This is a genomic window from Glycomyces sp. TRM65418 (assembly GCF_019710475.1).
GTDB lineage: Bacteria > Actinomycetota > Actinomycetes > Mycobacteriales > Micromonosporaceae > Glycomyces.
Window position 1 is genome coordinate 173015 of record NZ_JAJFAX010000006.1, and the last position, 56259, is coordinate 229273.

At 69.8% G+C, this 56259-nt stretch carries 59 protein-coding genes, 1 tRNA gene, 2 pseudogenes and 1 riboswitch (2 of these 63 only partly in view); of the genes and pseudogenes, 47 read left to right on the forward strand and 15 right to left on the reverse strand.

What is annotated here, in order from left to right:
* The 10 genes from K3N28_RS15065 to K3N28_RS15110 all read left to right on the forward strand — a co-directional run.
* Positions 1-487, forward strand: partial view of a quinone-dependent dihydroorotate dehydrogenase gene (locus K3N28_RS15065; protein WP_228093373.1) — the final stretch only. It extends 596 nt beyond the left edge of the window; 487 of the gene's 1083 nt are visible here — the last part of the coding sequence; its start codon lies off the left edge, out of view; its stop codon occupies positions 485-487.
* A gap of 19 nt (positions 488-506) precedes the next feature.
* Positions 507-1424 carry an orotidine-5'-phosphate decarboxylase gene (pyrF, locus tag K3N28_RS15070; protein ID WP_228093374.1) on the forward strand — a complete coding sequence of 306 codons (918 nt, stop codon included), beginning with the start codon at positions 507-509 and terminating at the stop codon, positions 1422-1424.
* A gap of 149 nt (positions 1425-1573) precedes the next feature.
* Complete coding sequence (gene mihF / locus K3N28_RS15075) at positions 1574-1897, forward strand: integration host factor, actinobacterial type (RefSeq protein WP_030156658.1); 324 nt, start codon at positions 1574-1576, stop codon at positions 1895-1897.
* 20 nt (positions 1898-1917) lie between these two features.
* Positions 1918-2529: a guanylate kinase gene (gmk, locus tag K3N28_RS15080; protein WP_228093375.1), complete on the forward strand. Its 612-nt coding sequence runs from the start codon at positions 1918-1920 to the stop codon at positions 2527-2529.
* A gap of 57 nt (positions 2530-2586) precedes the next feature.
* Positions 2587-2859, forward strand: a complete 273-nt coding sequence (rpoZ, locus tag K3N28_RS15085; RefSeq protein WP_026923083.1) for a DNA-directed RNA polymerase subunit omega — start codon at positions 2587-2589, stop codon at positions 2857-2859.
* Between the two features lie 34 nt (positions 2860-2893).
* Positions 2894-4132, forward strand: a complete 1239-nt coding sequence (gene coaBC / locus K3N28_RS15090) for a bifunctional phosphopantothenoylcysteine decarboxylase/phosphopantothenate--cysteine ligase CoaBC (RefSeq protein ID WP_228093376.1) — start codon at positions 2894-2896, stop codon at positions 4130-4132.
* A 116-nt stretch (positions 4133-4248) separates the two neighbouring features.
* Complete coding sequence (gene metK, locus K3N28_RS15095; protein ID WP_228093377.1) at positions 4249-5442, forward strand: methionine adenosyltransferase; 1194 nt, start codon at positions 4249-4251, stop codon at positions 5440-5442.
* 128 nt (positions 5443-5570) lie between these two features.
* The gene (locus K3N28_RS15100; protein ID WP_228093378.1) at positions 5571-5801 is read left to right on the forward strand and encodes a hypothetical protein; all 231 of its coding nucleotides are present in this window, start codon (positions 5571-5573) and stop codon (positions 5799-5801) included.
* 257 nt (positions 5802-6058) lie between these two features.
* Complete coding sequence (locus tag K3N28_RS15105; protein WP_374209795.1) at positions 6059-7948, forward strand: primosome assembly protein PriA; 1890 nt, start codon at positions 6059-6061, stop codon at positions 7946-7948.
* Between the two features lie 30 nt (positions 7949-7978).
* Positions 7979-8743, forward strand: a complete 765-nt coding sequence (locus K3N28_RS15110; protein WP_228093380.1) for a DUF72 domain-containing protein — start codon at positions 7979-7981, stop codon at positions 8741-8743.
* On the opposite strand, the gene K3N28_RS15115 is transcribed toward K3N28_RS15110, so the two are convergent.
* Positions 8735-9001: a hypothetical protein gene (locus tag K3N28_RS15115; RefSeq protein WP_228093381.1), complete on the reverse strand. Its 267-nt coding sequence runs from the start codon at positions 8999-9001 to the stop codon at positions 8735-8737. The two genes, K3N28_RS15110 and K3N28_RS15115, sit on opposite strands and share 9 nt — an antisense overlap.
* A 404-nt stretch (positions 9002-9405) precedes the next feature.
* Here K3N28_RS15115 and K3N28_RS15120 point away from each other — a divergent pair, with 404 nt between their 5' ends.
* From K3N28_RS15120 to ribH, 17 genes are all read left to right on the forward strand, one after another.
* Entirely contained in the window at positions 9406-10656 is a 1251-nt protein-coding gene (locus K3N28_RS15120) for a sensor histidine kinase (protein WP_228093382.1), read from the forward strand.
* On the forward strand, positions 10622-11263 hold the full coding sequence (locus K3N28_RS15125) for a response regulator transcription factor (protein ID WP_228093383.1): 642 nt from the start codon (positions 10622-10624) through the stop codon (positions 11261-11263). Before K3N28_RS15120 ends, K3N28_RS15125 begins: the two co-directional genes overlap by 35 nt.
* Positions 11264-11412: 149 nt before the next feature.
* Complete coding sequence (locus tag K3N28_RS15130; RefSeq protein WP_228093384.1) at positions 11413-11778, forward strand: GntR family transcriptional regulator; 366 nt, start codon at positions 11413-11415, stop codon at positions 11776-11778.
* Positions 11775-12653 carry an ATP-binding cassette domain-containing protein gene (locus K3N28_RS15135; RefSeq protein WP_228093385.1) on the forward strand — a complete coding sequence of 293 codons (879 nt, stop codon included), beginning with the start codon at positions 11775-11777 and terminating at the stop codon, positions 12651-12653. The genes K3N28_RS15130 and K3N28_RS15135 overlap by 4 nt, the downstream gene beginning before the upstream one ends.
* A 2-nt stretch (positions 12654-12655) precedes the next feature.
* Positions 12656-13414 carry a hypothetical protein gene (locus tag K3N28_RS15140; RefSeq protein WP_228093386.1) on the forward strand — a complete coding sequence of 253 codons (759 nt, stop codon included), beginning with the start codon at positions 12656-12658 and terminating at the stop codon, positions 13412-13414.
* 2 nt (positions 13415-13416) lie between these two features.
* Complete coding sequence (locus tag K3N28_RS15145; RefSeq protein ID WP_228093387.1) at positions 13417-14091, forward strand: hypothetical protein; 675 nt, start codon at positions 13417-13419, stop codon at positions 14089-14091.
* Between the two features lie 2 nt (positions 14092-14093).
* Positions 14094-14822 carry a hypothetical protein gene (locus K3N28_RS15150; RefSeq protein WP_228093388.1) on the forward strand — a complete coding sequence of 243 codons (729 nt, stop codon included), beginning with the start codon at positions 14094-14096 and terminating at the stop codon, positions 14820-14822.
* Between the two features lie 134 nt (positions 14823-14956).
* Positions 14957-15661 carry a hypothetical protein gene (locus tag K3N28_RS15155; protein ID WP_228093389.1) on the forward strand — a complete coding sequence of 235 codons (705 nt, stop codon included), beginning with the start codon at positions 14957-14959 and terminating at the stop codon, positions 15659-15661.
* A 247-nt stretch (positions 15662-15908) separates the two neighbouring features.
* Positions 15909-16460 carry a peptide deformylase gene (def, locus tag K3N28_RS15160; RefSeq protein ID WP_228093390.1) on the forward strand — a complete coding sequence of 184 codons (552 nt, stop codon included), beginning with the start codon at positions 15909-15911 and terminating at the stop codon, positions 16458-16460.
* A complete protein-coding gene (gene fmt / locus K3N28_RS15165; protein WP_228093391.1) occupies positions 16457-17380 on the forward strand; it encodes a methionyl-tRNA formyltransferase in 924 nt (307 codons plus the stop codon). Before def ends, fmt begins: the two co-directional genes overlap by 4 nt.
* Positions 17338-18756 carry an RsmB/NOP family class I SAM-dependent RNA methyltransferase gene (locus K3N28_RS15170; RefSeq protein ID WP_374209789.1) on the forward strand — a complete coding sequence of 473 codons (1419 nt, stop codon included), beginning with the start codon at positions 17338-17340 and terminating at the stop codon, positions 18754-18756. The genes fmt and K3N28_RS15170 overlap by 43 nt, the downstream gene beginning before the upstream one ends.
* Before the next feature lie 134 nt (positions 18757-18890).
* The gene (locus tag K3N28_RS15175; protein WP_228093393.1) at positions 18891-20243 is read left to right on the forward strand and encodes a glycoside hydrolase family 6 protein; all 1353 of its coding nucleotides are present in this window, start codon (positions 18891-18893) and stop codon (positions 20241-20243) included.
* A 64-nt stretch (positions 20244-20307) separates the two neighbouring features.
* Positions 20308-21003 carry a ribulose-phosphate 3-epimerase gene (gene rpe / locus K3N28_RS15180; RefSeq protein ID WP_228093394.1) on the forward strand — a complete coding sequence of 232 codons (696 nt, stop codon included), beginning with the start codon at positions 20308-20310 and terminating at the stop codon, positions 21001-21003.
* 331 nt (positions 21004-21334) lie between these two features.
* The gene (locus tag K3N28_RS15185; RefSeq protein ID WP_228093395.1) at positions 21335-22330 is read left to right on the forward strand and encodes a diguanylate cyclase; all 996 of its coding nucleotides are present in this window, start codon (positions 21335-21337) and stop codon (positions 22328-22330) included.
* A 61-nt stretch (positions 22331-22391) separates the two neighbouring features.
* Positions 22392-22533: riboswitch (FMN riboswitch) on the forward strand.
* A 94-nt stretch (positions 22534-22627) separates the two neighbouring features.
* A complete protein-coding gene (locus K3N28_RS15190) occupies positions 22628-23266 on the forward strand; it encodes a riboflavin synthase (protein WP_228093396.1) in 639 nt (212 codons plus the stop codon).
* On the forward strand, positions 23266-24528 hold the full coding sequence (locus tag K3N28_RS15195; RefSeq protein ID WP_228093397.1) for a bifunctional 3,4-dihydroxy-2-butanone-4-phosphate synthase/GTP cyclohydrolase II: 1263 nt from the start codon (positions 23266-23268) through the stop codon (positions 24526-24528). Before K3N28_RS15190 ends, K3N28_RS15195 begins: the two co-directional genes overlap by 1 nt.
* A 1-nt stretch (position 24529) precedes the next feature.
* Complete coding sequence (ribH, locus tag K3N28_RS15200) at positions 24530-25003, forward strand: 6,7-dimethyl-8-ribityllumazine synthase (protein WP_228093398.1); 474 nt, start codon at positions 24530-24532, stop codon at positions 25001-25003.
* Between the two features lie 35 nt (positions 25004-25038).
* Here the strand turns inward: ribH and K3N28_RS15205 are convergent, their stop codons facing one another.
* Positions 25039-25635, reverse strand: coding sequence for a TetR/AcrR family transcriptional regulator (locus K3N28_RS15205; protein WP_228093399.1), 597 nt, complete (start codon positions 25633-25635; stop codon positions 25039-25041).
* A gap of 97 nt (positions 25636-25732) precedes the next feature.
* On the opposite strand from K3N28_RS15205, the gene K3N28_RS15210 reads away from it, so the two are divergent.
* Entirely contained in the window at positions 25733-26179 is a 447-nt protein-coding gene (locus K3N28_RS15210) for a VOC family protein (RefSeq protein ID WP_228093400.1), read from the forward strand.
* 13 nt (positions 26180-26192) lie between these two features.
* On the opposite strand, the gene K3N28_RS15215 is transcribed toward K3N28_RS15210, so the two are convergent.
* Entirely contained in the window at positions 26193-27647 is a 1455-nt protein-coding gene (locus K3N28_RS15215; protein WP_228093401.1) for a glycosyltransferase family 39 protein, read from the reverse strand.
* A 228-nt stretch (positions 27648-27875) separates the two neighbouring features.
* Between K3N28_RS15215 and K3N28_RS15220 the strand changes: the two genes are divergently transcribed.
* Positions 27876-28157 (forward strand): DUF1905 domain-containing protein, encoded by a 282-nt coding sequence (locus K3N28_RS15220; RefSeq protein ID WP_228093402.1) that lies wholly within the window; start codon positions 27876-27878, stop codon positions 28155-28157.
* On the opposite strand, the gene K3N28_RS15225 is transcribed toward K3N28_RS15220, so the two are convergent.
* Positions 28154-29080 (reverse strand): NmrA family NAD(P)-binding protein, encoded by a 927-nt coding sequence (locus K3N28_RS15225; protein ID WP_228093403.1) that lies wholly within the window; start codon positions 29078-29080, stop codon positions 28154-28156. The two genes, K3N28_RS15220 and K3N28_RS15225, sit on opposite strands and share 4 nt — an antisense overlap.
* 111 nt (positions 29081-29191) lie before the next feature.
* Between K3N28_RS15225 and K3N28_RS15230 the strand changes: the two genes are divergently transcribed.
* On the forward strand, positions 29192-29944 hold the full coding sequence (locus K3N28_RS15230; protein WP_228093404.1) for a TetR/AcrR family transcriptional regulator: 753 nt from the start codon (positions 29192-29194) through the stop codon (positions 29942-29944).
* An 80-nt stretch (positions 29945-30024) separates the two neighbouring features.
* Entirely contained in the window at positions 30025-31698 is a 1674-nt protein-coding gene (locus K3N28_RS15235; RefSeq protein WP_228093405.1) for a glycoside hydrolase family 2 protein, read from the forward strand.
* Positions 31699-31746: 48 nt separating this feature from the next.
* Here the strand turns inward: K3N28_RS15235 and K3N28_RS15240 are convergent, their stop codons facing one another.
* Positions 31747-32454 carry a hypothetical protein gene (locus K3N28_RS15240; RefSeq protein WP_228093406.1) on the reverse strand — a complete coding sequence of 236 codons (708 nt, stop codon included), beginning with the start codon at positions 32452-32454 and terminating at the stop codon, positions 31747-31749.
* Between the two features lie 227 nt (positions 32455-32681).
* On the opposite strand from K3N28_RS15240, the gene K3N28_RS15245 reads away from it, so the two are divergent.
* Positions 32682-32945: a phosphoribosyl-ATP diphosphatase gene (locus tag K3N28_RS15245; protein WP_228093407.1), complete on the forward strand. Its 264-nt coding sequence runs from the start codon at positions 32682-32684 to the stop codon at positions 32943-32945.
* A 21-nt stretch (positions 32946-32966) separates the two neighbouring features.
* A complete protein-coding gene (gene hisG, locus K3N28_RS15250; RefSeq protein ID WP_228093408.1) occupies positions 32967-33812 on the forward strand; it encodes an ATP phosphoribosyltransferase in 846 nt (281 codons plus the stop codon).
* 7 nt (positions 33813-33819) lie between these two features.
* Here hisG and K3N28_RS15255 read toward each other — a convergent pair whose 3' ends face one another.
* The 4 genes from K3N28_RS15255 to K3N28_RS15270 form a co-directional block, all read right to left on the reverse strand.
* Complete coding sequence (locus tag K3N28_RS15255; protein ID WP_228093409.1) at positions 33820-35289, reverse strand: PH domain-containing protein; 1470 nt, start codon at positions 35287-35289, stop codon at positions 33820-33822.
* Positions 35286-35792, reverse strand: coding sequence for a PH domain-containing protein (locus K3N28_RS15260; protein ID WP_228093410.1), 507 nt, complete (start codon positions 35790-35792; stop codon positions 35286-35288). The genes K3N28_RS15255 and K3N28_RS15260 overlap by 4 nt, the downstream gene beginning before the upstream one ends.
* A gap of 7 nt (positions 35793-35799) precedes the next feature.
* Positions 35800-35997, reverse strand: coding sequence for a hypothetical protein (locus tag K3N28_RS15265; protein WP_228093411.1), 198 nt, complete (start codon positions 35995-35997; stop codon positions 35800-35802).
* Between the two features lie 62 nt (positions 35998-36059).
* Positions 36060-36623, reverse strand: coding sequence for an alpha/beta hydrolase (locus tag K3N28_RS15270; protein WP_228093412.1), 564 nt, complete (start codon positions 36621-36623; stop codon positions 36060-36062).
* Positions 36624-37028: 405 nt separating this feature from the next.
* On the opposite strand from K3N28_RS15270, the gene K3N28_RS15275 reads away from it, so the two are divergent.
* The 9 genes from K3N28_RS15275 to K3N28_RS15315 all read left to right on the forward strand — a co-directional run bounded on the left by K3N28_RS15275 (position 37029) and on the right by K3N28_RS15315 (position 45305).
* Positions 37029-38132, forward strand: coding sequence for a MoxR family ATPase (locus K3N28_RS15275; RefSeq protein ID WP_228093413.1), 1104 nt, complete (start codon positions 37029-37031; stop codon positions 38130-38132).
* 4 nt (positions 38133-38136) lie between these two features.
* Entirely contained in the window at positions 38137-39033 is an 897-nt protein-coding gene (locus K3N28_RS15280) for a DUF58 domain-containing protein (RefSeq protein ID WP_228093414.1), read from the forward strand.
* Between the two features lie 48 nt (positions 39034-39081).
* Positions 39082-40032: a VWA domain-containing protein gene (locus tag K3N28_RS15285; protein ID WP_228093415.1), complete on the forward strand. Its 951-nt coding sequence runs from the start codon at positions 39082-39084 to the stop codon at positions 40030-40032.
* 140 nt (positions 40033-40172) lie between these two features.
* Entirely contained in the window at positions 40173-40877 is a 705-nt protein-coding gene (gene fabG, locus K3N28_RS15290; RefSeq protein ID WP_228093416.1) for a 3-oxoacyl-ACP reductase FabG, read from the forward strand.
* Positions 40878-40931: 54 nt separating this feature from the next.
* Positions 40932-41714: an enoyl-ACP reductase FabI gene (gene fabI, locus K3N28_RS15295; RefSeq protein ID WP_228093417.1), complete on the forward strand. Its 783-nt coding sequence runs from the start codon at positions 40932-40934 to the stop codon at positions 41712-41714.
* Positions 41715-41745: 31 nt separating this feature from the next.
* Positions 41746-42801, forward strand: a complete 1056-nt coding sequence (locus tag K3N28_RS15300) for a ferrochelatase (RefSeq protein WP_228093418.1) — start codon at positions 41746-41748, stop codon at positions 42799-42801.
* 90 nt (positions 42802-42891) lie between these two features.
* On the forward strand, positions 42892-43338 hold the full coding sequence (locus K3N28_RS15305; RefSeq protein WP_228093419.1) for an NfeD family protein: 447 nt from the start codon (positions 42892-42894) through the stop codon (positions 43336-43338).
* A gap of 54 nt (positions 43339-43392) precedes the next feature.
* Complete coding sequence (locus K3N28_RS15310; RefSeq protein ID WP_228093420.1) at positions 43393-44427, forward strand: SPFH domain-containing protein; 1035 nt, start codon at positions 43393-43395, stop codon at positions 44425-44427.
* A 74-nt stretch (positions 44428-44501) separates the two neighbouring features.
* Positions 44502-45305: an RNA methyltransferase gene (locus tag K3N28_RS15315; protein ID WP_228093421.1), complete on the forward strand. Its 804-nt coding sequence runs from the start codon at positions 44502-44504 to the stop codon at positions 45303-45305.
* On the opposite strand, the gene K3N28_RS15320 is transcribed toward K3N28_RS15315, so the two are convergent.
* Together K3N28_RS15320 and K3N28_RS15325 are read right to left on the reverse strand one after the other, a co-directional pair.
* Entirely contained in the window at positions 45302-46399 is a 1098-nt protein-coding gene (locus tag K3N28_RS15320) for a C45 family peptidase (RefSeq protein ID WP_228093422.1), read from the reverse strand. The genes K3N28_RS15315 and K3N28_RS15320 overlap by 4 nt on opposite strands.
* Positions 46400-46445: 46 nt before the next feature.
* Entirely contained in the window at positions 46446-47459 is a 1014-nt protein-coding gene (locus K3N28_RS15325) for a phosphotransferase enzyme family protein (RefSeq protein ID WP_228093423.1), read from the reverse strand.
* A 155-nt stretch (positions 47460-47614) separates the two neighbouring features.
* Here K3N28_RS15325 and K3N28_RS15330 point away from each other — a divergent pair.
* Positions 47615-47699 (forward strand) — tRNA-Leu (locus K3N28_RS15330).
* Between the two features lie 498 nt (positions 47700-48197).
* Here K3N28_RS15330 and K3N28_RS15335 read toward each other — a convergent pair.
* Positions 48198-49355 carry a site-specific integrase gene (locus K3N28_RS15335; protein ID WP_228093424.1) on the reverse strand — a complete coding sequence of 386 codons (1158 nt, stop codon included), beginning with the start codon at positions 49353-49355 and terminating at the stop codon, positions 48198-48200.
* A gap of 468 nt (positions 49356-49823) precedes the next feature.
* Between K3N28_RS15335 and K3N28_RS15340 the strand changes: the two genes are divergently transcribed.
* Positions 49824-51116 carry a hypothetical protein gene (locus tag K3N28_RS15340; protein ID WP_228093425.1) on the forward strand — a complete coding sequence of 431 codons (1293 nt, stop codon included), beginning with the start codon at positions 49824-49826 and terminating at the stop codon, positions 51114-51116.
* 573 nt (positions 51117-51689) lie between these two features.
* Here K3N28_RS15340 and K3N28_RS15345 read toward each other — a convergent pair.
* Both K3N28_RS15345 and K3N28_RS15350 read right to left on the reverse strand, forming a co-directional pair.
* Positions 51690-52464: pseudogene (locus tag K3N28_RS15345) on the reverse strand (transposase family protein).
* A 114-nt stretch (positions 52465-52578) separates the two neighbouring features.
* Positions 52579-52935, reverse strand: a complete 357-nt coding sequence (locus K3N28_RS15350) for a hypothetical protein (RefSeq protein WP_228093426.1) — start codon at positions 52933-52935, stop codon at positions 52579-52581.
* Between the two features lie 380 nt (positions 52936-53315).
* Here K3N28_RS15350 and K3N28_RS15355 point away from each other — a divergent pair.
* Positions 53316-54181 (forward strand): annotated as a pseudogene (locus K3N28_RS15355) (IS5 family transposase).
* 54 nt (positions 54182-54235) lie between these two features.
* Here K3N28_RS15355 and K3N28_RS15360 read toward each other — a convergent pair.
* Entirely contained in the window at positions 54236-55006 is a 771-nt protein-coding gene (locus K3N28_RS15360; protein ID WP_228093427.1) for a transposase, read from the reverse strand.
* Between the two features lie 88 nt (positions 55007-55094).
* On the opposite strand from K3N28_RS15360, the gene K3N28_RS15365 reads away from it, so the two are divergent.
* Both K3N28_RS15365 and K3N28_RS15370 read left to right on the forward strand, forming a co-directional pair.
* Positions 55095-55541 (forward strand): VOC family protein, encoded by a 447-nt coding sequence (locus K3N28_RS15365; RefSeq protein WP_228093428.1) that lies wholly within the window; start codon positions 55095-55097, stop codon positions 55539-55541.
* A 180-nt stretch (positions 55542-55721) separates the two neighbouring features.
* Positions 55722-56259, forward strand: partial view of a caspase family protein gene (locus K3N28_RS15370; protein ID WP_228093531.1) — the beginning only. 2243 nt of this gene lie beyond the right edge of the window; 538 of the gene's 2781 nt are visible here — the first part of the coding sequence; its start codon is at positions 55722-55724; its stop codon lies beyond the right edge, outside the window.

Sequence of the window (56259 nt, forward strand, 5' to 3'; positions counted from 1 at the left end):
CCTGCTCGAGGCGCTCCGCGCCGAGGGCGCGCGCCTCGCGGCCGGGAGGCCCGCCCGCCCGCTGCTGGTCAAGATCGCACCCGACCTCACCGAGCCGGCGATGGCCCAGCTCCTGGAGGTCTGCCTGGAGAACGGCGTCTCGGGCGTCATCGCCACGAACACCACCATCGGCCGCGACGGGGTCGACCCGAGCGAAGACGCCGTCGCCGCCGAGCCCGGCGGCCTGTCCGGCAGGCCCCTCACGCGGTTCTCGCGCGAGATCGTCCGCTTCGTGCACCGCGAGACGAACGGCCGCCTGCCGATCATCGGCTCGGGCGGGATCATGACCCCCGACGACGCCCAGGCCATGTTCGACGCCGGCGCGAGCCTGGTCCAGATCTACTCCGGCCTCATCTACAACGGACCGTCGGTGGTGCGCCGCAGCGTGCGCCGCCACCGGTCCGCCGCCCGCAAGGCCGCGGGCCCGCGAACCCCTCAACACGGCTGACGACTAAGGAAGCGAAGCAATGGCGACCAACAAGGATTTCGGCTCCCGGGCGTACCACCTCTCGCGGGCGCGCGGGCCGCTGTGCGCCGGAATCGACCCGCACGGGGCCCTGCTCCAGCACTGGGGGCTCGACGACGACCTCGACGGGGCCGAGCGCTTCGCGATGACCATCGTCGAGGCGATCGCGGAGACGTGCGCGTTCATCAAACCCCAGTCGGCGTTCTACGAGCGTTTCGGATCGGGGGGCGTCGCGCTCCTCGAACGGGTGATCGCGGCGTCCCGCCGCGCCGGCGCGCTCGTCGTCCTCGACGTCAAGCGCGGCGACATCGGCTCGACGATGCACGCCTACGCCCAGGCCTACCTCGACCCGGCCTCGCCGCTGGCGGTCGACGCGATCACCGTCAGCCCGTTCCTCGGCACCGGCTCGCTCCAGCCCGCGTTCGACCTCGCCTCCGCCCACGGCAAGGGCCTGTTCGTGCTGGCGCGCACCTCCAACCCCGAGGGCAAGCAGATCCAGATGGCCAAGCGCCGCGACGGCAAGTCCGTCGCCCAGGGGATCATCGACGAGGTGAACGAGCAGAACGGCGACGCGGAGCCGATGGGCCCGTTCGGCATCGTCATGGGCGCCACGATCGGGGCCTGCGCCTCCGAGGGGGAGGCCCGCCTGCGTGAGTCGACTTACGGAATCACGCACACCACCGTGCGCCAACGTGACACCGCTCACGACTTGTCCCAGTTCAACGGCCCCATCCTGGTCCCGGGCATGGGCGCCCAAGGTGGACGGCCGAGTGACCTGCCGCGCGTCCTCGGCCCGGCTACAAACTTCGCAATTCCGTCCTATTCCCGACAAATCGCACAGCCGGGGCCCTCCGCCGCGAGCATTCGCACCGCCGTCGAGGCGCTGCAGTCCGAATGCCGCGCCGCGATGGGGGAGTGAAAGCCGCCGAATCGGGCCCCCGAAATTGCCCCACCCCCGGTCGCAGGCGTGTCGGACGCTGGGGTTACCGTTCCCGAGCTGGGTATGCTTCAGCGATACCCGCACGTCAAGGTCCACAGGGACGAAACCATCGACTGCAAGGAGACCCCGTGCCGCTCCCTAAACTGACTCCGGAACAGCGCGCCGCAGCCCTTGAGAAGGCCGCCGCGGCCCGCAAGGCCCGCGCCGAGCTCAAGGAGAAGCTGAAGTCGGGCGAGACCACCCTGGAAGCGGTCCTCAAGTCCGCCGCCACCGACGACATCTCCGGGAAGATGAAGGTCTCGGCCGTGCTCAAGGCCCTCCCCGGCATCGGCGACAAGCGCGCCACCCAGATCATGGAGAAGCTCAAGATCGCCGACTCCCGTCGGCTGCGCGGCCTGGGCGAGCACCAGCGCGCCGCGCTTCTGGATGAATTCAAGGGCGACCAGGCCTAAGCCCGGGTAGTAGTAGTCGCGTGAGCATCGATCGTCACCACGCCGCCCCGGCCCAGCGCCTGACAGTCCTCTCCGGTCCGTCGGGAGTGGGCAAGGGCAGCGTCAAGGCCCTCATCCAGGAGTACTACCCGTGGGTCTGGCTCTCCGTGAGCTGCACGACCCGCAAGCCGCGTCCTGGTGAGGTCGACGGCGCCGACTACCACTTCGTGTCGACCGAGCAGTTCGAGTCGATGATCGCCGCGGGGGAGTTCCTTGAGTGGGCCTCCTACGCGGGGAACCTCTACGGAACCCCCCGCGGCCCGGTCGAGGAGCGCCTGCGCGCCGGACTCCCGGCGCTGCTGGAGATCGAACTGCAGGGCGCCCGCCAGGTCCGCCGGGCCATGCACGACGCCCAACTGGTGTTCCTCGCGCCGCCGTCGTGGGACGAACTCGTCCGCCGCCTCACCGGGCGGGGGACCGAGGACGAGGCCACGATCGCGCGCCGCCTGGACGCCGCCCGCCAAGAGCTCGCCGCGGAGGCCGAGTTCGATCACACAGTCACCAATGTGTCGATCGAGCAGGCGGCCGCCGAGCTGGTAGAGTTGCTCAGTTCCCCCGCTTTCGCCACGGCGAAGCTGGCGAGCCACAACTGAGGCCCCGGCACCACTGGGGCCCGGAGAGCAACACGAGTCGCACACGAAGGATTACACGTGTCAGGGACTGTCGCCGACCCGGTCGGCATCACCAACCCGCCGATCGACGATCTGCTGGAGAAGAGCCAGTCGAAGTACCAGCTGGTCATCTACTCGGCCAAGCGCGCGCGCCAGATCAACGCCTACTACTCGCAGCTGGGCGAAGGCCTGCTCGAGTACGTCGGCCCGCTCGTCGAGACCACGCCCGAGGAGAAGCCGCTGTCGATCGCCATGCGCGAGCTCGACAAGGGCCTCCTCGAGACGAAGGCGTTCGACGACCCCGAGGCCTAGGCCGTTCGACGGCACTGCGGCGTAAGCTTCGCGCGTGAACATCGTCCTGGGCGTGTCGGGCGGCATCGCCGCCTACAAGGCCTGCATACTGCTCCGCCTCCTCAAAGAGTCCGGTCACGACGTGACCGTGATCCCGACCGAGGCGGCGCTCAAGTTCGTCGGTGAAGCCACCTGGGAGGCCCTGTCGGGCCACCAGGTGGCTTCCGGCGTGTTCTCGGACGTCTCCGAGGTCAAGCACGTGCGGCTCGGCCGGCATGCCGACCTCGTCGTCGTCGCCCCGGCCACCGCCGATCTCCTCGCGCGGGCCGCGCACGGCCGCGCCGACGACCTCCTCACGAGCACCCTCCTCACGGCGACCTGCCCGGTGGTCTTCGCCCCGGCCATGCACACCGAGATGTGGGAGCACGCGGCCACCCGCGCCAACGTCGCCACGCTGCGCGAGCGCGGCGCGCACGTCGTCGAACCCGACTCGGGCCGGCTCACCGGCGCCGACACCGGTCCCGGCCGCCTTCCCGAGCCAGAATCGCTCTTCGCGCTCGTCAAGGGCTTCCTGGCCCGCCCGTCGACCGCCGACGCCCGAACCGGAGCGGACGCGGAGCCGATCGCCGGCACCCGCGACCTGGCGGGCCGCAAGGTCCTCGTCACCGCCGGGGGGACCCGCGAGCCGATCGACCCGGTGCGCTTCATCGGCAACCACTCCTCGGGCCGCCAGGGGATCGCCCTCGCCGCCGCGGCCGCCGCCCGCGGCGCGGACGTCCACCTCATCGCCGCCCACCTCGACGCGCCCCTGCCCGCCGGGATCAGCGTCGAGCGCGTCTCCACGACCGGTGAGCTGTACGACGCCACCGTCAAGGCCGCCGCCGAAGCCGACGCCGCGGTCCTCGCCGCCGCCCCCGCCGACTTCACCCCCAAGACCTCCAGCGACCGCAAGCTCAAGCGCAAGGGCGACCTCGAGCTCGCCCTCACCGCCACGCCGGACATCGCCGCCGCCGTGGGCCGCGCCAAGCGGGACGGCCAGGTCCTCGTCGTCTTCGCGGCCGAGACCCACGACGGCCCCGAGCACGCCAAGGCCAAACGCGAGGCCAAGGGCGCCGACCTGGTGGTCCTCAACGACGTCTCCGGCGGCGCCGTGTTCGGTGCGGCGGAGAACTCGGTCACCGTCTTCGACGAACGTGGCGAAGTCGACGCGCTCGCACGCGCCTCCAAGGAGGCCGTGGCGGACGCCATCTGGGACGCCGTCGCCGCACGTCTCCCGCTGAGTGGACGCGACTGAGACCGCCTGGGGCCAGCGTGCCGACTTGGTGGGAAGATCGTGAGCGCATAGACTTGTGAGCTGCGAAGTCATTCGAGAGCGCCGCGCGGCGGCGTAGATGTGTGTTGAGGAGTGCCGTGGCACGTCGCCTGTTCACCTCCGAGTCGGTCACCGAGGGCCACCCGGACAAGATCGCCGACCAGATCTCCGACGGGATCCTGGACGCCCTGCTGGGCGAGGACCCCTCGAGTCGTGTCGCGGTCGAGACCCTCATCACGACCGGCCAGGTGCACGTGGCGGGCGAGGTCACGACCCACGCGTACGCGGACATCCCGCGGATCGTGCGCGACACGATCCTGCGGATCGGCTACGACTCCTCCAAGAAGGGCTTCGACGGCGCCTCCTGCGGCGTGAACGTCTCGATCGGCGGCCAGAGCCCCGACATCGCCCAGGGCGTCGACAAGGCCTGGGAGTCCCGAGTGGACGCGGACGGGCACGACGAGCTCGACCTCCAGGGCGCGGGCGACCAGGGCCTCATGTTCGGCTTCGCCTGCCGCGAGACCCCCGAGCTCATGCCGCTGCCGATCGCGCTGGCGCACCGTCTCTCCCAGCGGCTCACCGAGGTTCGCAAGGACGGCACCGTGCCGTACCTGCGCCCCGACGGCAAGACCCAGGTCACCATCGAGTACGACGGCAACAAGCCGGTGCGCCTGGGCACCGTGGTGGTCTCCAGCCAGCACGCCCCGGACATCTCGCTCGACTCGCTCCTGTCGCCCGACGTCGCCGAGCACGTCATCGCGCCGGTCGTCTCCGGGCTCGACCTGGACACCGACGACTACCAGCTCCTGGTGAACCCCACCGGCCGCTTCGAGATCGGCGGCCCGATGGGCGACGCCGGCCTCACCGGCCGCAAGATCATCGTCGACACCTACGGCGGCTACGCCCGCCACGGCGGCGGCGCGTTCAGCGGCAAGGACCCCTCGAAGGTCGACCGCTCCGCCGCGTACGCCGCGCGCTGGGTCGCCAAGAACGTCGTCGCGGCCGGGCTCGCCGAGCGCTGCGAGGTCCAGGTCGCGTACGCGATCGGCAAGGCCAAGCCCGTGAGCATCGCCGTCGACGCGATGGGCACCGAGACCGTCGACCCCGCGCGCATCGAGCGCGCCGTGCTCGAGGTCTTCGACCTGCGTCCGGCCGCGATCATCCGCGACCTCAACCTGATCCGGCCGATCTACTCCAAGACCGCCGCGTACGGCCACTTCGGACGCGAGCTGCCGGAGTTCACCTGGGAGGCCACCGACCGCGCGGCCGCCCTCAAGGAAGCCGTCAACTAGGCACCGCGCCCGAACCGGCCGGCGCCGTCGCGGTGCCGGCCGTTCGCTGTGCCCGGCATGTCGGCCCCGGCCGATACGATCGGCGAAGGCGCCGTGCGGCGCGCCATCCGATACGGCGGGAGGCCTCCATGTCGGCAGCGGAGTCGTTCGAACCCGCACTGCGGGACAAGGCCCTCGCCCCGCTCGCCTCGGACCTGGTGCTGGCCGAGTGGACGACGGACGGGGCGCTCGACGGGGAACGCCTCTACCCGGCGCCCCTGCACCGCCACGCCGACGACGAGGCCTGGTACGTGCTCGAGGCGTGCTCGGCGTCAGGATCGGCGAGGAGGAGGTCGAGGTCCCCGCGGGCGGCGCCGTGATCGTCCCCGGCGGCGTTCCCCACACGTACTGGAACCCCCTCGCCGAACCGTCCCGCCACCTCCTCGTCATGGGGGCCAGGACCAACCGCCCTCATCAACGCCGTCCACGCGACGGCCGACCGCAGTCCCGAGGCGATGCGCCGCCTCTTCGAGCAGCATGACGCCGAGCTCCTCGAATAGGCGCGGTGCCGTGCGGCGTCGGGGGCACCCGGTAGTTTTATCGGATGACGGAGATTCCGGCGATCGCAGCGGTGTGCATCGACCAGCCGCTGCCACAGCTGGACAAGCTCTTCGACTACCGGGTCCCCGAGGACCTCGCGGGCCGGGTCAGGCCCGGCTGCCGCGTGAAGGTCCGCTTCGGCCGCCGCAAGGTGAGCGGCTACGTGATCGCCCTCAAGCCCTCCACCGACTTCGAGGGCAAGCTGCTCTGGCTCTCCGAACTCGTCTCGCCCGAGCCCGTCGTGACCCCCGAGATCGCGCGCCTGGCCCGCGCCGTGGCCGACCGCTACGCGGGCACCCTCACCGACGTGCTCCGCCTGGCCGTTCCCGAACGCCGCGTCAAGGTCGAGTCCGAACCGAGGGGCGAAGCGCTGCCGGTGGCGGCCCCGCCATCGGATCACTGGAAGAGATATATCGCAGGCGATGCATTCCTGCGCGCGCTGCGCGAGACCAAATCACCGAAGGCGGTCTGGAGCGCCCTCCCCGGCGAGGACTGGCCCGCGCGCCTCGCCGAGGCCGCCGCGGCGACGGCCGCGTCCGGCCGCGGCGCGGTCCTGGTGGTCCCCGACCAGACCGACCTCGACCGCCTCGACGCCGCCTTGGCCGCCGTGCTCGGCCCCGACCGCCACGTCACCCTCTCCGCCCAACTGGGCCCGACCAAGCGCTACCGCTCGTTCCTCAAGGCCGCCAGGGGCGACGTGCGGATCGTCGCCGGCACCCGGGCGGCGGCCTTCGCGCCAGTGGAGCGCCTCGGGCTCGTCGCCATCTGGGACGACGGCGACGAGTCCCACGTCGACCGCCACGCGCCGTACCCGCACGCCCGCGAAGTCCTCCTGACCCGCGCCGACCTCGCCGACGCCGCCTGCCTCGTGGGCGGCCGCAGCCGCACACCGCAGGCGCAACTCCTGGTCGAGACCCGATGGGCGGTCTCGATGACCGCCCCGCGCGACGAGATCCGAAGGGCCTCACCGAGGATCGTCCCGGTGGGTGATGAGTCCGATCTGGAGCGCGACCCGTCCGGCGGTACGGCCCGGCTCCCCACGGTCGCCTGGGAGGCCGCGAGGAGCGCGCTCGCGAAGGACCGCCCCGTCCTGGTCCAGGTGCCGAGGCGCGGCTACGTTCCGGCCGTCTCCTGCCAGCGCTGCCGCACCCGCGCGGCCTGCCCGAACTGCTCGGGTCCGTTGCGGCTCACGGGCGCACGCCGCGCACCCGTGTGCGGCTGGTGCGGCACGGTCGCGGCGGGCTTCCGCTGCGCCGAGTGCGGCGGGAACCGGATGCGGGCCGTGATCATCGGCGCCGAGCGCACGGTCGAGGAACTGGCGCAGGCCTTCCCCGATCACCCGGTGGTGGAGTCGACGGGCGTGAACCGCCTGGGCCGCGCCCCGGCGGGCGCGGCGGTCGTGGTGGCGACACCGGGCGTCGAACCGCCCGCGCCGGACGGCTACGGCGCGGTGCTCCTGCTGGACACGTGGGCGCTGCTGACGCGCGCCGAGCTGATCGCGAGCGAAGAGGCCTTGCGCCGCTGGATGAACGCGGTCGCGCTCGCGCGCCACGACGGCACCGCGGTGGTGGTCGCCGACGGGGGACTGGCGGTGGTGCAGGCCTTGATGCGCTGGGATCCGGCCTGGTTCGCCGCCCGGGAGCTTCAGGACCGGGCCGAACTCGGGTTCCCGCCGGTGATGAAGTTCGCGGCGCTCACCGGCCCGAACGGCGAGCCGGAGAAGCTCGCCGCCGACCTGCCGTCCGATCTCGGTGCCGAGGCGATCGGCCCGATGCCCGTGGACGAGCGCACCGAGCGCCTGCTGCTGCGGGTCCGCCGCCGGGACGGGGCCGCGCTCGCGGCGATGTTGGCGAAGGCCACGGCCGATCGGGCCAACGCGAAGGCCGAGCCGGTGCGGATCCAGATCGACCCGCGCGAGATCGCCTGAGGCCGCCGCCGGTCGGTGCAGAATGGGTGGATGCCGGTCCTCGTCGGCACCTCCGGGTGGCAGTACCGCGATTGGCGGGGCGTGCTCTATCCCGAGCGCGTGCCGCTGCGGCTCTGGCTGGAGCATTACGCCGAGCATTTCGTCACCGTGGAGAACAACGGCGCGTTCTACCGGCTGCCCGGTCGCGAGGTCTTCGCCGCCTGGCGCGAGCGGTTGCCCGCGGGGTTCACCATGGCGGTCAAGGCGAGCCGGTTCCTCACGCACGTCAAGCGGCTGCGCGACCCGGCCGAGCCGGTCGAGCGGCTCGCCGCGGCGTCGGCCGGTCTCGGCGACCGCCTGGGGCCGTTTCTGCTCCAGTTGCCGCCGACGCTCCGGGCCGATCCGGTGGTGCTGGCCGAATGCCTCGACCGGTTCCCGGACGGCGCGCGGGTGGCGGTGGAGCCGCGGCACGAGTCGTGGTGGACCGAGGAGGTCCGTGCGGTGTTGACGGAGCGGGACGCGGCCCTGTGCTGGGCCGACCGCAAGGGCCGGCCCGTGACGCCGTTGTGGCGCACGGCTTCCTGGGGGTATCTGCGGCTTCACGAGGGCCGGGCCACGCCGACCCCGCGCTACGGGGACGCCGCGCTGCGGTCGTGGTGCCGCCGCATCGACCAGACCTGGCCGCGTGCGGCCGACTGCTACGTCTACTGCAACAACGATCCCGGCGGGGCGGCCGTGCGCGACGCGCTCCGCTTCGCCGAGCTCATGCGCGGCCTCGGCCGGGAGGTTCCCGGCGCGGTGCCGCCGTCAGTGTGACGGGCTCCGGTCGAGCTTGGCGAGCACGCCCGCCCAGAGGGCGCGGACGCGTTCGCGGAAGAAGTAACCGAACGCGAGCACGATGAGCACGAAGGGGATCGCGATCGGCAGGACCGTGGTGAAGCCGAGGACCACGATGAGCGCTTCGACGCCGATGAGCGAGGCGACGCCCATGTAGCCGAAGAGGGTGAGGGCCTGCGCGCGGTACCAGAGCATCGCGATGAGGGTCCGGAGGCGGCCCTCTCGTGGTTCGGTCACCACTCCTGTATACCAGCGGCGAGCGCGGCCGAGGGGCCGCCGACCGCCGAGCGGATCCACCGGGAGATGCGGTCCGGCTCGGCGGCGAACCGATGCATTCGCGTCCGCGGCCTCGTCTCAGCCGGTGCGATCGGCTCGCGCGGATCACTGTGACTCGCAGGCGGGGCCTGACCGGTACGTCGGCGGCGGCGAGGAGGCCGCTGTGCGCGCCGCCGAGGCCATGCACCGGAGGAGGAAGATCGGCCTGCAGGTCCTGAAGGAGGCCTACGAGGGCGGGTGACCGGGCCGCGGGACGCCGGTCCCCCGCGCGGGGGACCGGCGTCCCGCGGCCGAGGGAGGGCGCCCGCGGCGGCGTCGGCGACGCTGGAGGGGTGAACACCTCGCGCCGCTGGCACAATGGCCCCATGCGCCTCCTCGCCCCGCTCTGGTCCCGGGCCACCTATCGCGGGTGGGTCTGGATCATCCTCGGCGGGGCGCTGATGATGCCGTTCATGATGGTCGGCGCCGTCGGCTACAACTTCCTCAACCCCGACAGCGGCTTCAACGGCATCATCGAACCCGCGGTCTTCGTCGCCGTCCTCCCGCTGGTCGCCGCCGCCTCGCTGCTGCTGCCCGACCGCGAGGTCGAGCGCACGGCCGCCCGTCGCCTCCTGGGCGCCTCGTTCGCCTCGCCCGTCGACGACGCCTCGTGGAACTCCCGCTGGCGCACCGGCTGCTGGTTCACCCTGCACGCGGCCGTCGGCGGCGTGGTCAGCGGCCTCACCCTCGCCTTGGTGCCGTTCACGGGGTACCTGGTCTACGAGGGGGCGCGCTACACCTTCGGGGCCATCGACGAGATGAACGGCGTGTTCGCGAGCTGGTTCACCGCCTGGGGCATGCTCACCGGGCCGCTGCTCCTGGCCGCGCTCGTCGCGCTCGTCGCCGCGACCACCGCCGGCATGAGGGCCCTCGCCCCCCGGCTGCTCGGGCAGGGCGCGGCCGACCGCCTCGCGGCCTCCCGCGCCGAGGCCGCGCGCCTCGCCGCCCGCAACCGCATCGCCCGCGAACTGCACGACTCGGTCGGCCACGCCCTGTCCGTGGTCGTCATCCAGTCCGAGGCCGCCTCCCGGCTCATCACCGCCGACCCCGATTACGCGTCCCGGGCCATGGCCGCCGTCGGCGAGACCGCGCGCGGCGCGCTCGCCGAGCTCGACGCCGTCATCGGCGCCCTTCGCGACGACCGGGACCGCCCGCGCGCCCCGCAGCGCGACCTGTCCGACCTCGACGCCCTCGCCGCCGAATCCGGGATCGCGGTCGACCTCGACGTCACCGGCGACGTCGGCGCGCTCAGCCGCCTCGCCTCCCGCGAGATCTACCGGATCGTGCAGGAGGCCCTGACGAACGTGCTGCGCCACGCCGACGAACCGCGCGCCGCGGTCCGCGTCGCGGTGGGGGAGCGCGACTGCACGGTGGCGGTCACCAGTCCCGCCGCCCGCCGGCCCCGCCTCCGCGCGGGCGGGCGCGGTCTGATCGGCATGGCCGAGCGCGCCGCCGTCCTCGGCGGGACCGCCGAGACCGACTGGGCCGCAGGGCAATGGACCGTCCGTGCCACCATGCCGATCGATACGAGGGAGTCCGGGGATGACCGCACCGCTGCGCATCGCGCTGATCGATGACGAGGACCTGATCCGCTCCGGGTTCGCCGCGATCATCGGGGCCGAGCCGGACCTGGAGGTCGTCGCCGAGGGCGCCGACGGCGTCGACGCGGTCGCGATCGCGCGTTCCGGCAAGGCCGACGTGCTGCTCATGGACGTGCGGATGCCCACCGTGGACGGCATTCAGGCGACCGAGCGGATCGTGGCCGAACTCGCCGCGCCGCCGAAGATCCTGGTGGTCACCACCTTCGACAACGACGACTACGTGTGGCAGGCGCTCCGGGCCGGGGCGGACGGGTTCCTGCTCAAGCGCACCCGCGTCGAGGACCTGCTCGCGGCGGTGCGGCTGGTGGCCCGCACCGACGCGCTCCTGTTCCCCGAGGCGGTCCGCCGCCTCGCGGCCGCCGCGCCCGCCCGCAAGGCGCCCAAGGGCATCGGCGACCTGAGCGAACGCGAACGCGAGGTCCTCACGCTCGCCGCCAAGGGACTGTCCAACGTGGAGATCGCCAGCGAGCTGTTCCTCGGACGTGAGACCGTCAAGACCCATCTGAGCAGCGTCTACACCAAGCTCGGCGTCCGCGACCGCACGCAGGCCGTGATCGCGGCCTACGAAGGCGGCCTCGTCTAAGCGCACTCCCGCACCCGGCCGCCCGCGGGCGGCCGGGTGCTCGCTGCGCTCCTCGCTCGACACGCCTTGGTTCCTTCGTGCTATGGTTCATTAGTCAAGTAATGAACCTCTGAACTAATGAACTGAACCACGAGACCGAAGGAGGCGAGATGTTCGATGACGGCGCACCGATCTATCGGCAGATCGCCGATCAGATCAAGGCCGAGATCATGAACGGATCGCTCGAACCGGGAGGCAAGGTCATGTCGACCAACCAGTACGCCGCCTTCTACCAGATCAACCCGGCCACGGCGCAGAAGGCGTTCCGGGAACTGGTCGACGAAGGCATCCTCTACAAGCAGCGCGGCGTCGGCATGTTCGTCGCCGAGGACGCCCGCGAGCGGCTCGCCGCCGACTTCCGCGAGCGCTTCTTCGAACGCGTCCTGGCCCCGCTCGTCCGCGAGGCCCGCCAGGCCGGCATCTCCCTGAACGACATCATCGACTACCTCAACGACCAGGAAGGCGCCCTCCGATGAGCTTCGCCGTGACCCTCCGCGACGTCACCCTCAAGTACCGCGACACCGACGCGCTCGCCGACGTGAACCTCGACCTCGAGGCCGGCAAGATCTACGGCCTGCTCGGCCGCAACGGCGCGGGCAAGACCAGCCTCCTGAGCCTCATCGCGGCGTTCCGCAAGCCCACCGCCGGCGAGGTCTTCGTCGACGGCGAACCGGTGTGGGAGAACGCCCCGATCGTCTCGCGCATCGCCCTCATCCGCGAAGGCGGCGACTTCGACGACACCGAGACCGTGAAGTCCACCATCGAGACCGGCCAGATCCGACCCGCCTTCGACACCGAATACGCCCTCCACCTCGCCGACCGCTTCGAGCTCCCGCTGAAGAAGCGGATCCGTGAGCTCTCGCGCGGCAAGCGCTCGATCCTCGCCGCGATCTGCGGCCTCGCCGCCCGCGCCGAGCTCACCATGTTCGACGAGGTCCACCTCGGCATGGACGCGCCCACCCGGGACGCGTTCTACAAGGAGCTCCTTGCCGAGTACATGGACCGCCCGCACACGGTCGTCCTCTCCACGCACCTCATCGACGAGGTCGCCAACTACCTCGAATCGGTCGTCATCGTCGACCGGGGACGGATCCTGCGCCACGAGGAGGTCGAGGTCTTCCAGAACATGGGCGCGACCCTCACCGGCCCTGCCGCGGCCGTCGACGAACTCGCCGCGAGCCACGACGTCCTCGCCGAGCAGCAGCTCGGCGGGACCAAGAGCATCACCGTCGCGGCCGCGGTCGACCCGGGCACGCGCGAGCGCGCCGCCGCCGCCGGGATCGAGATCGGCCCGGTCGGCCTCCAGGACCTCTTCATCCACCTCACCGAGCCGAACCGGAAGGGAGCCTGACGATGGCCGCTTTCCCGAACGCCCAGCTCCCGACCCGCAAGTACGGTCTCGGATTCGCCCTCTCGGGGGAGGCCCTGAAGTACTTCAAGTACTGGATCCTCGCGGCCGTCCTGCTGTCCTTCCTGGGCCCGCTCGTGCTGTCACGCTCCTCCGACATCGATCTCTCGACCTGGTTCTACACCGCGAACGTCGCCAAGTGGTTCACCGCGTTCATCGGCGGCGGCTTCATCGCCTCCCTGGTGCCGACCATGATCGCCGCGGGGCTCACCCGCCGCGAGCTCAGCGTCGCCCACGGGGTCTTCGGCCTCCTGTGGTCGGCGGCGATCGGCGTGCTCGTCATCGCGGGCCTCCTCGTCGAGCGCGCCTACTACGACGCGATGGGCTGGGCCCAAGGGGTCCAAGGCGACGACTCGGTCATCGCCATTGGCTCCTGGGGCGAGACGGCCGCGTTCGCGTCGGTCTACCCGCTGATGTACCTGGTGTACTTCGCCGCGGGCGTGGTCGTCGGCGCCGCCTCCTACCGCTGGGAGGGCACGGGCTGGCTGATTCTGGTCCCGATCCTCCCGGTCGTCTTCAGCCTCGACAACGCCGTCTACAACACCGAGCCGTTCGGGCCGGCCTGGGCGGGCGTCTTCGGCCGGTTCATCGACGAATGGGGCACCGGCCTCGTGCTGATCGGGATCGCGGTCGTGACCCTCGTCCTCGTGGTCGCCGCCCACCGCATCATCATCGACATCCCGCTGCGCTCCAAGAAGGCCTGACCATGGACTCCGCACTCGCGAAACGCCGCTACCGCTTCGGTCGCCGCCTCTTCACCGGCTCGGCGGTCTGCTTCCGCTGGTGGCTCGTCGCCACCGCCGTCCTCACCCTCCCGGCGTCCCTCGTGACGGCCCAGGCGATCGAGACGGGCCTGTGGTCGGTCGCCGCGACCGTGCTCCAGTGGTTCGCCGCCGCCGTGGCCGGGATGCTCATCTACACGAACCTGCCGGTGTGGATCTCCCGCGGCTGCACCCGCCGCGAGATCACCGTGGCCTTCGCGGTCTTCGCGGCGCTGACCACCCTCGCCCTCACCGCCTACCTGGTGGCCGGGTTCGCCGCCGAGCACGCCCTGTTCGCGCTCGTCGGGGACGCGCCCCGTCCGTGGAGCGAGACCATCGGGCTCGGCGCCCGCTACCTGCTCATCACACCGATCTACTTCTTCACCGGGACGCTCATCGGCGCGGCGGCCGCGCGCTTCGCCGGCCGGGCCTGGTTCACCGCGGCCGTCCTCATCGGCGCCACCGGGCACTACGCGGGGATCCTCGCCCTGGAGTTCGGCACCCTCGGCGACTGGGCGCCCGCTCCCTGGGCGGGCGTCGCGCTCGCCGTCACCGCGGTCCTGGTCGCCGCCTGCGCCCTGACGCTCCGGTCCGTGCCCGTGCAAGCGAAACGAGCCTGACGATGACCACAGTCCTCGCGCACCGCAAGTACCGCCTCGCCTCGCGACTCGCATACGACACTGCCAGGACCTTCGGCCTGTATGCCGTCGTCGCCTTCGCCGCCCTCCTCGCCGCCTCGGTGGTCTGGCGCGAGATCACCGGCGAATACGAATCCTTCGCCCAGTTGGTCCTCTTTGCGGTGCCGTTGATCGTCATCGTCATCGCCTGGGTGCATCTCTCGAAGTCGTACCCCCTCGGGATCGCGGGGGGCCTCACCCGCCGGGAATTCCTTACCGCGTACGCGCTGTTCGGGTTGGCGACGGTCCTCGTCACGGCAGGACTCACGCAGCTCGGGCTCATGGTCGACGGTCGCTTCGCCGCGGCCCGCGGGGCCGAACCCGGCATGGGTTTCTACGGCCTCGCCGCGTTGGAGGCGGTGGTCCGACCCGCGCTGTACTTCGCCTGCGGGGCGGCCGCGGCCGCGGCGAAGCTCAGGTTCCGAAGCACCCGGATCGGCGTCGCCCTCAGTGCGCTGATCGTCGTTGCGGTCGTCTACCGGCAGGTGGCCTACTACGCGGTGATGAAGGCCCTCGGCATGGAGAACGGCAGTGCAGACGGATCCGTCTTCGAGTACCCCCTCGTCGATCTCTCGGCGATCCACCCCTACCTCGACCTCGTCCTCGCCGTCGCCTTCACCCTCACCGCCTGGGCTCTCCTCGCCAGGGCCCCGATGCCACCGAAGCGGGCCTGAGCCATGTCGCCCGCATGCGTCGAAGTGTCCCCCAAGGCCGTGCCGATCGTCGGCGTCCCGGCCGCCGAAGTCGGACCCCGGCCCACCGCCATGCGACTCCCGTCCGTACCCGTCCAAGCGAAACGAGCCTGACGATGACCACAGTCCTCGCGCACCGCAAGTACCGCCTCGCCCTGCGATGGGCCGCCGAAGTCGGCAAGACCTTCGGCCTCTGGACCCTGATCGCCTTCGCGGTCCTCCACCTCGTCCAGCTCGGCCTGCGGCTCTCGACGTCCTTCGAAGGCGACATGAGCTTCTACCTCCTCCGGTACCTGCCGTTCGTCCTCACCGCCGTCGGCCTGGTCTACCTCCTCAAGGCCTTCCCGCTCGCGATCGCCGCCGGTCTGACCCGCAAGGAGTTCTTCGCCGCCTTCGCCGTCTTCAGCGGGATCGCCATCGCGGGCGGCGTCGCCGTCATGCAGCTGGTCAAACTCGTCCACAACCTGTTCTACAGCGCAGACGGCGGCGGCCTCGACCTCTACGGCGCCACCCTTCTCGAGACCCTGATCCGCATGGCCGTCTACTTCACCGCCGGAGCCGCCGCCGGAGCGCTCCTGGCCCGGTTCGACCGCCGGGCCTCGGGCGGCATCCTGGCCGGTGCGGCCGTCTCGGTGCTGATCTTCCGGACCATCCCGTTCCAACTGCTGCTGGCGGAGTTCCCCGAGGACGTGGCCTTCGCAGTGGAGTACCCCGGCAGCGAGGAACTGCTGGCCCCGTTCGACGCCGTCCTCACCGTGCTGTTCGTCCTGGTCGTCTGGCTCACGCTGGCGCGGGCGCCGCTGCCGCACAAGAAAGGCTGAGCCATGGCCCTCGTCCGCGCCGAAGTTCCCTTCCCCGTAGTCGTGCTGCTCGTCTGCATCGCGGCCGGCCTGGTCGCCGGACTCCTGCTCACCACCGGCCCCGGCACCGCTCGCGACGACGCGGCCCGCCGCGGCCGGGACGCGGCGGCCCCGGCCCGCACCACACCGTACGGCGACCCCTCACGGAGAGCGCTCGGCGAGTGGGACACTGGAGGACGGCCAGTACACGCTTCGGAAGGTCAGCACATTGTCGATCCAGCCCATCCGCATCTTCGGCGACCCGGTCCTGCGCACCGCGGCCGAGGAAGTCGACACCTTTGACAAGGAACTGCGGGGCCTCGTGAAGGACCTGCTCGACACCATGCGCGACGAAGGCGGCGCCGGGCTCGCCGCGCCGCAGCTGGGCGTCGGCAAGCGGGTCTTCGCCTTCGACGTCGACGACGTCGTCGGCCACATCGTCAACCCCGTGCTCGAGTTCCCCGACGAAGAGGAGCAGGACGGCCCCGAGGGCTGCCTCTCCCTCCCCGGGCTCTACTTCGACACGGTCCGCCGCCAGAACGTCGTCGCCAAGGGCTTCAACGAATACGGCGACCCGCTCCAGATCGTCGGCACCGGCCTCATGGCCCGCTGCCTCCAGCACGAGACCGACCACCTCGACGGCATCATCTTCATCGACCGCCTCGACGCCGAGCGCCGCAAGGCCGCGATGGCCGAGATCCAGGCCCAGGACTGGTACAACGAAGACGTCAAAGTCAAAATCACCCCCCACGACTCCAAGGGTGTGTTCTTCAAACGATGAGGATCGTCTTCGCCGGGACCCCGGAGGTCGCACTGCCGACCCTGGAGGCCCTCCACGGATCCGACCACGAGGTCGTCGCCGTCCTCACCCGACCCGACGCGCGCACCGGCCGCGGCCGCAAGCTCTCCCGCTCGCCCGTCGCCGCCTGGGCCGACGAGCACGGCATCGAGACGCTCACCCCCGCCAAACCGCGCGAGCCCGAGTTCCTCGAGCGCCTCCGCGATCTCGACGCCGACATCGTGCCCGTCGTCGCCTACGGCGCGCTCGTCCCGCCCGCCGCCCTGGAGATCCCGCGCCTGGGCTGGATCAACCTCCACTTCTCGCTCCTGCCCGCGTGGCGCGGCGCCGCGCCCGTGCAGCACGCCGTGCTCGCCGGGGACGAGATGACCGGCGCCTGCGTCTTCCAGCTCGAAGAAGGCCTCGACACGGGCCCCGTGTACGGCCGCCTCACCGAGCCCATCGAGCCGCACGACACCGCGGGGTCGCTCCTCGAACGCCTCGCCGTCGCCGGCGCCCGCCTCACCGTCGACGTCGTGAACGCCCTCGGCGAGGGCCTCGTCGTCGGCGAACCCCAACCCGACGACGGCGTCTCCTACGCCCCCAAGATCACCGTCGACGACGCCCGCGTCCGCTGGACCGACCCGGCCTTCGCCGTCGACCGCCGCATCCGCGCCGTCACCCCCGCGCCCGGCGCCTGGACCGACTACGACGGCCAGCGCCTGCGCCTGGGCCCCGTCCGGGTCGACCCCGAAGGCCCGAGCCTCGCGCCCGGCGAGGTCGCCGTCGCCAAGAAGGCCGTCCACGTCGGCACCGCCACCGACCCGGTCCGTCTCGACCGGGTCCAACCCGCAGGGAAGAAGCCCATGGACGCCGCAGCATGGGGCCGCGGCCTCCCGACCGAGGCGCCGGTGTTCGCATGAGCGACCGCCGCAAGCGCGCCAAGCGCGAACCTGCGAACGACCGCCCGAACGTGAACCCGCGACGCGTCGCCTTCGATGCGATCCGCGCCGTCACCGCCGACAACGCCTACGCCAACCTCGTCCTGCCGCGGATGCTCGCCGAGACCGACAACACCGGCCGCGACGCCGGGCTGGCCACCGAGCTCACCTACGGGACGCTCCGCAGCCTGGGCACGCTCGAGGCGATCCTCACGGCCGCTTCCGGGCGCGACATGCGCGAACTCCAGCAGGACCTCGTCGACGCCCTCTGCCTGGGCGCCTACCAGCTCCTGTACATGCGCATCCCGCCGCACGCGGCCGTGGCGACCACCGTCAGCCTCGTCAAGGCCGCCGTCTCGCCGCGCGTGTCGGGCCTGGCGAACGCGGTGCTCCGCAAGGTCGCCGCCAAGGACCTCGACGAATGGGCCGAGTCCCTCGCCACCGGCGACCGCCTCGCCGACCTCTCCCTGCGCTACGCGCATCCGCAGTGGATCAGCACCGAGTTCGAAGCGGTCCTCGGGCCCGACGAACTCCCCGCCGCGCTCGCCGCGGACAACGTGGCCCCGCCGGTCCACCTGTGCGCCAAGCCGGGCCGCATCACCAAGGGCGACCTCTCGCGCGAGACGCGCGGCGGCGTGCACGGCCAGTGGTCGCCGTACGCGGTCTACCTGCCCAGCGGCGACCCGGGGCGCGTCAAGTCCGTCGCCACGGGCCTCGCCCACGTGCAGGACGAGGGCAGCCAACTGGTGGCCGCCGCACTCGCGGAGGCGCCGCTGGAAGGCCCGGACCGGTCCTGGGTGGACCTGTGCGCGGGCCCCGGCGGCAAGACCGCGCTCCTCGGCGCGATCGCCGCGCAGCGCGACGCCGTGATCGACGCCGTGGAGATCCAGCAGCACCGAGCCGAGCTCGTCGCCAAGGCCGCCAAGGGACTCCCGGTCACCGTCCACATCGGCGACGGCCGCGAGTTCGGCGAGGACGGCAGCGCCGACCGCGTGCTCGTCGACGCGCCCTGCTCGGGACTCGGCGCGCTGCGCCGCCGTCCGGAGGCGCGCTGGCGCAAGGAGCGCGGCGACGTCGACGGCCTCGTGCCGCTGCAGCGGGAGCTGCTCGCCGCGGGCCTGCGCCTCGCCCGCACGGGCGGGATCGTCGCGTACGCGACCTGCTCGCCGGTGATCGCCGAGACCGAGGAGGTCGTGGCGGCGGTCCTCAAGGCCGGGGGAGCGGAGCTCGTCCGTCCTCAATGGCTCACCGGCCGCGTGCCCGACGCCGAACGCGGCGACTTCGCGCAGCTGTGGCCCCACCGGCACGGGGCCGACGCGATGTTCCTTGCGCTGCTGCGAAAAACCGGCAACCGGTAACACTCCAGCTCGACGGGCTCCGCAGGATTTCTCCTGCGGGGCCTTGTCCGTCCCAGAATTGGAAGCGCTACCATACATAGATATAAGTGAATGTTCTCCAGGTTACCGGCATCTACGAACCCAAGGAGCACCAGATGAAACGACGACAGCGACTCGCGGCGATCGTCGCGGGAGCGGCCACGGCGGCCGTGGCGGCACTCGGCGCAGGCTTCCTCCTCAGCCCGAACGCGGGCGCGCAGGACGACGTGTCGGCACAGGCGCAAGCACTGTGGACGAACCCCGATACGCAGGCGGCCCGCTGGGTCGCGGCGAACCCGAACGACTCCCGCGCGGCCATGATCCGCGACCGCATCGCCGAGACCCCGGCGGGCAACTGGTTCACCAGGCACAACCCCTCCACGATCAAGGCCGACGTCGAATCCGTGGTCGCCGCGGCGTCCGCCGACGGCGCCGCGCCGATCATGGTCGTCTACAACATCCCCAACCGCGACTGCGGCGGCCACTCCGGCGGCGGGGCCCCCGACCACCAGTCCTACCGGCAATGGGTCGACCAGTTCGCCGCCGGGCTCTCCGGGCCCGCCTACATCGTCCTCGAGCCCGACACCCTCCCGCACAACTGCGCCAACGAGAGCGAACGCCAGCAGATCAACCAGTCGCTGACCCACGCGGTGCAGGCCATCAAGAACGCCGAGTCCCAGGCCAAGGTCTACATCGACATCGGCCACTCCAACTGGCTCGCCCCCGCCACGGCCGCCCAGCGCCTCCGGGACGCGGGCGTCCAGTACGCCGACGGCTTCGCGCTCAACACCTCCAACTACCGCACCACCGAGGAGTCCAGCGCCTACGCGCAGCAGATCCAGAACATCATCGGGTCCGACAAGGGCGCGGTGATCGACACCAGCCGCAACGGCAACGGCCCCGCCGGCGACGAGTGGTGCGACCCGGCCGGGCGCGCCATCGGTGACTTCCCGACCACCTCCACCGGCGTCAACGGCGTCGACGCCTTCCTGTGGGTCAAGCTCCCCGGCGAAGCCGACGGCTGCGCCGGCTCCGCGGGCCAGTTCATCCCCGACCTGGCCTACCAGCTCGCCAGTAACGCCGGCAGCGACTGGCCCGGCGACGTCGAGCCGACCGACCCGGTCACCGACCCGACCTCGGACGACCCCACCAGCGACGAGCCCACCACCGGCGGCCCGGGCGAGACGGACTGCACCGTCCACATCGAAGTCGTCAGCTCCTGGGACTCGGGCTGGCAGGGCAAGGTCTCGATGACCTCCGACCAGGCCGTCAACGGCTGGACCGTCTCGTGGACCTGGCCCGGCTCCCAATCGGTCACGAGCAGCTGGAACACCCAGCTGAGCACCTCGGGATCCACCGTGACCGCCAAGGACGTCGGCTGGAACGCCAGCGTCGCGGCGGGTCAGACCAAGGAGCTCTTCGGCTTCGTCGCCTCCGGCCCCGCGGCCGGCATGGAGGTCGCCTGCTGACCTGAACCACATCAGGGACGAGGTGTCCGGCCTGCGTCGCGGTTTCGCGACCTACACTGTGCGTGTGGCACAGTTCCAAGCGGCGCAGGCCGACACCGTCATCGCTCCCAGTCTCCTGGCGGCGGACTTCGCCCGCCTCGCCGAGGCGGCCGCCGCCGTCGAAGGCTCGGTCGACTGGCTCCACGTCGACGTCATGGACAACCACTTCGTCCCCAACCTCACGCTCGGCCCGCCGGTCGTCAAGTCCCTCAAGGCGTCCACGGACATCCCGCTCGACTGCCACCTCATGATCGAGGCCCCCGAGCGGTGGGCCACCGGGTACGCCGAGCTCGGCGCCTACAACGTGACCTTCCACGCCGAGGCCGCCGCCGATCCCGTGGCCCTCGCCAAGGACCTGCGCGCCGCGGGCGCCAAGGCCGGCCTCGCGATCGACCGCGACACGCCCGTCGAGGACTACCTCGACCTCCTCCCGGCGTTCGACACCCTCCTCATCATGACCATCAAGGCCGGGTTCGGCGGCCAGTCCTTCATCCCCGAACTGCTCGACAAGGTCCGCACCGCGCGCGCGCACGCCGACGCCGGACACCTCGAGCTGCGCATCGAAGTCGACGGCGGCATCGCCGACGACACCATCGCCGCCGCCGCCGAAGCCGGAGCCGACGCGTTCGTCGCCGGCACCGCGGTCTACGGCGCGGACGACCCCGCCGATGCGGCCCGGCGCCTGCGCGCCCGCGCCGACGCGGCGCGATCATCAGCGTGAGCCGCCATGGGCCCTCCCGTCACCCTCCACCACCCGAACCGGACGTCGCTACGCGGCGGCCGCGCTCACTCCCGTCCAACCCTCCACCACCCGAACCGGACGCCGCTGCGCGGCGGCCGCGCTCACTCCCGTCCAACCCTCCACCACCCGAACCGGACGTCGCTACGCGGCGGCCGCGCTCACTCCCGTCCAACCCTCCACCACCCGAACCGGACGCCGCTGCGCGGCGGCCCGGCGCACCTCCGTCGGACCGGCCCCGACCGGATGCCGCTGCGCGGCGGCCCGGCCCGCCCCCGTCGCACCCGCCCTCGCCCCGCAACGAGCCGACGCCGTGGCTAATCCTCCCGACCTGGTGCTCATCGCCGACGCCGACGCCGAGATCGCCGAATTCCTGGCGGCCCGCCTGAGGGCCGACGGGTTCGACACCGCGCTCGCCCGCGACGGCTACCAGGCGCTCGCCGGGATCGCGCTGCGACGGCCCGGCATCGTCCTGCTCGAATCCGACCTGCCGTTCATTGACGGGCTCGCCCTCACCAGGCAGCTCCGCGCCGACCCGGCCACCGCGAGCCTCCCGCTCATCCTGCTGGGCGCCCAGCCCTCCTCGGCCGACAAGATCGCCGGGCTCAAGGCCGGCGCCGACGACTACATCGCCAAGCCCTTCGACCCCGCCGAGGTCTCCGCCCGCATCGACTCGGCGATCCGCCGCCACCGCGAAGTCCGCGAGTCCTCGCCGCTCACCGGCATGCCCGGCAACGACCGGATCCTGCGCGAACTCCAGTCCTGGATCAAACGCGGCGACCCGTTCGCCTTGTGCTACATCGACATCGACCAGTTCAAAGCGGTCAACGACGTCTACGGGTTCATGCGCGGCGACGAGTTCATCAAGGGTCTCGCCGAATGCGTCTACGCCGCCGCCGGCGACGCCGGGGCCGCCCCGGTCTTCCTCGGGCACGTCGGCGGCGACGACTTCACCATCCTCTGCCTGCCCGAGCACGTCGAGGCCGTCACCGGCTTCCTCAACGACCACTTCGCCCGCCGCGTCCGCCAGCTGTGCGACCCCCGCGACGTCGAACGCGGCTACATCGAGCACGCCGACCGCACCACCTCCCGGCGCATGACCCGCTCGCGCCTGCCCACCCTCTCCACCGGCGTCGCCCTCTCCACGCACCGCCGCTTCGCCGACGCCTACGAGGCCGTCGCCGAGGCCACCGCCCTCAAGAGCGTCGCCAAATCCCACTCCGGCAACTACGTGGCCTTCCCCGAAGGCCGTATCCCCGGCCGGACGGGCCGCCGACCCGTCTTCTGGACCAACGACCGGCCCCGATGAGAGGACTGTCACGGAATAGGGACACCTCGATTCGCCCGTGGCACAATTCGTAATAGCAAACGCGCGTCAGCGGGGTCGGTGAAACTCCGAGCCGGCGGTGAGCGGCCAAGGCCGCGAGTCCGCGACCCGTCCGCATCCAGTGGACGGTTGACCTGGTGAGAATCCAGGACCGACGGTCAAAGTCCGGATGGGAGCAGACGCAGCGCAGGAGGCCGCCTTCAGGCGGGCCTGCTGCGCGGACTTCTCTTGCCCCCGCCTGCGTGCGTCCAGATTCGCAGCAGGTAGGGAGTTTCAACCGTGTTCACCGGAATCGTCGAAGAACTCGGCGAAGTCGTCAAGGTCAGTGAAGCGTTCCTGGCCGTCCGCGGGCCCGTCGTCGCCTCCGACGCCGCTCTCGGCGACTCCATCAGCGTCAACGGCTGCTGCCTCACCGTCGTCAGCGTCGAAGGCGACGTCTTCACCGCCGACGTCATGGAGGAGACCTACCGCCGCACGGTCATCGGCAAACTCGAGGTCGGCGACAAGGTCAACCTCGAGCGCGCCGCGACCCTCACCACCCGCCTCGGCGGGCACCTCGTGCAGGGCCACGTCGACGGCGTCGCCGAGATCGTCAAGCGCACGGCCAACCCTTCTCCCCCCACCACCCGGACCGGAGTGAACGCTGAGTCCTCGGCCGCCCCAGAATGGGAGGAAGTCACCTTCCGGCTTCCGCAGGGCCTCGCCAAGTACGTGGTCGAGAAGGGCTCCATCACCGTCGACGGCACCTCGCTCACCGTCACGCAGGTCGAGGGCGACGAGTTCTCCGTCGGTCTCATCCCCACCACGCTCGAATGGACCACCTTGGGGCGCAAGCAGGTCGGTGACCCCGTCCACATCGAGACCGACGTCGTCGCCAAGCACGTCGAGAAACTCCTCCAGTCAGCCGGGAGCATCTGATGAACGAGATCCGCCTCGACCGCGTCGAAGACGCCATCGCCGCCATCGCCGCCGGTCGGCCCGTGATCGTCGCCGACGACGCCGACCGCGAGAACGAGGGCGACATCGTCTTCGCCGCCGAAGACGCCACCCCGGAACTCATGGCCTTCACCATCCGCCACACCGGCGGCTACGTCTGCGTCGCCATGCCCTCCGACACCGCGGACCGGCTCGACCTGCCCCCGGCGCACCACACCAACCAGGACTACAAGGGCACCGCCTTCGCCGTCTCCGTCGACGCCCGCAAGGGCGTCACCACCGGCATCTCGGCCGCCGACCGCGCCCAGACCGTCCGGGTCCTCGGCGACCCCGAGACGCTCGCGACCGACCTCAACCGGCCCGGCCACGTCGTCCCGCTGCGCGCCAAGGACGGCGGCGTCCTCGTCCGCCGCGGCCACACCGAGGCCGCCGTCGACCTCACCCGCCTCGCCGGGAAACAGCCCGTCGGCGCCATCTCCGAGATGATGAACGACGACGGCACCATGATGCGGCTCCCCGAGCTCCGGGAGTTCGCCGACGAGCACGGCCTGGTCCTCATCACCGTCGCCGACCTCGCCGAATGGCGCCAGCGCAACGAGGTCCACGTCAAGCGCCTCGCCGAGGCCCGCCTCCCCCTGGAGGCCGGGCAGTTCACCGCCGTCGGGTACCGCGCCGTCCACGACGGCAACGAGCACGTCGCCCTCGTCAAGGGCGACATCGGCGACGGCATGGACGTCCTCGTCCGCGTCCACTCCGAATGCCTCACCGGCGACGCCTTCGGCTCCCTGCGCTGCGACTGCGGGCCCCAGCTCCAGGCCGCGCTGCGCGCCGTCGAGGCCGAAGGCCGCGGGGTCGTGCTCTACATGCGCGGCCACGAGGGCCGCGGCATCGGCCTGGTCCACAAGCTCCAGGCCTACCAGCTGCAGGACCAGGGCCGCGACACCGTCGACGCCAACCTCGAACTGGGCCTGCCCGCCGACGCCCGCGACTGGGCCATCGGCGCGCAGATCCTGGCCGACCTCGGCATCAAGTCGATGCGGCTGCTCACCAACAACCCGGACAAGCGCGCCGGCATCGAGGGCCACGGCCTGGAGGTCATCGACCGGGTCGCCCTGCCGACCTACGCCACGCCCGACAACCTCGCCTACCTGACCACCAAGCGCGACCGCATGGGGCACCTGCTCGCCGACCTGCCCGCGCCCGCGCTGCCCGCGCAGCCCGAACTCGCAAAGGACGCCGCCTGACATGGCCGGACACGGAGCACCCGAGATCGCCGTCCCCGACGCCGCCGGGCTCACCCTCGGCATCGTCGCCACCGACTGGAACGCCGGGGTGGTCGGCCAGCTCGAGAAGCGCGCCCTCGAGGCGGCGGCGGACGCCAAAGTGAGCGACGTCAAGGTCATCCACGTGGCCGGGGCCGTCGAACTGCCGATCGCCGCCCAGGCCCTCGCCCGCCGATACGACGCCGTGGTCGCCCTCGGCACCGTCATCCGCGGCGGCACCGCCCACTTCGACTACGTCTGCAAGTCCGTCACCGAGGGGCTCACCCGGGTCGCCCTCGACGAGGCGACCCCCGTGGCCCACGGCGTGCTCACGGTGGACGACCAGGAGCAGGCGCTCGCCCGCGCCGGATTCCCCGACTCCACTGAGGACAAAGGCTACGAGGCAGTCGTCGCCGCTCTCGGCGCGGCGCTGGCCATCCGCTCGCTCGACGCCTAGCGGCAGGTGCGGGCCCGGCCGGTCGGCCGGGCCCGTCACGCGTCCATGCCGGCCCGCAGGCCCTCGAGCAGCCGGTCCAGGGCCCGCTCGGTCGCCGCGAGCGCACCGGGGTCGGGCGAGCGGGCCAGCCACAGCGCGGCCTCGTTCATCGCGCCCGACAGGAGCCGCGACAGCGGCTCCACCGGCTGGTCGGCGATGACGCCCGCGTCGATGAGCGTCCGGAGCGCGTCGCCGAGGTGGCGCGCGGAGGCGTCCTCGTCCATGGCCCGCCACTCGTCCCATCCGAGGACGGTCGGGGCGTCCACCAGCAGTATGCGGCGCACGGCCGGGTCGGCCCCGGCCGCCAGGAACGCCCGGCATCCGGCCCGCAGCTGCTCCCACGGGTCCGCGAACCGCCCGGCCTCGCGCGCGACGCGCGCGCCCAGCTCCTCCTGCACTTCGGCGACCACGGCCCGGAAGAGCCCCGATTTGCTGCCGAAGTGGTGGTACGCGGCCCCTTTGGTGACCCCGATGCCGTTCGCGACCTCGGCGAGGACCACGTCGTGGTAGCCGTCGGCGGCGAACCGCCGCCGTCCCTCCTCCAGCAGCGCCCGCCGCGTCGCCGCCCGCTGCTCGCTTCTCGTCCCTGACATGCGCCCCCCATCCCTCGACTCACATACCCGAGGTATGTTAGCATCGAAATACACATACCCAGGGTATGTGAATTCCTTCGATCCGCAGGAGACCGCCATGGGCACCGCACTCAGCAGCTTCTATCCGGTGATCGCCACCGAGGACGTGGCCGCCGCGCACGACTTCTACGTGCGCCACTTCGGCTTCGAGGCCGTCTTCACCGCCGACTGGTACGTCAGCCTCCACCGCCCGGACGCCCCGCAGTACGAGCTGGCGCTGCTCGACAGCGCGCATCCGACGATCCCCGCCGGTCACCGGACCCCGCTCAACGGCGGCCTGATCCTCAACTTCGAGGTCGACGACGTGGACGCCGAGCACGCCCGCCTCGTCGATGAGGCGGGCCTGCGGGAGCTGCTGCCGCTGCGCACCGAGGACTTCGGCCAGCGTCACTTCATCGTCGCGGCCCCGGACGGGGTCATGGTCGACGTCATCACGGTCATCCCGGCGCGCGGGGACTACGTCGAGCAGTACGCCCCCGGGCACGAACCGCGGCCCCAGGTGTGAGGTCCGGGGGCGTTCAGTCGTAATGGCGGAACTCGGGCCACAACTCGGCCCACGGCAGGGTCCGACCGCGGCAGACGCCGACGGTCCGGCCCTGCTCCTCGTTCTCGACCCCGACGTTGTTGTCCAGCACCGCGACGGCGAGGCACTCGTCGAAGTACTCCTCCATGCGGTCCAACGGCAGTCCCACGGTGATCACCGTCGTCGCCGACTCCGGGGGCGGACCGTACGCGAACAGCTCGTTGTGGCCGCTGTAGACCGGGCCGCTCTCGACGGCGTATTCGAGGAGGGCGCCCGCTTCGCCGTAGTTCGCGGTGACGGTGACGGTCCGGTCCTTCTCTTCAGGCGTCATCGATTGGAAGACGCTCGCTTGGCGGGCGTACGTCTGCCAGCCGATCTGGTCGGGCACCGTGTCGTTCATGGCCGGGATCGGCGTGTCGCCGACGGCCTCGACGGGGATCAGCGGCAGCGCGACCACCGCGGAGACCGCCGTGTTCAAGCCGACCGCGGCCACGAGGAGCGCTCGGCGGCCCTGCGAAGCCGCCCACGCCGCCACCGGGGCGCACCCGGCCGCGTAGAGGGCGACGACCAGGCCGATCGAGTAGTACATCTGCCCGCCGGCGGCGAGGACGATCGCCAGCAGGACCGGGTAGGCCACCGCCAGGGCCCGGACCGGCCGCCATGCCGGTCGCCGCAGCAGCGCGATCAGCCCGGTGACCCAGATCGGCACGAGGAACAGGCCCAGCAGCAGGAATTGGAAGGGCAGCAGGGTGATGCGGTTCTCGGCGCCGTCGCCTTCGGCGATCGCCGAGGCCATCTCCAGCTGCGGCCAACCGTGCTGGGCCTGGTAGATCAGATTCGGCGAGCCGATCACGAACGCCAGGGCGACGCCGGCCCACAGCCATCTGGAAACCAGCGCCCGGCGCGGTCCCACGGCCAGCAGCGCCGCTCCGAGGCTGATGAGCAGCAGCACGATGAGATGCTTGTTGTAGAGGCCGATCCCGGCGACCGCGCCGACCGCGAGCCACCACTGAGGACGATCCCGCAGGAGCGCCCGCACCGCGAACAGCAGCACCGCCGTCCACACCACGAGGTCGACGGTCGCGGTCGACAGCACGTGCCCGAAGGCCAACGCGACCCCGGCGAACGCCAGACCCCAGACGCAGAGCGCCTGGGCGGCCCTGCCGCCGCCGAGTTCGCGCGTGAGCAGCGCCGCGAGCCACAGCATCCCGACCATGCAGAGCACCGAGGGGAACCGGAACGCCCAGACGGTGTCGCCGAAGACCGCGATCGACAGGTGCCCCAGCAGGGGCGTGAGCGGCCCCTGGTCGACGTAGCCCCAGGCGCGCTCCAGTATCAGGAAGTACAACTCGTCGCGATGGTAGTCATAGCGGCCGTTCACCGCCGAGAGGACCGCGGCGAGCGCGAGGCTCGCCAGGGCCGGGTGCAGACGGAAGAGGGGAGGGCGCATCGGCAGGCCTTTCGAGGGGTCGCTCCGGTCCTCAGAGCATTCCGCAAGACGCGCGGTCCCGCAAGCCCGCCGGGGCCGAGGGTCCCGATCGACTCCCCAGTCCGTTCGCGAAGCGCCCGTGCGGATCGCGAACCCGCCGGGGGAGCGGCGAAGCACGTTGGCGTCCACGGGCGATGAATCCGGACCGCTCGCCTCGTCCTTACCGTCAGAACCGACAAAGGAGCCGACATGAGCGAACCGCAGGCGATCGACTACACCTTCACCGCCCCCATCGAGAAGGACGGGTCGTTCCCGACCTACCTGACCGTCACCGACTCGGCCGAGCTGCTCGGCACCCGGAAGGCGGTGAAGGTGACCGGGACGATGGACGGCCACGAGTTCGCCGCCACGCTGATGCCCTCCGGGGAGGGCCCGCACTGGCTTCCCGTGCGGGCCGCGCTGTGCAAGGCCATCGGCAAGGGCGCCGCGGGCGACGAGGTGACCGTCCACCTCACCCGGCGCCTCACCTAAGCGGCGTCGATCCTCGCGAAGTAGGCGTCCACCAGGGGCTTGCCGACTCCGGTCATCCACTGCTCGAAGGTGAGCAGACCGGGGTGGATCGCCCGCAGCGCGGGGATGTCGACCTCCATCCGGTGCTCGTTGATCAGAGCGATCATCGTCGCCGTCGAAGGGCTGTCGGCGGCGATCTGCTCGATGGGGATCGACACGTACGGCACCTCCCGTCCGGTGACCCGGCCGATGAGCGCCGCCTTCTCGGCCTGGGTCAGGTCGTCCCCGGCCAGTTCGTACACCTTCCCGCGGTGGCGTTCGGGGTCGGCGAACGCGAGCGCCGCGAACGCGGCGATGTCGGCCGCGGCGATCAAGGGCTCGTACGTGTCGGCCCGCAGCGGTGAGACGAGCGCGCCGTTCCGGAGCTCCCTGATGGAGTCGAACGCGTTCTCCATGAAGGCCGTCGGTCGCAGGATCGTCAGGGACAGCCCGCTCTCTCGGAGCGCGCGCTCCGCCGCCCCCTTGTGCTGGAGCATGTCCATCGCCGGTTCCAGCGGCCCTCCCACGCCGACCGCGGAGGAGTGGACGACGTGGGCGACGCCCGCGTCCTTCGCCGCCGCCGCGAGCTTGGCCGCCGACCGGGCCTCGTGTTCGCGGTCGTGGTCGTAGGGGCCGCCTTCATAGGCGCCGGCGTGGACGCTGAAGGCGCCCCAGGCGCCTTTCGCGGCCCGGTCGAGCGAGTCGCGGTCGTCGAGGTCGCCCCCGACGACTTCGACGCCGGCCTCCTTGAGCGCCTTGGCTTTCGGGCCTTCGGGGTCGCGGGTGAGCGCCCGGACCCGCCAGCCGTCGGCGAGGAGGCGGGCGGTCACGGCCCCGCCTTGGCGGCCGGTCGCACCGGTCACGAGGACGGTCGTCGCAGAGCGGTCTGCGGTGTGGGAAGACATGGAGCGGTCCTTTCCGTACCGAGGAGCGCCGACTAGTATCGGAGTCGGCAACCCGGTTGATGAAACGGAACACTACACCCGTTTATCGGCGAACGCGAGAGGGGGCACGCCATGCCGACCACGGCGAAGCGGACCGAGCGCATCGATGCCCAGCGCAACCGCCGCAAAGTCCTGGAGACGGCCGACCGGCTGTTCGGCGAGCGCGGCACCGCGGTCTCCCTGGGGGAGATCGCCACCGAGGCGGGCGTGGGCGCGGGCACCGTCTACCGGCACTTTCCGACCAAGGACGCCCTGCTCGCGACCGTGCTCGACCAGCGGCTCCTCCTGCTCGGCGACACCGGGGCCGCCATGCTGCGCCGCGAGGACCCCGAGAACGCGTTCTTCGAGTACCTGGAGTTCCTCACCGGCCAGTCCCTCGCCAACCGTGCGATCTGCGAGGCCCTCGCCGCGCGCGGCGACTGGCAGGAGCCCTCGAAACTCGACGGGCACTGCGTGGTCGACGCGCCGCTCGCCGAGCTGCTGAGACGGGCGCAGCGGGCGGGTGCCGTCCGCTCCGACCTGGACTTCCAAGACGTCCGAGCCGTGCTCTCCGGGTGTGTCGGCATGGCCCTGGCCGCCGCCTCGCCCGAGCGGGCGGGCCGCCTCACCCGCGCCTTCTGGGACGTCCTCCGGGTCGAACGAAACCCCGAGGATCGTAACGAAACAAGGGTCGCGACTGAGACTAGTAACGAAATATCCGTAACGGAACGGTCCTGTCCGGTCTGCGGCGGACCGATCGCGCTGACCGCGACCGGTCGCCCCGCGACGTACTGCTCCTCGGCGTGCCGCCAGAAGGCGTTCCGGGACAAGCGGAAAGCGGCCTGACCCCGAGGCCGTGAGCCGAGTGGCAACCGTTCGCCTAGGATCGTTGCCACCGCACGGCGACCCCCACGGAGGCCTACGCAATGACCCGCAGATTCACGGTGCACGAGCGGCGCCCGGTCACCCGCCTCGACGGGATCTGGGACTTCGCCTACCTCGGCGACGTCGACCCGGACGACGTCGCCCTCGACCGGATCGCCTACGACGACGTCATGGCCGTGCCCGGCTGCTTCGACGCCACGCCCGCCTACAACGCGCGGCGCGGCCTCGCCGCCTACCGCACCCGCGTCCGCGTCGAGGCCGGCCGCCAGCGGCTGGTCTTCCACGGCGTCCAGCACTGGTGCCGCGTCTTCTGGAACGGCGAGCCGCTCCGCGACCATGCCGGCGGCTTCACCGCCTTCACCACTGACACCGACGCCGAAGCCGGCCCCGCGGAGATCACCGTCCTGGTCGACAACCGCTTCGGGGAGCGCGCGCCGCTGCACATGGAGCACTTCGACTGGTACCACTACGGGGGCATCAGCCGCGGCGTCGAACTCCACCGCCTCGGCGAGGCGTGGATCGAGGGCCTCAAGATCGACACGGTCTCGGTCGCCGAGCGGCGCATCGAGGTCCGGGTCGACTACACCGCCGACCGGCCCGGCCCGGCCGCGCTCGCGATCGACTGCGACGGCCGCGGCCTCCTCGCCGAGACGGTCGAGCTCGAATCCTCCGGCTCGATCACCCGGTCCTTCACGATCCCTCGGCTCGCACCGTGGTCGACCACCGACCCGCGGCTCGCGACCCTCACGGTCGCCCTCGGCGACGACGACCTGCGCGAGCGCTTCGGCCTGCGCGAGGTCGCGACCGCCGACGGCCGCCTCACCCTGAACGGCGAGCCGGTCCGGCTCCTCGGCGTCAACCGCCACGAGGCTCACCCGCAGTTCGGCCACTCGCAGCCGCCGGCGCTCCTGGTCGCGGACGTGCAGCAGCTGCGCGACCTGGGCGCGAACTTCGTGCGCGGCAGCCACTACCCGCTCGACCCGCTCTTCCTGGACCTGTGCGACGAGGCCGGGATCCTCGTGTGGTGCGAGTCGGTCGGCTGGCAGTACCCGGTCGAGCACCTCACCGATCCGGTCTTCGTCGACGCCCAGCTGGCGCACCTCGACGCGATGGTCGCCGCCGCTCAGAACCACCCGTCGATCGTCCTGTGGGGCGTGCTCAACGAGTGTCCGAGCTGGTCGGCGGACGGCCGCCCGGTCTACGAGCGGCTCCTCGGGCGCCTGAAGGAGATCGACCCGACCCGGCCGGTCACGTACGCGACCCTCAACGTCTACGAGGACCGGTGCCTCGACCTGGCCGACGTCGTCAGCGTGAACACCTATCCGGGCTGGTACTTCGGCGACGTGGCCGACGTCCCCGCCGAACTCGACCGCATCGCCGCGCACGTCGACGCCGAGGGCCACGCGGACAAGCCGCTCATCGTCTCCGAGATCGGCGCGGGGGCCGTGCCCGGCTGGAACGACCAGCGCGGTTCACTGTGGACCGAGGCGTACCAGGCCGAGCTGCTGAGCACGGTCGTGGACCACGTCATGGACGGCCAGGACCGCATCTCCGGCCTGGGTGTGTGGGTGCTCGGCGACTTCCGGACCACCGAGCACCGCGAGATGGCGCTCAAGCGGCCCCGCGGCGTCAACGACAAGGGCCTGGTCGACGAGTACCGCCGTCCCAAGCAGGCCTTCCACGCGGTGCGCGAGCGCTTCCGCCGCGAGGCCTGAGACGGCGAGACGCCGGGCCCGCGCGCGGGCCCGGCGTCGTGCGCGGCCCTAGGTGCTCAGCGAGTAGCTGTTCATCCGGAAGTCGCGGCCCCCCGAGGACGAGGTGATCTCCCAGCCGAGCTGGATCTGGTCGATGCGGACGTTCGGCATCCGCCCGGTGTTGACCAGCCACTGGCAGATCGCGGTGATGTTCACCGACCCGCTGGTGAACTGGTTTTGCGCCAGGAAGCTGTAGACCGGGTTGGAGCCGTTGCTGCCCTGGTGGTAGTTCCAGGTGCGGCCGCCGAGGTTGACGGTGGTCTGGCGGCCGCCGATCGGCCCGACCGGGCCGTACCACTGGGTCCAGATCATGATCTCGTGCGCGTGGCCGTTGCCCCACACGTCGTAGGCGGTGTTGTAGGCCAGCCCCGAGCCGCTGGTGGGCACGGTGACGTTGAAGGAGCTGGAGACGTTCCCCATGTTGGAGACGTTGCGGCCGAGCGTGCGGGACACGTTCGGGTAGGACTTGATGCCGCCGGTGTTCGGGTGGTCGGCCCACACGCCCCAGTTGCTGTAGGAGTTGGCCCAGATCGACTGGGATCCGTAGCCGGATCCCCAGATGTTGTTGTAGAGCGTGTAGCCGCCGTTCTGCCAGGTGGCCCAGCGGTCGGAGGAGGACCAGGCGGCGGCCTGTGCCGGGGATTGGAGGGCGCCGACGGCGCCCGCGGTGGCCAGTGGAGCGGCCAGCGCGGCGGTGAGGAGCGATCTGCGTCGCATGACGGGCACGCCTTTCTCGTGATCTCGGTTTCAGGCACCGACACCCGGATCGCCTTAGGCAATCACGAATGTCGATTCATTAATTAGATCATGCGACCCAATTAATGTCTATACCCGTTACGCCCCGAGAAGTGACCCGCGTGACGCCGGTCTCGCCGTCCCGCGGAGCGGTGCCCGGGGCGATTCCGCCGCGCCGCCGCCCGGTCCGCCACGTAGAATTCCCGGTCGTGAAGACCTTCGAGCAGCTCTACGCCGAACTCGCCGAGAAAGCCGCCACCCGACCCGAGGGCTCGGGCACCGTCGCCCAGCTCGACGCGGGCGTCCATGCCATCGGCAAGAAGATCGTCGAAGAGGCGGCCGAGGTCTGGATGGCCGCCGAGTACGAGTCGGACGAGGCCGCGGCCGAGGAGATCTCCCAGCTCCTCTACCACCTCCAGGTGATGATGGTCGCGCGCGGCCTCACCCCCGACGACGTCTACCGGTACCTCTAGCTCCCGAAAGAAGGCCATCGCATGCTCCGCATCGCCGTGCCCAACAAGGGGTCGCTCTCCCAGGGCGCCACCGACATGCTCACGGAGGCCGGCTACCGCCAGCGCGGCTCCAGCCGCGACCTCCAGTCCCTCGACACCGAGAACGGCGTCGAGTTCTTCTACCTGCGTCCCGGCGACATCGCCACCTATGTGGCCTCCGGCGACCTGGACCTCGGCATCACCGGGCAGGACCTCGCCGTCAACTCCGGCGAGGACGTCGAAGAGGTCCTCCCGCTCGGCTTCGGCCGCTCCACCTTCCGCTACGCCGCCCGGCCCGGCGCCGTCGACTCGGTCGCCGGGCTCGACGGCAAGCGCATCGCCACCTCGTTCCCCGGCGTGGTCCGCGGCGACCTCGAACGCCACGGCGTCAAGGCCTCCATCGTGAAGCTCGCCGGGGCGGTCGAGAACGCCATCGCCCTGGGCGTCGCCGACGCGATCGCCGACGTGGTCGAGACCGGTACCACCCTCAAGCAGGCCGGGCTCGCCGTCTTCGGCGACCCGATCATGCGCTCCGAGGCGGTCCTGGTCCGCAAGAGCGGCAACGGCGACACCGCCGCGGTCGAGCAGCTCCTGCGGCGCCTGCGGGGCGTCCTCGTGGCCCGCTCGTACGTCATGCTCGCCTACGACGTGCGCGCCGAGCTCCTCGAAGCCGCCGTCGAGCTGACGCCCGGCATCGAGTCGCCGACCGTCTCGCCGTTGCATCGGGAAGGGTGGGTCGCCGTCCAGTCGATGACCGAGCGCGCCGACCTCCACCGCGTCATGGACGCGCTCTACGAGCTCGGCGCCCGCGGGATCCTCGCCTCCAACATCGACGCCTGCCGGCTCTGAGCGCGCGCTACGCGAGCCGCGGCGTCTCGAGCGCCGCGGCCGCGTCGGCCCGCCGGCGCAGCTCGGCGGCCATCGCGACCGCTTCGTGCGCCTCGCGGTGGCGCGCCGTCGCGACGTTGCCGACGCCCCCGGCGGTCATCGCGTACACCGAGGCGAGTCCCTGCAGCCGCTGCAGCGGCCCCTGCACCACCCGCACCGACTGGATCCGCGCGTACGGAAGCGCGGTATAGGTGTTCACCAGCAGCCCGTTCCGGACCACGAACACCTGCTCCTCCAAGATCGCGCCGGTCTTCTTCCACCGCAGCGGCATCCGCCAGCGCGCCCGCCGCGGCGGGAGGCGCACCTCGAACCGGGACGCCAGCTCGGGCACCGCCTCCGCGGCCACCAGCGCCACCTGGTCGGGCTCGCCCACCGGCAGCATCGTCGTGGACCGGGCCAGGCCCGCGCCGCCCTGCTGGGCCACGGCCGCCGTCCACACCTCGACGCGCCGCCACCCGCGCGAGCGCCACAGCACCGGCTCGTCGAAGCAGACCGCCGTCACCCGGTCCACCGGCACCGTCTCGTGGCTCGTGTCCGTCAGCCCCCGCTCGATGAGCAGGCTCCCGCCGTCGCGGGCCAACCGGAACCGGCAGTTGCGCAGGAACTTGTTCACCGCCGACACCGTGCTCTGGAGGTACCCCAGCAGCGCCGGAGCGAAGAACCCGACCCACAGCGTCGTCGCGACCGTGCTGAACCCGAAGATCGCCCCGGTCACCGCGAACGCCGTCCCGAGCAGCACCAGCGCGGTCACCTGCACCGGCAGCGCCTCCAGCAGCGACGCCAGCGCCAGCTTGCGCACCGGAATCGGCGGCACCATCGGGGCCGGTCCGGCGGCCTCCTCGACCGGCGCCTCCGAGCCCGCCGCGGCGACCGGCGCCGCGGTCGGCGTCACGGGCCGGCCCGCGATCGCCAGCAGCTCGGCGCGCAGCCCCAGCGCCCGGTCGACCTTGAGGTACGCGAGCCGGGCGTCCGTCCCGTCGCCTCCGGCCACCTCGATGTTCAACTGCGCCAAACCGAACAGGCGGGCGCGCAGCGGCCGCGCCAGGTCCACCGACTGGAGCCGGTCGAGCGGCACCGTGCGGTGGCTGCGGGTGAACACGCCGCCGAAGATGTGCAGCTCCCGGCCCCAGATCACGAAGCCCCGGTACTGGAGCGCGATGAGGCTCGCGACGCCGCCGGCGACCGCGGCCACCACCGCGAGGATGATGGGGAACACGAAGTTCCGCGAGGTGAACACCTGAATCCCGGCGGCGGCCAGGACCGCGGCGAAGAACCGGAAGCTCTCCAGCAGCGGCGTGAGCGGGTGCAGGCGCTGGCGCGGCACGCCGGTGGGGAGCGCGGCGGACGGCTGGGAGACCTCGGGGCCGAACGGCTGGGGCGCCGGCGGGGGAGCGGGCTCCTCGCCGGTCGGGCCGGTGTGCGGGTGCGCGTCGCTCACAGGCCCTCCCGGACCTCGGCGGCCCGCACGGCCAGCCGGTCGCGCAGCGCGGAGGCCACGGGCGGGTCGAGCCCGGGCACCTCGGTGGTCGAGCCGAGGGCCGCGGTGCGCACCTGCACCGTGGTGAGCCCGAACATCCGCTCGATCGGTCCGGCCGAGAGGTCGATGAGCTGGATCCGCCCGTAGGGGACGATGCTCAACCGGCGCGTCAGCAGGCCGTGCCGCACCAGGAGGTCCTCCTCCCGTTCGGCGTAACCCCAGGTCGCGACCAAGCGCGTGACGGTGAGGACCCGCAGGCCCGCGAGCACGACATAGCCGCCGAGGGCCCACAGCAGGCCGTCCCAGCCGAGCCAGATCGTCAGCGGGACCGCCGCGACGACGGCCAGGATCAGGACGTTGAGCAGGCTCCGCAGCACCCACACCGTCCGCAGTCGGCGCGACATCGGCTGCCATTCGAGGTCCTCGGGCCACAGGTCCCACACGGGGACGGCTCTTGCGTTCATCGCTCGATCATGTCACTTTCCGAGCCTCGCACGGGAATCCGCGAGCGGTGAGGAACCCGCGCAGGCTCTCCAGGTGCTCGTCGCAGGCGGCCCACCGCTTCACGCGCTCGGGCCCGTGGATCTTCGGATTGCGCCACAGCAGCATCCAGGTCGCGTCGTCGCGGCAGCCCCGCGCGGAGCAGACGGGCGCTTCATCGGGAGTCACACGGCGATTCTGCGCCAGGCGCGGCCGGATCGGCGAACGCGCGGCGCGGAATCGGTGGAGGCTCACCCGCGGCGGGGCCACACGGCCGTGTCGACGAAGTGCTCGACGGCCTCGATGACGTCCGCCAGCGCGTGCGCCGAGTCCACCAGCGGCCGGCCGCGGATGAACATGCCGTGGTCGGCGCCGCTGACCTCGCAGACCTCCCCGGGCAGGTCGCTCGCGAGCGTCTTGTTCCACGCGGGGTCGGCGCTGCCGCCGATGAGGAGGAACGGCGCGGTCGCGCGCCGCAGGGCCTGCACGATGGGGTAGTGCTGGAGCAGCGGGGTGAACCAGATCGCCGGGAGCCCGTGGTGGGCCGCCAGCACCGCGGCGGCGGAGCCGAGCGACTTGCCCACCAGCAGCGGCGGGTCGTCGTTGTGGACGCGGTCGAGCACCGCCTCGGTCTGCTCGCACACGCCCTCGATCATGGTCTGCTCGTCGGCGGCGAGCCGGTCCACGTCCTTCCACTTGAGCGGGTAGGTGTGGGCGCCGCGGGACTGCAGGGCCACGTGGGTGAACATCAGCAGCGGCCCCTGGACGCTGTAGTTGCGCCCTGGAAGCAGGAGTGCCTGACGGCGACGGGACATGTGAGGAATTCTAAGGCCGCTGAGCCGCGACGGCGAGAACGCGGAGCGCGGCGGACGAGCGGCCCGGAGCGACGGGCCCCGCACGGGGTCCCTGAAACGCACGAGGCCCGCACGACCACGGGGGAAGTCGTGCGGGCAATTGAAAGCATAGCGCTCAGACAAATCGCAGCAACGGATTGAATCCGCGCGGCGTGTCACGCTCCTGGGCAAATACCGCCCACGGTTTGCCATGACAGGGATGTGGCAGTGTAGACCCCATGCGCCCCAAGGGGTTCGGAGCAAACTGTCGGGTTCCCGACAAAACGCGGTGCGAGTGCGCCGCGCGGGTCTCCGCGGCCCCCTGCCATCCTCGAACGGGCGAATTAGTATCGACAGCACCAGACCGACCCGCGTGGAGGAGCCGACATGGGAGCACCCGAGGCCGACCGATCGAACGACCGCACGTCCGATCGCTCAGCCGATCGGACGACCCCTGCCGAGAACGCCGCCCTGCTGGAGAAGGCGCTGTTCGAGATCAAGAAGGTCATCGTCGGCCAGGACGCCCTCGTCGAGCGCATGTTCGCCGCGCTCCTGGCCCGCGGGCACTGCCTCATCGAGGGCGTGCCCGGCGTCGCCAAGACCCTCGCGGTCGAGACCATGGCGAGCGTCGTCGGCGCCGACTTCCAGCGCATCCAGTTCACCCCGGACCTGGTGCCCGCCGACATCGTCGGCACCCGCATCTACCGCCAGTCCTCCGAGTCCTTCGACGTCGAGCTCGGCCCGGTCTACACCAACTTCGTCCTCGCCGACGAGATCAACCGCGCCCCCGCCAAAGTCCAGTCCGCGATGCTCGAGGTCATGGCCGAGGGCCGCATCTCCATCGGCGGCCAGACGCACGTGCTCCCCAAGCCCTTCCTGGTCATGGCCACCCAGAACCCGATCGAGCAGGAGGGGGTCTACCCGCTCCCCGAGGCCCAGCGCGACCGCTTCCTGTTCAAGATCAACGTCGGCTACCCCACCGACGCCGAAGAGCGCGAGATCGTCTTCCGCATGGGCGTGGACACCCCCGTCCCCGAACGGATCCTCGACACCGACGACCTCCTGCGCCTCCAGCAGGCCGCCGACGGCGTGTTCATCCACAACGCCCTCGTCGACTACGCCGTGCGCATCGTCATGGCCACCCGCACCCCCGCCGCCGCGGGCCTGGGCGCCATCGCCCGGCACATCCAGTACGGCGCCAGCCCGCGCGCCTCCCTCGGCCTCATCCGCGCCACCCGCGCCATCGCGCTCCTGCGCGGCCGCGACTACGCCCTCCCGCAGGACCTCGACGACATCGCGCCCGACGTGCTGCGCCACCGGCTCGTGCTCTCCTACGACGCGATGGCCGACGGCATCAGCGCCGACCAGCTCGTCGGCCAACTCCTCGCCGCCGTCCCGGCCCCCACGGTCTCCCCGCGCCAGGACGCCGCGCCGCGGCCGGCGAGCGAGTCGTACCAACCGGCGCAGCCGCAGCAGCCGGGGGCCTGGTAGCCGCGTGAACGTCGCCGACCTGCGCGCCCTCGACCGCCTGCAGCTGCTCGTCACCCGCCGCCTCGACGGGCTCCTCCACGGCGACTACCTCGGCCTGCTGCCCGGGCCCGGCTCCGAGCCCGGCGAGGCCCGCGAGTACCGCGCCGGAGACGACGTGCGCCGCATGGACTGGCCCGTGACCGCGCGGACCACCGTCCCGCACGTGCGCACCACCATCGCCGACCGCGAACTCGAGACGTGGCTGGCGATCGACCTCTCGCCGAGCCTCGACTTCGGCACCGTCGGCATGCTCAAACGCGAACTCGCCGAAGGCGCGGTCGCCGCCTTCGCCTACCTCGCCGGCCGCGGCGGCAACCGCATCGGCGCGGTCGTCACCGAAGGCGGCCCGGCCAAGGCCATCCCGCCCCGGCCCGGCCGCGGCGGCGCCCGCTCGCTCCTGCGCGCCGTCACCGCGCTCCCGCGCGGCGAAGGGGCCGGCGACCTCGCCGACCTCATCGACAAGACCCGCCGCCACGCCCGCAGACGCGGCCTCGCCATCGTCATCTCCGACTTCTTGGAGGACGAGGACCACCCCAGTGACTGGTCGCGCGAACTGCGCCGCCTCGCGGTGCGCCAGCAGGTGCTGTGCGTCGAGGTCGTCGACCCGGCCGAGCTCGCGCTCCCCGACGTCGGCGTGCTCGACCTCGTGGACCCCGAGACCGGCGCCGTGGTCGAAGTCCAGACCGGCAACGCCCGCTTCCGCGCCCGCTACGCCGAGGCCGCCGCCGAGCAGCGCGCCCGGATCGCCGACGGCATCCGCTCCGGCGGCGCGGCCCACCTGCGCCTGTCCACCGGGTCGGACTGGCTGCGCGACATCGCCGCGTTCATCGCCCAGCGCCGCCACCTCGCCGCCTATCGCTGACGACCGGTCCGCAAGGAGCCCGGTCCCGCAACCACAGAAGGAGAACCGTTGATCCGCCTGCTCGAACCGATGTGGCTGCTGGGCCTCGTCCCCGTCGCCGCGCTCGCCGCGGTGTACGTCTGGGCCCAGTTCGCCCGCAAGCGGATCGCCGTCAGGTTCGCGAACGCCTCGCTCCTGGCCAAGATCGCCCCGAAGGTCCCCGGCTGGCGCCGCCACCTCCCGGCCGGGCTGCTCGTCCTCGCCCTCGCCGTCCTCGTCGGCGGCATGACCCGTCCCGCGGTCGACGTCGAGGAACCCCAGGAGCGGGCCACGGTCATCCTCGCCATCGACGTGTCACTGTCCATGATGGCCAGCGACGTGGACCCGACCCGCATCGACGCGGCCAAGACCGCCGCCGCCGACTTCGTGGACGAACTCCCCGAGCAGTACAACGTCGGCCTCGTCTCCTTCGCCGGCTACGCCTCCGTCGTCGTGCCCCCCACCAAGAACCGCGCCGAGGTCGCCTCCGCGATCCAGGGCCTCACCCTCGCCGAGGCCACCGCCACCGGTGACGCCGTCTTCGCCTCCCTCCAGGCGGTCCAGCAGGTCATGCCCGACGCCACCGGTGAACTCGCCCCCGCGCGCATCCTCCTGCTCTCCGACGGCTACCGCACCGCCGGGCGCACCGTCGAGGAGGCGGGGGAGGCCGCCGCCGCGGCCGAGATCCCCGTCTCCACCGTCGCCTTCGGCACCGACGAGGGCGTCATCGAACTCGACCAGGAACTCGTGTCCGTGCCCGTCGACCGCGAGGCCCTCGCCGGGCTCGCCGAGTCCACCGGCGGCGAGTACTACGAGGCCGTCACCGTCGACCAGCTCCGCGCCGTCTACGAGGACATGGGCTCCTCCCTCGGCTATCGCACCATCGCGCGGGACGTCTCGCAGTGGTTCATCGGCGCCGCGATGATCCTGCTCTTCACCGCCGCGGGCCTCAGTCTCGCCTGGACCTCCCGCCTCACCTAGCCCCTCCTCGGCGGGCCCCCGCCGGTCCCCGCCGCCTGAGGCGGGTACCACACGGTGCGTGAAGGCCCCTTCGCCGACGCGGCAGACCGTCAGTACGATCGTCGGTGGCTTCGTACAAAGAAACTTGAGGAGTTCGAACAATGGCGCGCACGGTCCTCGTCACCGGAGGCAATCGCGGGATCGGTCTCGCTATCGCCCAGGCCTTCGCGGCCCGAGGCGACAACGTCGCCGTCACCCACCGCGGCACCGGCGCGCCCGAGGGCCTCTACGGCATCCAGTGCGACATCACCGACACCGACTCCGTCGACGCCGCGTTCACCGACGTCGAAGGCAAGTTCGGCCCCGTCGAGATCCTCGTCGCCAACGCCGGCATCACCGACGACACCCTCCTGCTGCGCATGAGCGAGGACCAGTTCGAGCGCGTCGTCGACACCAACCTCAAAGGCGCGTGGCGGGTCGCCAAGCGCGCCTCCTCGAAGATGCTCCGCGCCAAGTTCGGGCGCATGATCTTCATCTCCTCGGTGGTCGGCCTCTACGGCAACGCCGGGCAGACCAACTACGCCGCCTCCAAGGCCGGCCTCGTCGGCCTCGCCCGCTCGATCACCCGCGAGCTCGGCTCGCGGAACATCACCGCGAACGTCGTCGCCCCCGGCTTCGTCCAGACGGACATGACCGACGCGCTCCCCGAGGCCCAGCGCCAGGCCTACCTCGACTCGATCCCCGCCAAGCGCTTCGCGACCTCCGACGAGATCGCCGGGGCCGTCACCTGGCTCGCCGGCGACGCCGCCGGCTACGTCAACGGCGCGGTCATCCCCGTCGACGGCGGCCTGGGCATGGGCCACTAGCCGCTCGCGGGGCCGCACCTTCCCACACTACGAATAACGACCACGGAGGAACAGATGACTGGAATCTTGGACGGCAAACGACTGCTCATCACCGGTGTGATCACCGAGCAGTCCCTCGGCTTCGGCGTGGCCAAGTACGCGCAGGAGCAGGGCGCCGAAGTCGTCCTCACCGGCTTCGGGCGCATGTCCCTGGTCGAGCGCATCGCCAACAAGCTCCCCAAGCCCGCCCCGGTCATCGAGCTCGACGCCACCGACCCCGAGCAGCTCGACGGCCTCGCCGACAAGGTCCGCGAGCACGTCGACGGCCTCGACGGCGTCCTGCACGCCATCGCCTTCGCCCCGCCCTCGGCGCTCGGCGGGAACTTCCTGAACACCCCCTGGGAGGACGTCGCCACCGCACTCCAGGTCTCGACCTTCTCCTACAAGTCCCTGGCCATGGCCTGCCTGCCGCTGATGGGGAACGGGGGCTCCGTCGTCGGCCTCACCTTCGACGCGAGCCAGGCCTGGCCCGTCTACGACTGGATGGGCGTGGCCAAGGCCGGCCTCGAGTCCGCCAACCGCTACCTCGCCCGCGACCTGGGCCCCAAGGGCATCCGCGTCAACCTCGTGTCCGCCGGCCCGCAGCGCACCATGGCCGCCAAGTCCATCCCCGGCTTCGAGGCCTTCGAGGAGGCCTGGACCAAGCGCGCCCCGCTCGGCTGGTCCCTCACGGACTCCGAGCCCGTCGCCAAGGCCTGCGCCGCGCTCCTGTCCGACCTGTTCCCGGCCACCAGCGGCGAGATCCTGCACGTCGACGGCGGCTTCCACGCCGTCGGTGTAGAGCGCACGAACTCGTAGCGGAGCCGCCATGTCCGTCAACGGATCAGCCATGAACGACCAAGCCGGCAAGGGCTACGACGCGGTCCTGCTCGTCTCCTTCGGCGGCCCCGAAGGCCCCGGCGACGTCCTGCCGTTCCTGCGCAACGTCACCCGCGGCCGCGGCATCCCCGACGAACGGCTCGCCGAAGTCGCCGAGCACTACTACCACTTCGGCGGGATCTCGCCGATCAACCAGTGGTGCCGCGAGGTCATCGAGGCCCTGCGCCACGAATTCCGCACGCACGACATCGACCTGCCGATCTACTGGGGCAACCGCAACTGGCCGCCCATGCTCGTCGACGCGGTCACCCAGATGACCGGCGACGGCGTCAAACGCGCCCTCGCCCTGTGCACCAGCGCCTACGGCTCGTACTCCTCGTGCCGCCAGTACGTCGAGGACATCAACGCCGCCCGCGCCGCCGTCGGCGAGTCCGCGCCCGTGATCGACAAGATCCGGCACTTCTTCGACCACCCGGGCTTCATCGGCGGCTTCGCCGACCAGCTCCGCGCGAGCCTCGACCAGATCGAGGACCGCTCGAACACCCGCGTGGTCTTCACCGCCCACTCCATCCCCACCGTCGCGGAGGAGTGCTCGGGCCCCGAAGGCGCCCGCTACGCCGACCAGGTCGCCGAAGCCGCCGCGCTCGTCGCCGAGCACGCCGACTGGAACGGGCCCTTCGACGTCGTCTGGCAGTCCCGCTCGGGCCCGCCGTCGATGCCGTGGCTCGAACCCGATGTCAACGACCACCTCAAGACGCTCGCCGCCGAAGGCGTCGACACCGTCGTGGTCAGTCCCGTCGGATTCCTCTCCGACCACATCGAAGTGCTGTGGGACCTCGACAACGAGGCCAAGGACACCGCCGCCGAACTCGGCCTGCGCTACCTGCGGGCCGGCACGCCCCGGGTCGACGCCCACCTCGTCGGCATGTTCCGCGAGCTCGTCGCCGAACGCGTCCAGGGCGCACCGCTGCGACGCCTCGGCAGACTCCCGGTCTGGGACCCCACGGTCGAGGGCTGCTGCCCCGCCCGCAGGCCCCCCGCGCCCGAGAAGCACCGAGGCCGCTGAACGACGCCGGGCCCCCGCTCCCGCAGACCCGGGAGCGCGGGCCCGGCACCGTCATCACCGCCAGGCCCCCGCACGTGACATGCTTACGGTGTGGACTCCGTTTTCTACTGGATCATCGCCGCGGTGATCCTCGGCGCGATCGAACTCTTCACCGGCACCCTGGTCCTCGCCATGGTCGGTGTCGGAGCCGTGCTCGCCGGCGTCGGGGCCGCCCTGGGCGCGCCCTTCTGGCTCCAGGTGGTCCTCTTCGGCACCGGCTCCGTGGCCTCCCTCTTCGGACTGCGCCCCTTCCTCAAACAGGCCCTCGAGAGCGACCAGGGCGGCACCAGGGCCGTGAGCTCCTTCGGCACGCGCGCCATCGAAGGCGCCGAAGCCCGCGTCGTCGAGAAGGTCGACCTCACCGGCGGCCTCGTCGAGATCGCCGGCGACAACTGGACCGCCTACCCCCTCGAGCCCGATCAGGTGCTGGAACCCGGCGACAACGTGACAGTGGTAGAAATCAAGGGAGCCACCGTCATCGTCTGGAAGCAGACATAGACCGAACCGTGCAACGCCCGCCGATCCGCCAGACCACTGGAGGCTGAGAACACCATGGACCCCGTTGGCATACTGCTGCTGATCGTCGCGATCTTCTTCATCGTCGTGCTCTTCCGCTCGATCAAGATCGTGCCCCAGCAGTGGAACTACATCATCGAGCGACTCGGCAAATACCGCCGCACGCTCGAACCCGGGCCCCGGCTCCTGGTGCCCTTCGTCGACACCGTCCGCGCCAAAGTGGACCTCCGCGAGCGCGTCGTGAACTTCCCGCCCCAGCCGGTCATCACCGCCGACAACCTCGGCGTCCAGATCGACACCGTGCTGTACTACATCATCACGCAGCCCACCGACGCGGTCTACCGGATCGACGACTACCTCGCCGGCGTCGAGCAGCTGACGACCACCACGCTCCGCAACGTGGTCGGCTCCATGGACCTGGAGCGGACCCTCACCAGCCGCGAGGAGATCAACGCCCGCCTCGCCGCCGAGCTCGACAAGGCCACCGACAAGTGGGGCCTCAAGGTCACCCGCGTCGAACTCCGCTCGATCGAGCCGCCGCTGAGCATCCGCGACGCCATGGAGAAGCAGATGCGCGCCGAGCGCGACCGGCGCGCCGTGATCCTCAACGCCGAGGGCAACAAGCGCTCGGCGATCCTCAACGCCGAAGGCGAGCAGCAGGCCAAGGTCCTGCGCGCCAAGGGCGATCGCGACGCCGAAGTGCTCCGCGCCGACGGCCAGGCCAAGGCCATCCAGACGGTGTTCGCCGCCATCCACAAGGCCAAGCCCACCGACCGGCTGCTGGCCTACCAGTACCTCCAGACGCTGCCGGAGATCGCCGCGGGCGACGCGAACAAGATGTGGGTCATCCCCGCCGAGCTCACCCGCGCCCTCGGCAGCTTCGGCAACGCCTTCGGCGGCAACGTCGACAGCTCTTCCGACGACGACGAGGACGTGGAGGTCGACAACAGCGCCCTCGAACTCGACGACGAGGTCGCCGCGGCCCTCGAGGCCGCCCAGCAGGCCGCCCGCGAGGTCAAGGACATCGGCGAAGGCAGGGCACCCGACCAGCTGCCGCCCGCGCCGGCGTAGGACGCGACGTGACGGCCGGGACCGCCCGACGGGCGGACCCGGCCGTTTCGCCGTGCATGGGGGAGAATCATCGGGTGCCGATCCCGATCGAAGACCCCGAGGACGACCGCCTCAGCGACTACCGGGCCCTCACCGACCTCGCCCTGCGCACCCGCTTCGAGCAGCCGCACGGCCTGTTCATCGCCGAAGGCCACCAGGTCATCGACCGGGCGCTGCGGGCCGGGTACCGGATGCGGTCGATGCTCATCGACGCCAAGCGGGCCGACCAGCTCGCCGGCCTCGCCGAGGACGCGCCCTGCTACACGGCGGGCCCCGACGTCCTCGAATCCGTGACCGGCTTCCACGTCCACCGCGGCGCGCTGGCCTCGTTCCACCGCAAGCCGCTCCCCGAACCCGCCGAGATCCTGTCCACGGTGCGACGCCTCGTGGTCTTGGAAGGCATCAACAACCACACCAACATCGGGGCGATCTTCCGCGTGGCGGCGGGCCTCGGCTTCGACGGCGTCCTCCTCGCCCCCGGCTGCGCCGACCCGCTCTACCGCCGCAGCGTGCGCGTGAGCATGGGGGAGGTGTTCGCGGTGCCGTACACCTACCTCGAACCGTGGCCGGCCGGTCTGGCGCAGATCCGCGACGCCGGATTCACCCTGCACGGGCTGAGCCCCTCGCGCGGTGCGATCGACATCGGCGCGGTCAGCGAAGCCGAACGCGAACGGCCCGCCCTCATGTTCGGCGCCGAAGGGCCGGGCCTGACGGCAGCGGCCCTGGAGGCGTGCGACCGCACGGTCGTCATCCCGATGCACGCCGACGTGGACTCCCTGAACGTGGCCGCCGCGACGGCGGTCGCCTGCTGGGAGCTGTCCCAGCCCCGTCCCCGCTAGAGGGTCACCGTGGCGAACTCGGACTCGCAGGGCGGCCCCCACGTGTAGGAGAACCGCTTCGCGTCGAGCTCCAGGTGCGCGGCGAACGCCGTGTGCGTCCGCAGCTCGACCGGATCGGTCTCGACGGGGTGCCTGCAGAGTCCGAGCGGCCCGCCCTCGTGGTCCCGCATGGCCGCGTACAGCCGCCCCGAGGACACCGGGGACTCCTGGGCGAGCAGCGACTCCATCCGGTCGCAGCGGTGATAGGTGGAGACGCGCCCCGTCTCCAGCCAGCTCTGGTACACGCCCAGGGCGTCCGGGTCCCGGAAGTGGTTGGCGTGCACCAGCGGCGAGTCCCCGTGCTGGTAGATGACCCGGGATCCGGCAGGGGAGGTCTCGACGGTCGCCACCCCCGAGGCGGCGCTCCCGACGAAGAAGTTGGCGGAGCAGGCGGGCCGAGGGGCCACCGCGTGGCCGACGGCCTCGGCGAAGCTCGCCGACTGCAGGATCCGCCGTGTCCGCAGGTGGAACGGCACCGAGTCGATCCGCCAGTCGTCGGCCGAAGCGCCGAGCCCGTTGACGCACAGGCCGATCCCGGCGGAGTTGAGCCCGATCTTGGCCCCGGCGACGCCGGCCTCCGTGAACCCGACGACCGTGGTCTCCCCGTGCCGCCACTGCAGCAGGGCGCCTTCGACGCCGGTGAACCAGTCCCAGTTCTGCCCGATCTGGGCGCCCCCGGAGGCGAACACCCCGTCGGACCCGCCGAAGGACGTGCACTCGGACCGGACGCCCTCGGCCGTGGGCCGCCCGAACTCGCTCCAGGCGCTGTAGAGCAGCTCGTACCGGGCGTTGAGCAGCGCGATGTCGAGCAGATGCTGCCCGGACCCGTCCGCGATGCCGTCCATGGTCGCCCGGTAGGCGGCGTCCTCTCGCGTGAACAGGCCCAGGAAGCGCTGCGACCGCTCCGCGAGCTCGTCCTCGGGGATGCCCGACGTGAGCATCCTGGAGCGGTAGACCTCGACGTTGGTCGCGATCGCCTCCCGCAGCTGCTCGCCGTGCTGGAGGCCCTGCCGGTACGGGCTGCCCTGGAGGTGCAGAAGGGGGAGTTCGCTCATGTGCGTCATTGTGACAGAGGCGATATCACGACGCCACCGACAATCGTCAGCGACCCATGAGGGCCTGCTCCACCTGCGAGTAGTGAATGGTCCACCACTTCACCAGCCCCGTCTGCCCGGGCAGCAGGTGATCGCACGCGGAGTTGTGCCGCACGTAATGCCACTCGATGACCCAGTTGTCGGTGAGGCGATCCCACCACAGCTGATGGGTGGCGAGCCCGATCTCCGGCTCGCCCACATCGAACACCGACCGGTAGCCCCCGGCGAACGCCCGGATCCGCTCGCAGTCCAACCCGCGCTCGTCGCCGTACGTGAAATAGAACACGGCCGCCCGTGCCATCTCGCGCGCGTACGAGGAGACGACCAGCCGGTCCCAGTCGAGGATCGCGGAGATCCGATCGTCGGGCCCGTGCAGGACGTTGTGCGGATGCAGGTCCCCGTGGGTGTAGCCCGTGTACTGCGGCGCCAGATCAGGCGGCCGGCGGTCGCCGAGCCGGACGAGCAGCCCGCGCTTCAACCGCAGCGTCTGCTCGGCGGTGGCCTCGAACCCGGTCTTGTCGCCGCGGCCGGCGGCGACCAGCTCGAGCAGCCGGTCGACCTTCTGCAGAGCGGCCTCAGTGGTGGGAGGATTCTCCGGCTTGGGAGCCCGATCGGCCGGAATGGCCGTGTGCAGCGTCCGGTGGAGCCGCCCGATGACCGAGCCCAGGTCGCGGCAGGCGTCGCGGGACATCGAGAGGCCGGAGCGGTGCCGTCCGCCGACCCACGGGAAGACGCCGAACTCCTCGCCTTCCAGAAAGATGGTGGTCCGGCCGTCGCGGCTGAGCACCGGCAGGACCACCGGAACCCCGGAGGCACCGAGCGTCTGGAGCACGTGGAACTGGAACTGCAGCTCGGGTCCGGTCACGTCCCGGAAGAGTTTCAGCAGGTACGACCCGGAGGAGGTATCCACTCGCCACGACCGGTTCATCAGCCCGGTCTGGACCCGCTGCATCTGGTAGACCTGCCCCAGATCCCAATGCGCCAGCGCCGCGTCAGGGAGTCGAGGCGCGGTCACGGTCATGCTTCAAGCGTAGCGGCCCCCGGCCCGCCCACCGGACCGCGAACCCCCCTGCGCGCGCCCGCGCCACATCGTGTAAAGTTTCATCTCGCGTCCAGGGGAACACAAAAGGCCCCACTGGCAGGCAAAACAAACTACATATACACTTCTGTGTGCACGCGCGAGTGGCGGAATGGCAGACGCGCTAGCTTGAGGTGCTAGTGTCCTATTATGGACGTGGGGGTTCAAGTCCCCCCTCGCGCACAGACAAAGGCCCTGGTAACAGGGCCTTTTGTGTATCCTCAGGGGACGATCTCGGTCCACTGTGATCAGCGTGCTTTCGCCCGAAAAGAGCCGATTTCAGAGCCAGTACTGACGGCTTACAGCGGCCGGGACATCGGTCATCGGCGGTCATTGCAGGTCTGAGCAGGTCATCCTTGGTCTTCAAAGAGGACGCTAGCCGCATCGGCCCAAGAGCCAAATCAAGAGCCAACGCCAGAGCCAAGAGGGTTCGATCGAACTTGCGGCTTTCGACCGCGAGTTCACTGCAGTGCAACGATTTTGACGCAGAATAGTCTGGTGTGTACAACCTGTGTCATCGGTGATCCTGAATGGGCAGAGGTGAACGGCACCTGTTGCTGGGCAAGGTTTCTCGTGCCACGGTGTTCGTTTCGCAGGAGATCGCTTCAAGCTAGGGTGTCTTCACTCGCTCTCGAATGGGAGCAATCCGGTCAAACGGCCGTTTCGCAGCGTTCGACGCAGTTATTCCGGGTTGAGGAAGTCGGTGCCGAATACCTGGTCGAGCGTTTCGGCGCCGGTAGTGATGACTGGGCGGAGTTGACGGCGGTAGACGGTGCGGGTGGTCGTGGTGCTGGCGTGTCCGAGCAGGTCGGCGATGGTCTCGATCGGGGCGCCGAGGTCGGACAGGATCGAGGTGAACGATTGCCGTGTCTCGCGTGGAGCCCACTCGTTGGCAAGTCCGGCTCTGACGACGACAGCACGGAACTGGTCGCGGATCACCTGTGCTTTCTCCGGTGTGTCGTAGCGGGTGCCGAAGACGTATTCGATGTCTTCGGATTTCCAGCCGTGCTCGGCCCGAATCTGGCGCTGTTCTGTGCGGTGCTTGGTCAAGGTGGCGATGACGTACCGGGGGAGCGCGACAGTGCGCCTGCTCTTAGGGGTCTTGGTGTCGCCGCCGCCTCGGACCGAGTGCCAGACTTCCACATGCGCCGGCAGGTCCTTGTCGTGCACGGTGCCGCACGAGCAGAGCACGCCCCGGACCGGGTTGAGATGCGTGTGGCGCCAGGTGAGGGGACGGGCTTCCTCGGGCCGGACGCCGGTCAGCAGCGTCAACGCCAGATAGGCGTGGATGGGATGGCCCATGCTCGCGCGCAGCACCGCCTGGTCCTGGTCGAGCGTGAACGCCTTACTCGGTCGGCCTTCGGTGCCGCGCGGGGCGTCAGCGAGATCGGCGACGTTGTCCCGGACGTGCCCGTGGGCCTGGGCGAGTTTGATGACCCGACGCAGGGTCCCCAGCCGTTTTCTGATCGAGGTGGTGGCCAGGACCGCGGTCATGGTCTGGAGCCAGACCTCAACGTCCTCGGTCGTGAGCTTCTTGAGCCTGGTACGGCCCAGCCCGGGAACGATCCACTTCCTGGCAATGCAGCGCAGCTCCTCGACCGTGCCCTTCGCCAAGGTGCTGGAAGCCAAATGCTCCAACCAATCTTGAGCGGCATCCGCGACGGTGTACCGGTTCCCGACATCCCTGCCCGCCTCTACCTCTTCCAGAAGCTCGTCGAGCTTCGCCGAGGCCTTCCGATAGTCCCGGTCCCGAACACTCCGCCGGATCCGACGCGCCTGCTGGTCGGTCCCGAGCGAGACCGAACCGACCCAGCAGTTGTTGGTCCTGTCGAAATACAACGAACCCGCCCCGTTCGGTGCTCGCTTCCGTGAGCGGACACGAGACGAACGCTGAGGATTAGCCACCGTGGCCACCTCCCGACTGCCCTCTGAGAACCTTTAACAGGAGGTACCCGGATCCTGGACAGCCTCCCGCCGGGACCCGTCCAGATGCCGGGTTGGTCCGCGCGCCTGTGCGGACTCCCCGTCTCAAGGCTTTGAAATGAGTCCGGCAACCTCGCCCCCGATATCGACGACCTCGACGAAATCCGCGAGAACTACCGCAGCGCTGTGATGTGGCCTGCAGAAAACTGGCCGACCACTATACTGAAACCGGCGACGTTGTCAAAGCCGCCAAGTACAGTGCCATTGTTCCCCGGTTAGCGGGAGCCGGTCGTGTTTGCGTATACCACCATTGCGGCATTGCTATTTTATGACAAGATAACCACTTCTGCACCCTGTGGGCAAAGGGCGAGAAATGAGGAAAACATGTCGGAAACCGCGATAAGTCTCTCGGATATTCCGGAAGGTGTCGAGCTTGAAGACTACATGGCCGCGCTCTTTCAGGCATCTGGCTACTTCGTAGAAAAGAGTCTGGTGAAGTCTGACCCAGCAGACCTTCTTGAACTCGACATATTCGCAACACATTACGAAGACGATCAGATATTCCGTCGTCTCATTGAGGTAAAAGGAGGGAAATGGGGATACTCCGATCTCTTTAAAGTTCTCGGATGGATGAAATATTTGAACCTGGAGCATGGCTCGTTCCTTGTATCTAAATGGAACGGTCGACAAGAAGCTCCTCGCCACATGAAAGATTTCGGATTGGATGTGATCGCATTCGAAGACTTCGGCGTGGCCCCAGATCTCTTCGAGTCCAGTGGCTATGGATCGATCCATGGAACCGAGCTTCTCGATATCTGGCGACATTCGTACAGCGTAGAGCGCAAACTCGTTGAGACCAACCTTATCAAATCTCGACAAGGATCGCCTGGAGCAAGCGAAGCTAACGAGTACTACAAGCTAATAAACCATGGTACGTTCTTTGCTACCAGCCCGGAAGAGTCGCTTCTAATGCTCTATGGTGCCTATAAAAGCCATCCCAGGCTGACGTTGGGCTATGCCATGGAGCTTGATGGTGGCACATTTGACGCGAATGCTGCATCAACAGTCAGTCAAAGCCTTTGGAATGCGCTTTACAAGGGCATGCATTTCGACCTCCAGGCATCCATGTATTTCGAACACCGCGCAAGAATTTCAATCATTAAAGCAGCGGTTGACTATGTTATTGAAAACCGGGAAGAAGGAGGATACTTGCTGAATAAAGATGGAAGCATCGAGTGGCGCGGAATTCTCTACCAAACTCTTCCTTCGTCGTTTCATGACGGAGTTGAATGGCTGCGCGCGCAATCCAACTTCCAACGGTTTCCGATATTCTGGCAGCAGTTCATGTGGAGTTGGGGAGGCTTTTATCTCGAGAATCTAAAGGATCGCGAGTTCGACATGATGGGGCGATGCGCTGGCCTCACGAAAGATGAAGTTCAGGTAGCACTGGAGGCTTTCGACCGTTTCTTCCCGACTGGCGAATGGATCGTCAAGCGAGGTTCCACTGATCTTCGTACGGTTAACATGACGCCAGTCGTGTTTCAAGGTATTGGAGCCCACCGTCGACGCGTTGAATATGGTCTTGAGGGCGGATTCTCGCGCATTGAGCATTCTTCGATCTACACTCCGGCGGACCTGACGCTCCGCAACAATTGTACAGTGAATTTTTTGTCCTAGAGTTAAATCAGATCCGCCGAGTGTCAGTCATCTATTCGCGATTCTTTTATCCCTACCGAGGAAACAGTCACGAAGTAAGTTCCGGGCAATACCAGTTGATAAGGGTTCGTGTAAGTTGTTCGCCACGAATGGCAACTGCATCAATATCTTGGGGCCTCATGCCTGCGAAGTTTGTAGGGCACTCGCAGACTTGGGCTCGTGGCACCAAGTCATGCAGGGCAACCGGCAAATGTCTGTCGCGCATGCCAAGGTAGGCGTGCACGAATTCCTTGATCTGCCCGGACGCTCCGATCTCGTGCAATCGGCGGCGTTGCTGGATCCGGTGAACATCGACAGCGGTGGGACATCGACTGATTCTTCCTGGTCTCGCCGGTGACGGCTTCGCCGATGATGTCCCAGAAAGAGCCCCGGGGCCGGGCGGCGAGGTTGATGTCCGGGCCGGTTACTGTCGTTCCGGTCCGAGATCAGGGCCAAACCGCCGTGTCGGGGATGACGATCTGCGCCAGAGTGGGGTCGGGGTTCCGTGGGTAATCGCGTAGGTAGAGCAGGGCTAACTCAGTCATTGAACCTCTTTCATCGTGATCGCCGGTCGTATTCGATGAGCACGCTGACGGCTTTGGCGATCTGAGTGATCTGGTGTGGGTCGCAGCGAACGCGGTCGAACACACCCTATTGCTTGAGCTGCGCGAAAGCGCGCTCGCCGGGCCCGCGCAGCCTGGCATGGAGCCGGTTCTGCTCCTTCTGCCAGGCCGGTTTGCCTCGGCCCCAGAACGGCGTGACCACGGTTTCGTCATCGAGGCCGCGGTAGCCCTTGTCGCCCAACGCGAACAGACCCGATTCGCGGATGAACCTGGGCAGCAGCCAGATCCTGGCGGCGGCGGTGTCGTGGATCGATCCGCGCATCGCACCTGAGACCCACAGCAGTTCCCCGGTCGGCGAGGCGATGGCCTGGAGATTCATGCCGTGATGCCGGTGCTTGCCGGAGTAGCAGGGCCGGTCGAGCCGATGGCGCTGCATGCGGATGAGCGTGCCGTCGAGAATCACGAACGCCCAGCCGGCGCGCTTCGCCCGCCGCAGTGCCTCACGCAACCCCGGTCGCCTTGGCCGCGAGCAGACCGATGGTCTCGCGGACCCGGCGCCAGGCGGTGGCCTCCGAGATACCGAAACCGGCCGCCAGGGCCCGCAGACGCTCGCCTTTGTGCAGATAGGCCAAGGTCAGCAGGGCCTGGTCGCCGGGTGCGAGGCGGCGCCATCGCGAACGGATGGTTTTGCGGTGGGTGCGGATGAGGGCCGACACGCGGGTCAGGGTGGCTGTCGACAGCGGCAGTGCCGCAGGGTAGAAAAGCACTGAGGCTCCTGGTGGAGGTCACGGTAGAGGTAGCACCTGCCGTTCTACCAGGAGCTTCTTCCGTGCCCATCAGGCACTCTCCCTGCAAACCACCTGCAGCGCAACACCACTCACTCAGGGTGCAAGAGGTTCATTGGCAACAGCGTCAAGAACCTGCTTGAGGACAGGTGCAATGTCGTCGACCGTCGCGAGGTCGAACTCGACTTTCAGCTCTGGAGTTTCGATGGTGAGATGTGCGGTAGTGCGACGGGACTTGACCCAGGCAACTAGCGATGTTGCGAGAACCGTCCCGGCCCCGCCGGCTCCGAGCGCAACCACGAGCGCATCTGTCACAGCACCGAGTTCGGTGGATCCAGGCATGGCGCCCAGCAACCTGACTCTGCCCCGCAACTCCTGCTCATCGCCGAGCCACGCATAGAGGGCACGCAACTGGTCACCGTTGTCGTCGTTGATGCTGATCCGTACAGTCATAGTGATGCTCCGGGAGAGTTGCTCTGCGGTGCGGCTGGATCGATTAACCGATCGAGGACTTCCAATGGTCGTGCAGTCTTGCATAATGCCGAACCTGAGATGTCAACAGGCCCATGCCATAATCAATTTCGGAACAAGACCGTCATTAACGACTTTTCGCCCATGTTCATCCGCGCCTCAGCAGCCTGCGTTCAAGACGGACACTGTGCAGAAACCATCGATCCCGAACTCGGCCGTTTTAGCCTCGCCCTGTCTATATCATCAGCCGGCGTGATCACGGACTCGCTGGTCCCGGATCGACCCCTCAAGGGACAACCAGGCCAGTGCCGTTGGGCTAGGGCCTGTCCTGTGAATGGTTGTAGTTGAGGCACAATCGTGTTGTGCCTGGTCGTGGTGAGTTGACCGAAGCCGCTTGGCGGCAGATCGAGCCGCTGCTGCCCGCCAATGGCGGCCGTGGCGGGCAGTGGAGTGATCACCGCACGGTGATCAACGCGATCTTGTGGAAGCTGCGGACCGGGGCGCCCTGACGTGACCTGCCTGAGCGGTACGGGTCGTGGAAGACCGCGCATGAGCGGCTGCGGCGGTGGACTGCGGACGGCACTTGGGACAAGATCTTCGCCGCCGCGCAGGTCAGGGACGACGGGATCCCGGTGGAGTGGACGGTCAGCGTCGACTCCTCCATCGTGCGAGCCCACCAGCATGCCGCAGGGGCCCGCAAAAAAGGGGCACCAGCGGTGTAACCGGTGAGGCGCTGGGGCGCTCGCGGGGCGGGTGGTCGACCAAGATCCACCTCGCGGTCGACGGGCGCGGCCTACCGCTGTCAATCCTGATCACGCCCGGGCAGGCCGGGGACAACCCGATGCTGTTGCCGGTGCTGGATGCCATCCGCGTCCACGGCGGCAGGCCTGGTCGGCCGCGCAAGCGCCCCGACCTGCTGCTGGCCGACAAGGGCTACGCGCACGATTCGACCCGGGTCCGGTTGCGCAGGCGTCGGATTGCTCATGTGATTCCCGAACGGATCGACCAGGTCGAGCGCCGTCGACGCCGGGGGCGCACCGGTGGCCGCCCGCCGCGCTTCGACCGCGAGGCCTACCGACGGCGCAATGTCGTCGAGCGGTGCTTCAACCGGCTCAAACAGTGGCGGGACCTGGCCACCCGCTATGCGAAACGGGCGGCCATCTACCGCGCGAGCCTGGTCATCGCCGCACCCATGATCTGGCTCAACGATTCACAGGACAGGCCCTAAGTGTTGTCCCGTAAGTGTGTTGCGGGTGTACGTCGTCGTGCCGGGGCGTAGGTGTCAGCCTACCAGGGTGAGGTTGTAGAGCCGGGCGATGCCGGCCATGGCGTCGGCCGAACCGTCGCCGCGAAGGCGGCAGTCGCGCAGCACTTTCCAGACCTTGAGCTTCGCGAAGGTGTGCTCGATGCGGGCGCGGACGTGTCGATGAGAGGCGTTATGGGCCTCCTTCCACTCGGTCAGCGGCTCATCCTTGTGCCTGCGGCGGTGCGGGATGACCGCTCGTGTGCCGCGATAGCCGCCATCGGCGATCACGGTCGCGGTCCGGGTGGTCTCGTCGACGCCGGACTCGCCGAATGCCTTCGAGTCGTTGCGGTTGCCCGGCAGCGGAGTGCCGAGGGCGACGATGAGCAGGGTGTCGGCGTGTATGACGACCTGGTGGTTGGTGGAGTAGCGGTAGTTCTTCGACTTCGCCGCGACGGTGTGGTCCCTGGTGGGGACTAGGGTGCCGTCGACGATGAGGACCGTTTCGGGGGCGTAGCGTTTCCTGGGTCGGAGGGCGAGCTTGGGGCCGAGGTCGTCGATGATCCGGTCGGCGGCTGATTTCGAGGTGCCGAACAGAGCCGCGATCTGGCGCATGGTCAGGTTCGTGCGCCAATAGGCGGCGACCAGCAGCACCCGGGTTTCGAAGGCGAGCTTCCAGGGTCGGCCCTTGAGCGCGGGGTCGGCGCCCTCGGTGCGCAGTTGCCGGACGAGCTTGGTGAACTGCCGCGCGGTCAGCCCGCTGAACAGCTCGACCATCTTGTCGTCCGCTGCACTGATCACACTCACCACTTGGACATACTTCCATGCAGCCCAAGAGGATCGAGACTCAGTCGCTAAATCGCAGGAGCGCAGACGCGGGCCACGTAACATTGCCGCCATGGAGCTTCCAGTCGCCGGAACCTTGCACCATGTCGAGCTGTGGGTTCCTGATCTCAATCGGGCTGTCGACTCCTTCGGGTGGCTGCTGGAACGCCTCGGCTACGCACGGCACCAGGAGTGGTCGGCAGGACGCAGTTGGCGGCTTGGCCCCACCTACCTGGTAGTGGAGCAGTCTCGGGCACAGACGGGCAGGCGACACGACCGATGCGCGCCAGGACTGAACCACCTGGCTTTCCACGTCGGGAATGACACCGAAGTTGAACGGCTGGTCGACGAGGGCAAAGAACACGGCTGGACGCTGCTGTTCGCCGACCGACACCCGTTCGCTGGAGGCGACAACCACTATGCGGCGTACCTCGAAAATCCGGACGGCTTCGAGGTCGAGCTCGTAGCCGTATCCTTCAAGTTATCGAGAAACCTTACGGGACAACGCTTAGGAGGTTGAGGACATCAGGCTCCCGAATCGGCGCCCGTTGGCTCACATTGTGTTCGGCCAGTGTCATATCCTGGTGCTCTACTGCGGCCCCGGGAGTCACCTCGACCCAATGGCCCTTCCACCCCCGGAGACCTGATTTGCGGTCGAACATCAGCAAGACTGGAACTTCAAATGAGCGCTGAACCTCAGATGCCACCGGGATCGCGCGCAGTGTTGGTCGGGGTGTCGGCCTACGAGTACCCGGAACTTCCGCCCGTTCGGGCGGCAAGGAACAGCCTTGACGCAATGCTGGAGATCCTGACCAGCCCTGTCGTGGGTCGATGGTCTCGAGAGGACGTTACCGTAATCCGCAACCCGGATTCGGTCTCTGAACTATCCGTTGAGCTGACTGAGCTCGCAGAGGCAGCAGCCGGAGTCTTCCTACTTTACTATGTCGGCCACGGGTTGCTGTCGGAGCGCGGCGACCTCTGCTTGACGCTCACCAGCACCCGACCCAACCGGCCGAAAATCACCGGACTTCCCTGGCAAACGATCACAGACATATTCGGGGCGAGCCCGGCACAGACGAGAATTGCCGTCCTTGACTGTTGCTTCGCCGGGCAGGCCATCGAAGCGCTCACGTCCGAAGGAACCAGCGGACTTGCCGACATAACGCACGTTCAGGGGGTGTACACCCTGACTGCGACTACGGCCAACCGCACCGCCCATGTACCTCCTCCTGACCAGC

Bases quoted from the DNA above. Each gene is read 5' to 3' on its own strand.
- pyrF (WP_228093374.1), top strand. From the start codon at position 507: ATGGCGACCAACAAGGATTTCGGCTCCCGGGCGTACCACCTCTCGCGG.
- K3N28_RS15100 (WP_228093378.1), top strand. From the start codon at position 5,571: ATGTCGGCAGCGGAGTCGTTCGAACCCGCACTGCGGGACAAGGCCCTC.
- K3N28_RS15110 (WP_228093380.1), top strand. From the start codon at position 7,979: ATGCCGGTCCTCGTCGGCACCTCCGGGTGGCAGTACCGCGATTGGCGG.
- K3N28_RS15120 (WP_228093382.1), top strand. From the start codon at position 9,406: ATGCGCCTCCTCGCCCCGCTCTGGTCCCGGGCCACCTATCGCGGGTGG.
- K3N28_RS15125 (WP_228093383.1), top strand. From the start codon at position 10,622: ATGACCGCACCGCTGCGCATCGCGCTGATCGATGACGAGGACCTGATC.
- K3N28_RS15130 (WP_228093384.1), top strand. From the start codon at position 11,413: ATGTTCGATGACGGCGCACCGATCTATCGGCAGATCGCCGATCAGATC.
- K3N28_RS15135 (WP_228093385.1), top strand. From the start codon at position 11,775: ATGAGCTTCGCCGTGACCCTCCGCGACGTCACCCTCAAGTACCGCGAC.
- K3N28_RS15140 (WP_228093386.1), top strand. From the start codon at position 12,656: ATGGCCGCTTTCCCGAACGCCCAGCTCCCGACCCGCAAGTACGGTCTC.
- K3N28_RS15145 (WP_228093387.1), top strand. From the start codon at position 13,417: ATGGACTCCGCACTCGCGAAACGCCGCTACCGCTTCGGTCGCCGCCTC.
- K3N28_RS15150 (WP_228093388.1), top strand. From the start codon at position 14,094: ATGACCACAGTCCTCGCGCACCGCAAGTACCGCCTCGCCTCGCGACTC.
- K3N28_RS15155 (WP_228093389.1), top strand. From the start codon at position 14,957: ATGACCACAGTCCTCGCGCACCGCAAGTACCGCCTCGCCCTGCGATGG.
- fmt (WP_228093391.1), top strand. From the start codon at position 16,457: ATGAGGATCGTCTTCGCCGGGACCCCGGAGGTCGCACTGCCGACCCTG.
- K3N28_RS15170 (WP_374209789.1), top strand. From the start codon at position 17,338: ATGGGGCCGCGGCCTCCCGACCGAGGCGCCGGTGTTCGCATGAGCGAC.
- K3N28_RS15175 (WP_228093393.1), top strand. From the start codon at position 18,891: ATGAAACGACGACAGCGACTCGCGGCGATCGTCGCGGGAGCGGCCACG.
- K3N28_RS15195 (WP_228093397.1), top strand. From the start codon at position 23,266: ATGAACGAGATCCGCCTCGACCGCGTCGAAGACGCCATCGCCGCCATC.
- ribH (WP_228093398.1), top strand. From the start codon at position 24,530: ATGGCCGGACACGGAGCACCCGAGATCGCCGTCCCCGACGCCGCCGGG.
- K3N28_RS15205 (WP_228093399.1), bottom strand. From the start codon at position 25,635: ATGTCAGGGACGAGAAGCGAGCAGCGGGCGGCGACGCGGCGGGCGCTG.
- K3N28_RS15210 (WP_228093400.1), top strand. From the start codon at position 25,733: ATGGGCACCGCACTCAGCAGCTTCTATCCGGTGATCGCCACCGAGGAC.
- K3N28_RS15215 (WP_228093401.1), bottom strand. From the start codon at position 27,647: ATGCGCCCTCCCCTCTTCCGTCTGCACCCGGCCCTGGCGAGCCTCGCG.
- K3N28_RS15220 (WP_228093402.1), top strand. From the start codon at position 27,876: ATGAGCGAACCGCAGGCGATCGACTACACCTTCACCGCCCCCATCGAG.
- K3N28_RS15225 (WP_228093403.1), bottom strand. From the start codon at position 29,080: ATGTCTTCCCACACCGCAGACCGCTCTGCGACGACCGTCCTCGTGACC.
- K3N28_RS15230 (WP_228093404.1), top strand. From the start codon at position 29,192: ATGCCGACCACGGCGAAGCGGACCGAGCGCATCGATGCCCAGCGCAAC.
- K3N28_RS15235 (WP_228093405.1), top strand. From the start codon at position 30,025: ATGACCCGCAGATTCACGGTGCACGAGCGGCGCCCGGTCACCCGCCTC.
- K3N28_RS15240 (WP_228093406.1), bottom strand. From the start codon at position 32,454: ATGCGACGCAGATCGCTCCTCACCGCCGCGCTGGCCGCTCCACTGGCC.
- hisG (WP_228093408.1), top strand. From the start codon at position 32,967: ATGCTCCGCATCGCCGTGCCCAACAAGGGGTCGCTCTCCCAGGGCGCC.
- K3N28_RS15260 (WP_228093410.1), bottom strand. From the start codon at position 35,792: ATGAACGCAAGAGCCGTCCCCGTGTGGGACCTGTGGCCCGAGGACCTC.
- K3N28_RS15270 (WP_228093412.1), bottom strand. From the start codon at position 36,623: ATGTCCCGTCGCCGTCAGGCACTCCTGCTTCCAGGGCGCAACTACAGC.
- K3N28_RS15275 (WP_228093413.1), top strand. From the start codon at position 37,029: ATGGGAGCACCCGAGGCCGACCGATCGAACGACCGCACGTCCGATCGC.
- fabG (WP_228093416.1), top strand. From the start codon at position 40,173: ATGGCGCGCACGGTCCTCGTCACCGGAGGCAATCGCGGGATCGGTCTC.
- fabI (WP_228093417.1), top strand. From the start codon at position 40,932: ATGACTGGAATCTTGGACGGCAAACGACTGCTCATCACCGGTGTGATC.
- K3N28_RS15300 (WP_228093418.1), top strand. From the start codon at position 41,746: ATGAACGACCAAGCCGGCAAGGGCTACGACGCGGTCCTGCTCGTCTCC.
- K3N28_RS15310 (WP_228093420.1), top strand. From the start codon at position 43,393: ATGGACCCCGTTGGCATACTGCTGCTGATCGTCGCGATCTTCTTCATC.
- K3N28_RS15320 (WP_228093422.1), bottom strand. From the start codon at position 46,399: ATGAGCGAACTCCCCCTTCTGCACCTCCAGGGCAGCCCGTACCGGCAG.
- K3N28_RS15325 (WP_228093423.1), bottom strand. From the start codon at position 47,459: ATGACCGTGACCGCGCCTCGACTCCCTGACGCGGCGCTGGCGCATTGG.
- K3N28_RS15340 (WP_228093425.1), top strand. From the start codon at position 49,824: ATGTCGGAAACCGCGATAAGTCTCTCGGATATTCCGGAAGGTGTCGAG.
- K3N28_RS15350 (WP_228093426.1), bottom strand. From the start codon at position 52,935: ATGACTGTACGGATCAGCATCAACGACGACAACGGTGACCAGTTGCGT.
- K3N28_RS15365 (WP_228093428.1), top strand. From the start codon at position 55,095: ATGGAGCTTCCAGTCGCCGGAACCTTGCACCATGTCGAGCTGTGGGTT.